This window comes from Escherichia sp. E13S3 (genome assembly GCF_004212325.1).
Lineage (GTDB): Bacteria > Pseudomonadota > Gammaproteobacteria > Enterobacterales > Enterobacteriaceae > Escherichia.
Map to the genome: position 1 here is coordinate 1 of NZ_RHJR01000023.1, position 57671 is coordinate 57671.

The 57671-nt window shown below is 48.2% G+C and carries 41 protein-coding genes (1 of these 41 running past the window's edge); 18 read left to right on the top strand and 23 right to left on the bottom strand.

Features of this window, described 5'->3' with window-relative positions; translation table 11 throughout:
- The 12 genes from D9597_RS20820 to tssE form a co-directional block, all read left to right on the top strand.
- Positions 1-1104: hypothetical protein (locus tag D9597_RS20820; RefSeq protein ID WP_130224394.1), on the top strand; the 1104-nt coding region annotated here is incomplete at its 5' end.
- Positions 1097-4468 carry an ImcF-related family protein gene (locus tag D9597_RS20825; RefSeq protein WP_130224396.1) on the top strand — a complete coding sequence of 1124 codons (3372 nt, stop codon included), beginning with the start codon at positions 1097-1099 and terminating at the stop codon, positions 4466-4468. The genes D9597_RS20820 and D9597_RS20825, both read left to right, overlap by 8 nt.
- A gap of 2 nt (positions 4469-4470) precedes the next feature.
- Positions 4471-4776 carry a hypothetical protein gene (locus tag D9597_RS20830; RefSeq protein ID WP_130224398.1) on the top strand — a complete coding sequence of 102 codons (306 nt, stop codon included), beginning with the start codon at positions 4471-4473 and terminating at the stop codon, positions 4774-4776.
- Between the two features lie 338 nt (positions 4777-5114).
- Positions 5115-6299, top strand: coding sequence for a tetratricopeptide repeat protein (locus D9597_RS20835; protein ID WP_130224400.1), 1185 nt, complete (start codon positions 5115-5117; stop codon positions 6297-6299).
- 352 nt (positions 6300-6651) lie between these two features.
- Positions 6652-7644, top strand: coding sequence for a hypothetical protein (locus tag D9597_RS23415; protein WP_240780450.1), 993 nt, complete (start codon positions 6652-6654; stop codon positions 7642-7644).
- A 33-nt stretch (positions 7645-7677) separates the two neighbouring features.
- Positions 7678-9447 carry a type VI secretion system baseplate subunit TssF gene (gene tssF, locus D9597_RS20845; protein ID WP_130224402.1) on the top strand — a complete coding sequence of 590 codons (1770 nt, stop codon included), beginning with the start codon at positions 7678-7680 and terminating at the stop codon, positions 9445-9447.
- On the top strand, positions 9411-10493 hold the full coding sequence (gene tssG / locus D9597_RS20850; RefSeq protein WP_130224404.1) for a type VI secretion system baseplate subunit TssG: 1083 nt from the start codon (positions 9411-9413) through the stop codon (positions 10491-10493). The genes tssF and tssG overlap by 37 nt, the downstream gene beginning before the upstream one ends.
- A 35-nt stretch (positions 10494-10528) precedes the next feature.
- Positions 10529-11053, top strand: coding sequence for a type VI secretion system lipoprotein TssJ (tssJ, locus tag D9597_RS20855; protein ID WP_130224406.1), 525 nt, complete (start codon positions 10529-10531; stop codon positions 11051-11053).
- Between the two features lie 4 nt (positions 11054-11057).
- Entirely contained in the window at positions 11058-13469 is a 2412-nt protein-coding gene (gene vgrG / locus D9597_RS20860; protein WP_130224408.1) for a type VI secretion system Vgr family protein, read from the top strand.
- A 10-nt stretch (positions 13470-13479) separates the two neighbouring features.
- Positions 13480-14286 (top strand): hypothetical protein, encoded by an 807-nt coding sequence (locus tag D9597_RS20865; RefSeq protein WP_130224410.1) that lies wholly within the window; start codon positions 13480-13482, stop codon positions 14284-14286.
- Between the two features lie 405 nt (positions 14287-14691).
- Positions 14692-14979: a DUF6201 family protein gene (locus D9597_RS23420; protein ID WP_240780451.1), complete on the top strand. Its 288-nt coding sequence runs from the start codon at positions 14692-14694 to the stop codon at positions 14977-14979.
- A gap of 186 nt (positions 14980-15165) precedes the next feature.
- Positions 15166-15600 (top strand): type VI secretion system baseplate subunit TssE, encoded by a 435-nt coding sequence (tssE, locus tag D9597_RS20875; protein WP_130224412.1) that lies wholly within the window; start codon positions 15166-15168, stop codon positions 15598-15600.
- Positions 15601-15619: 19 nt separating this feature from the next.
- Here tssE and hipA read toward each other — a convergent pair whose 3' ends face one another.
- Together hipA and hipB are read right to left on the bottom strand one after the other, a co-directional pair.
- Positions 15620-16951 carry a type II toxin-antitoxin system serine/threonine protein kinase toxin HipA gene (hipA, locus tag D9597_RS20880; protein ID WP_130224414.1) on the bottom strand — a complete coding sequence of 444 codons (1332 nt, stop codon included), beginning with the start codon at positions 16949-16951 and terminating at the stop codon, positions 15620-15622.
- The gene (gene hipB / locus D9597_RS20885; RefSeq protein WP_130224416.1) at positions 16951-17217 is read right to left on the bottom strand and encodes a type II toxin-antitoxin system antitoxin HipB; all 267 of its coding nucleotides are present in this window, start codon (positions 17215-17217) and stop codon (positions 16951-16953) included. The genes hipA and hipB overlap by 1 nt, the downstream gene beginning before the upstream one ends.
- A gap of 923 nt (positions 17218-18140) precedes the next feature.
- Between hipB and D9597_RS20890 the strand changes: the two genes are divergently transcribed.
- Both D9597_RS20890 and D9597_RS20895 read left to right on the top strand, forming a co-directional pair.
- Positions 18141-18644, top strand: coding sequence for a 2TM domain-containing protein (locus D9597_RS20890; protein WP_130224607.1), 504 nt, complete (start codon positions 18141-18143; stop codon positions 18642-18644).
- 56 nt (positions 18645-18700) lie between these two features.
- Positions 18701-19201 (top strand): DUF6622 family protein, encoded by a 501-nt coding sequence (locus tag D9597_RS20895; RefSeq protein ID WP_130224418.1) that lies wholly within the window; start codon positions 18701-18703, stop codon positions 19199-19201.
- Positions 19202-19712: 511 nt separating this feature from the next.
- On the opposite strand, the gene D9597_RS20900 is transcribed toward D9597_RS20895, so the two are convergent.
- From D9597_RS20900 to D9597_RS20910, 3 genes are all read right to left on the bottom strand, one after another.
- Positions 19713-20195, bottom strand: a complete 483-nt coding sequence (locus D9597_RS20900; RefSeq protein ID WP_130209501.1) for a GNAT family N-acetyltransferase — start codon at positions 20193-20195, stop codon at positions 19713-19715.
- Positions 20183-20449, bottom strand: a complete 267-nt coding sequence (locus D9597_RS20905; RefSeq protein WP_130209503.1) for a DUF1778 domain-containing protein — start codon at positions 20447-20449, stop codon at positions 20183-20185. Before D9597_RS20905 ends, D9597_RS20900 begins: the two co-directional genes overlap by 13 nt.
- Before the next feature lie 230 nt (positions 20450-20679).
- Positions 20680-21603, bottom strand: a complete 924-nt coding sequence (locus D9597_RS20910; RefSeq protein ID WP_130224420.1) for an omptin family outer membrane protease — start codon at positions 21601-21603, stop codon at positions 20680-20682.
- 798 nt (positions 21604-22401) lie between these two features.
- Here D9597_RS20910 and D9597_RS20915 point away from each other — a divergent pair.
- The 4 genes from D9597_RS20915 (at position 22402) to D9597_RS20930 (ending at position 34099) form a co-directional block, all read left to right on the top strand.
- Positions 22402-30495, top strand: coding sequence for an Ig-like domain-containing protein (locus D9597_RS20915; RefSeq protein WP_130224422.1), 8094 nt, complete (start codon positions 22402-22404; stop codon positions 30493-30495).
- A 382-nt stretch (positions 30496-30877) separates the two neighbouring features.
- Positions 30878-32083, top strand: a complete 1206-nt coding sequence (locus D9597_RS20920; protein WP_130224424.1) for an AAA family ATPase — start codon at positions 30878-30880, stop codon at positions 32081-32083.
- Entirely contained in the window at positions 32080-33051 is a 972-nt protein-coding gene (locus tag D9597_RS20925) for a ParB family protein (RefSeq protein ID WP_240780452.1), read from the top strand. Before D9597_RS20920 ends, D9597_RS20925 begins: the two co-directional genes overlap by 4 nt.
- A gap of 415 nt (positions 33052-33466) precedes the next feature.
- A complete protein-coding gene (locus D9597_RS20930) occupies positions 33467-34099 on the top strand; it encodes a hypothetical protein (protein ID WP_130224426.1) in 633 nt (210 codons plus the stop codon).
- Between the two features lie 759 nt (positions 34100-34858).
- Here D9597_RS20930 and cadA read toward each other — a convergent pair.
- From cadA to flgE, 18 genes are all read right to left on the bottom strand, one after another.
- On the bottom strand, positions 34859-36991 hold the full coding sequence (cadA, locus tag D9597_RS20935; RefSeq protein ID WP_130224428.1) for a lysine decarboxylase CadA: 2133 nt from the start codon (positions 36989-36991) through the stop codon (positions 34859-34861).
- A 77-nt stretch (positions 36992-37068) separates the two neighbouring features.
- A complete protein-coding gene (gene cadB / locus D9597_RS20940) occupies positions 37069-38400 on the bottom strand; it encodes a cadaverine/lysine antiporter (RefSeq protein ID WP_130224430.1) in 1332 nt (443 codons plus the stop codon).
- Between the two features lie 362 nt (positions 38401-38762).
- A complete protein-coding gene (gene cadC, locus D9597_RS20945) occupies positions 38763-40292 on the bottom strand; it encodes a lysine decarboxylation/transport transcriptional activator CadC (protein WP_130224611.1) in 1530 nt (509 codons plus the stop codon).
- A 337-nt stretch (positions 40293-40629) separates the two neighbouring features.
- Complete coding sequence (locus D9597_RS20950; RefSeq protein WP_130224432.1) at positions 40630-42150, bottom strand: methyl-accepting chemotaxis protein; 1521 nt, start codon at positions 42148-42150, stop codon at positions 40630-40632.
- Positions 42151-42193: 43 nt separating this feature from the next.
- Positions 42194-42703 carry a chemotaxis protein CheW gene (locus D9597_RS20955; RefSeq protein ID WP_130224434.1) on the bottom strand — a complete coding sequence of 170 codons (510 nt, stop codon included), beginning with the start codon at positions 42701-42703 and terminating at the stop codon, positions 42194-42196.
- Between the two features lie 10 nt (positions 42704-42713).
- The gene (cheA, locus tag D9597_RS20960) at positions 42714-44732 is read right to left on the bottom strand and encodes a chemotaxis protein CheA (protein WP_130224436.1); all 2019 of its coding nucleotides are present in this window, start codon (positions 44730-44732) and stop codon (positions 42714-42716) included.
- A 1-nt stretch (position 44733) separates the two neighbouring features.
- Positions 44734-45717 carry a flagellar motor protein MotB gene (motB, locus tag D9597_RS20965; RefSeq protein WP_130224438.1) on the bottom strand — a complete coding sequence of 328 codons (984 nt, stop codon included), beginning with the start codon at positions 45715-45717 and terminating at the stop codon, positions 44734-44736.
- A complete protein-coding gene (gene motA / locus D9597_RS20970) occupies positions 45714-46607 on the bottom strand; it encodes a flagellar motor stator protein MotA (protein WP_130224440.1) in 894 nt (297 codons plus the stop codon). Before motA ends, motB begins: the two co-directional genes overlap by 4 nt.
- A gap of 237 nt (positions 46608-46844) precedes the next feature.
- Positions 46845-47582: an RNA polymerase sigma factor FliA gene (locus D9597_RS20975; protein WP_130224613.1), complete on the bottom strand. Its 738-nt coding sequence runs from the start codon at positions 47580-47582 to the stop codon at positions 46845-46847.
- Positions 47583-47757: 175 nt separating this feature from the next.
- A complete protein-coding gene (locus D9597_RS20980; protein WP_130224442.1) occupies positions 47758-49410 on the bottom strand; it encodes a methyl-accepting chemotaxis protein in 1653 nt (550 codons plus the stop codon).
- A gap of 97 nt (positions 49411-49507) precedes the next feature.
- On the bottom strand, positions 49508-50443 hold the full coding sequence (gene flgL, locus D9597_RS20985; RefSeq protein ID WP_130224444.1) for a flagellar hook-associated protein FlgL: 936 nt from the start codon (positions 50441-50443) through the stop codon (positions 49508-49510).
- A gap of 37 nt (positions 50444-50480) precedes the next feature.
- A complete protein-coding gene (gene flgK, locus D9597_RS20990) occupies positions 50481-52118 on the bottom strand; it encodes a flagellar hook-associated protein FlgK (protein ID WP_130224446.1) in 1638 nt (545 codons plus the stop codon).
- Between the two features lie 98 nt (positions 52119-52216).
- Positions 52217-53167 carry a flagellar assembly peptidoglycan hydrolase FlgJ gene (gene flgJ / locus D9597_RS20995; RefSeq protein ID WP_240726356.1) on the bottom strand — a complete coding sequence of 317 codons (951 nt, stop codon included), beginning with the start codon at positions 53165-53167 and terminating at the stop codon, positions 52217-52219.
- On the bottom strand, positions 53167-54228 hold the full coding sequence (locus tag D9597_RS21000) for a flagellar basal body P-ring protein FlgI (protein ID WP_276320030.1): 1062 nt from the start codon (positions 54226-54228) through the stop codon (positions 53167-53169). The genes flgJ and D9597_RS21000 overlap by 1 nt, the downstream gene beginning before the upstream one ends.
- 68 nt (positions 54229-54296) lie before the next feature.
- Complete coding sequence (locus tag D9597_RS21005; RefSeq protein WP_130224450.1) at positions 54297-55010, bottom strand: flagellar basal body L-ring protein FlgH; 714 nt, start codon at positions 55008-55010, stop codon at positions 54297-54299.
- 55 nt (positions 55011-55065) lie between these two features.
- Positions 55066-55848: a flagellar basal-body rod protein FlgG gene (flgG, locus tag D9597_RS21010; protein ID WP_130209537.1), complete on the bottom strand. Its 783-nt coding sequence runs from the start codon at positions 55846-55848 to the stop codon at positions 55066-55068.
- Between the two features lie 23 nt (positions 55849-55871).
- Complete coding sequence (locus D9597_RS21015) at positions 55872-56609, bottom strand: flagellar basal body rod protein FlgF (RefSeq protein WP_130224452.1); 738 nt, start codon at positions 56607-56609, stop codon at positions 55872-55874.
- Between the two features lie 9 nt (positions 56610-56618).
- Positions 56619-57671, bottom strand: partial view of a flagellar hook protein FlgE gene (gene flgE / locus D9597_RS21020; protein ID WP_130224454.1) — the 3' portion only. 156 nt of this gene lie beyond the right edge of the window; the window shows 1053 of its 1209 coding nt (coding positions 157-1209); the start codon falls outside the window, past its right edge; it ends in the stop codon at positions 56619-56621.

Below are 57671 nucleotides of genomic sequence, written 5' to 3' on the forward strand. Positions count from 1 at the left end.
GCGCTTACACTGTGGTGCTGGACATCAGAGCGAACCGGATTTGTCTTCTGGTTCACCACTCTGGGCCTTCCATTTTGCACATGGGGGCTTATTTTCGTTTTACGCAGGGTTGCCTATAAAGCAGAGCAGGTCGGAGCTGAGTCGCGTAATGTCGACCGTGAAGCTCTTATCGACAGTGAAATTCTTCGCGGTCAGCGCTGCGCCTGGATCCTCGGTACATACATTCAGGCCCCGGCGGGAAACAAAACCGATGACCTGCTTGAGGCAATGAAGGCCGCAGCACCCGCTATCGATTTCTCCCGCCCAAGAGGATGTGACAAACCGGTCAGATACGCGGCATTAACAGAATACCAGGCAGATTTAACAAAGGCCCTGACAGCGGCGGTGACTAAACTGGCCACGCGTGTAGAAGGGATCGTTCAGCCGCTTCCGCCGGAGCTGCCATGCTGGCTGGTGCTGGATTGTGATAACGATCTGTACCCCTTGATTGAAGAGCAGCTTAAAGCCGATCTATCACTCAAGACCGGCAGGATTTTTCGCCTGATGTCCGGAAAAGGGCTGAGCGCATTCGATGCCTGGCTGGACAAACGATGGGACAATCCGGGCATTCTGGTTGCCATCACGCTGTCGTTACCGTCATCTCCTCGGGAAGATGACGCAGATGCCGTCTCGATGGTGGTATTGAGCAACCGCAAAGCCCACGCCTGGCCGGATGCACTCCGACTCCATCGCCCCGAAAGGGGAGCAGAAACAACGCTCACTAAGACACTCACCCGGGCGCTGCTCTGGGCGAAGACCCGGCCCAATGAACTCAAAGGAAGCTGGCTCACCGGTCCAACATTGACCTCTGGAAGCGGCTGGAATAATGCCTGCGAGCTGAGCGGGGTGGAATTTAGCCTTTCAGAGGACAACTTCAGTATCGATCCAGTGCTGGGATACACGGGCCATGCTGCTCCATGGCTTGCCATCACGCTTGCCAATGCTGACGTTGAACAACATGGCCCGCAGGTTATCGCCGCCCAACCCACCGCTGACAAGGACGACATCTGGGTCGCCGTCATCACCAAAGAAGAAGTTCGCAAGGAATCGCCCAAGAATGTCTAAGGTAAAAGTAAAAACACTCATCGGCTCCGTTGTAACTGTCGCCTTTTTCCTGACAGCCATCGTGGCATTTTTGTTTTATGCCTTTCCGGAAAATGTAGCCTCGGCCACCGGCTTCGGTCCGTATGACGGTCAGCGCATACTCACATTCTGCGCCATACTGGTTGCCACGTTGTTTTTACTCGGCTGGCTGACGGAGAAGGCTTTCGACTTCGCCGGTAAATCTGGATTGTATTTCCAGTGGGGACGGAAAAAGGCGGAGAGCGTCACTCCGGTAATGAACACCATTCCCGGTGAAGAAGACGACGATGAACCGGTCTTCAGCGAAGACGCTGTATCCGAACACCTGCGCTTTCGCTATGGACGTCGCTGGAAGCATAAAGTGCGACTCCTTCTGGTGATGGGCAACCAGGACGACGTCCACAAAGCTGCCCCGGGCCTGTGTAATGACCTCTGGCAGGAAGGCGACGGCAATGTGCTGATTTATGGCGGTGACACGCAGTCACTCCCGGATGAGATCTTCCTTTCAAAACTGAAGCGCCTGCGATCCGGGCAACCGGTTGATGGCATCATTCAGGTGATGAGTATTTCAGCACTCCCGACGGATGGCGAACGGGATGCCCTCCTGCGTTACCGTCAGAAAGCCGACCATCAGTTGGGCTGGCAGGTGCCTGTATGGCTGTGGCTGACTGACAACGCCACCGATGCTCAGCAGGGCGCGGAAACGGCTGCGACAGGGGTCATATTCGGGCCTGACGGCACCGTGAAAGGCGCGGGTGAAGGGTTTTCTACACTGGCACTGCATCTGCAAAAAGCAGGTATGGCACAGATACTGAATAATCCGGCTGATTTCGGCCTGCTTCAGTTATCCCTCCGACTGCGGCAGGAGCTGAAAGCCAGTCTGGATGTTTTGCTCGGCGGGCTGATGCAGGGATCTGCGGCCTTTCGTTTACGAGGGGTCATGTTCAGTCCTGAAGTGGCCGTTGTCGGTTCGGTCCCAAACACACGCCCCGACACACTGACCTGGAAAGCCGTCATTGATGACTGTGATGCCGTCAGCGGCAGGAAGCTGGGCTTCGACTGGCTGAAGATGCTGCGGTTAATTCTGCTTTCTCTGATTGTCCTGTGGGGGGCCGCTACACTGCTGTCTCTGATCGTTAACCGTGCTCAGATTTATCAGGCGCAGGAAACGGCAAGACAGGCAGCGGATACTGCAAAACCACTGGCTGAACGTCTGCACAATCAGCTCGTACTCCAGCAGGCCATTGCCCGTCTGCAACATCGTGAAGCGACCGGCGCGCCATGGTACACCCGTTTTGGTCTTAATCAGGACAGCGACACGCTGGCCGCACTCTGGCCGCTGTATGCGAAAAATAACGCACAGCTGATGAGGGATGCTACAGCAGACAGTCTCAGGCAGCAGCTGAATGCCTTTGTGCAACTCCCTCCTGCCAGTGATGCCCGTACGCAGGGCACACAGCATACATATGACATACTCAAAAGTTATCTGATGCTGGCGCGTCCGGACAAAGCGGACGCCGGCTGGCTGGCAAAAAACGCGCTGAAAGCCTTACCGAAACGCCAGAATGTGCCGGCTGGCACATGGCAGAACATCGCACCGAAACTGCTGGGTTTTTATGCGCAAAACCTTCCGGCTCATCCGGAATGGAAAATTAAGCCTGATGCCGAATTAATCAGCACAGTCCGTCAAATTCTGCTTAAGCAAATTGGCCAGCGGAACGCTGAGTCCGGGTTATATCAGGAGATGCTTAAGCGCGTGGCCAGCAACTGGCCTGATTTAACGCTTGCGGATATGACCAGTGACACCGATGCCTCAACAGTATTCAGCACTGACGAAGTCGTCCCGGGAATGTTTACGCGTCAGGCCTGGGAAGAGCAGGTACAGGATGCGATTGACGAGGTCGTGAAAACCCGCCGCGATGAAATTGACTGGGTACTGTCGGACAAGACACATCAGACAGGGAGCGATATCTCCCCGGAGGCGCTGAAGGCCCGCCTGACTGAACGCTATTTCACCGATTTTGGTAACGCCTGGCTCAACATGGTCAACAGCATACAGTGGCAGGAAGCCACGTCACTGTCTGAGGCGATTGCCCAGCTCAGTTTGATCGGTGATGTCCGCCAGTCGCCGCTAGTGGCACTGATGAACACGCTGAACTACCAGGGGAAAACGGGGCAGAAAGGTGAGGCTCTGGCTGATTCGATAGTGGATTCAGCGAAAAAGCTGATCGGTCAGAAAAAAAATGCCAGACAGTTTATTGAACAGGCACAAGGCCCTAAAGGTCCGCTTGATGGCGTGTTTGGACCACTGATGGGGCTTATGGAAGGTAAAGAGGGTACCGGTGCCAACGATAACCTCAGTTTCCAGTCCTGGCTGGCCCGCGTAACTCAGGTGCGGCTGAAGCTTCAGCAAGTCACCAGCGCCCCGGATCCGCAGGCTATGTCGCAGATGCTGGCCCAGACAGTATTCCAGGGCAAAGCCATCGATCTGACCGATACCCGCGACTACGGCAGTCTGGTTGCGGCGAGTCTGGGGCAGGGGTGGAATGGATTTGGCCAGTCGTTATTTGTACAACCGCTTGATCTGGCCTGGCGGCAGGTAGTTGCCCCGGCTGCGGGTAGCCTCAATGCCCGCTGGCAGACAACCATTGTTGATCAGTGGAATAAGGCCTTTGCGGGACGGTACCCGTTTAAAGCCACTGGCAGCGATGCCTCCCTGCCGCTACTGGCTCAGTTCCTGCGTAGCGACTCAGGTCGAATCACTACCTTCCTGAAAACTAATCTCGGCGGGATCCTCCGCCAGGAAGGGAATCGCTGGGTCGTTGATCCTTCCGCAAGTCAGGGGATGGTTGTTAGTCCGGATTTTCTCCGGGCGATTAATCAGCTGGCGGAACTGTCAGATATCGTGTTCTCTCAGAGCGATGCGAGTGTTCACTTCGAACTGATGGCGCGTCCTTCACGGGATGTTGCCAGAGTGCAGCTTACCCTCGATGAGCAGAACCTGGATTACTTCAATCAGATGGAAAGCTGGCAGAGCTTCACCTGGCCGGGGAATACTTACTATCCTGGTGTGTCGCTCATCTGGCGTAGTGTAAACAGCGGTATGCAACTCTTCGCCAGTAACCAGGGTAACTGGGGCTTCATTCGCCTGCTGGACAAAGCCCTGATCACTCCACTCGATGCCAGCCGTACACAACTGGTGTGGATCACCGCCGATGGCAATCCTCTGAAGTTCATCATGCGCAGCGAGCTGGGCGACGGTCCGCTTGCCTTACTAAAGCTACAGGGATTTACGCTGCCAGCGTCCATTTTTAACGTTGCCGCTGGCACTGAAGGCGTTGAGTAAATATGAACAGAGGCATTCATCCTGCGCTGGCCTTTGCTAAACAGGTGGATGGCTGGTCTTCAGGTGTATTCAGTCAGGTTGATAAGTGGCGGGAAACCGATTCACTTGCCCCATGGCGGTATATGACGTTTCGCCAGTGTAAACGTTGGCTTGCGGCCAAGCGCACCGGAAAAACACGCCTGCACTGCGATGAAATTATCTTTCGGATACTGGGTGAACCCCGTCAAACCGATGCTCTGTCAGGGGAAACCCGTCCGGCCAGCCCCCAAACGTGTAGGAAAGCATCAACGTTTTATTCCTCCGGATAAACCCGTACAAATTTTTGCAGGTGTCTGGGTCGGTTCGGCGCTCAGACAGGCACCGCGAGTATCGGAGTCAGTACCGCAGGGGACAGATCCTCCGCACCCCATTGGCGTCTTCGATCCCCATATCCGAAAAGCCACTGGCAAAGCTACTGGAAGGGAAAACCCACTCAGGGTGAAGAGAAAAGTGTGTTGCTGAAATGGAAACCACCGAAAATCGTCAATGGCAAGGACGACGATTCTCTGGAAGCCATCATCAACTTCATGAGGATATCGACAAATCATCCTGAAATAAGATGTGTCGGTTAATTGTATTAAAATATAGAAGTTATTTAAGGATAAACATGAAGGGTGTAATTAAATTAAGTTTACTGGCCTTATCAATCTCATTCAGTTTTGTTGGTTGTGCTGAAAGTAAATCTGTAGAGATCTTAAGCGCTGTCGTTAAGGACAAAAAAATATCAGGTGCGCAGGTGGTTATTCAACGAAACGGCGAGCAATCCATTTCTTCTTTAAGTGATGACTCCGGAAATGCCCAGATTGGCAATAACACAACCGACACAAATGACAGTCTGATAATTATCAAGAAAAATGGATATTCAACCCTGGTGGCGAAATGTCCATGTAGTGGGATGAGTTATGCATTAAGCCCGACAATGAAAGGGCTTGATAGTATGCGCGTGGTTTTGGGGTGGGGACGTTCACCTTTTGATCTTGATTCACATATGGTATATCCGGGAAATCATATTTTCTTCGCCAATAAGTTGGGCGACAATGGAAATCTTGACGTTGATGATATACATAGCTATGGACCTGAGACTATTACGTTAACCAGACGAGAGAATGGGAAACCCTATATTTATGCTGTTCACGACTTTAGTAATAAGTTTGATCCAGATGCCAAGTATCTCTCCAACAGCGAAGCGAAAGTGTTTGTTTATGTTGGGGAATCTTTAGTTCGGACATATTATGTTCCTAAAAACCAGTCGGGGAATTTATGGACTGTTTTTAAAGTTAATGAAAATGGTGCCATCGAAGATGTGAACAATATAAAAGGTATTTCCGCCGATGCCGATGATATCGATTATGTTTTAACACCACTTTTAAATAGCAACGCAACGTTGCCTCATCAAAACTGGGGGGCTGAGCAAATTAATATTTCAAATGCGCTGAATCTTAAGGGTGAAGAATCATACCGTCGGAAGCAATATGAAGAGGCAATTTCTTTTTTCACAGAGTCAGTCAATAACTATTCAGAAAATGGCAAGGCATATGGCAATCTCGGGTTGGTATATCAGAAGGTTGGTCGTACTGCTGAAGCTATATGGGCAAACCGCAAAGCTATTACACTGGCCTCTGGTAAAAATGCAGCAACAATCCGGGCTGGTGCAAATTATAATATAGGAAAAATATACGAAAAGGAAGGTCAGTATCATGATGCCCTGAATTACTACAATGCAGCCAAAAATGAAAAACAAAACCCTGTTTACGACAATGCGATAATAAGAGTAAGCAGCAAAATAAATTAAATATTAATGTTCTTTTAGCATAACGTTTCATATGCTAAACGTTATGCTTTTAAAAACCAGGTGGAATCTATGATTTAAAACTATACCAGTCGATTTACACACTGTTTAATATGTGCTTGCAAGTTGTTGTTTTTAACAACCACTTTTTCATCCAGTGCTTCGGAAAATTAACCTAACGTATCATCAACAGTAGATTGCATGCATATTGTCGCCATTAATAAATTGCCAGCAGCGCCTCAGGAAACATCTTCTGATGAGCATGTATTAAATTGTGATAGAGATCCACCCAGGACTATCGAGGGAAAAGCTGTTTCATCTATTGGATAGAGAGTGATTAATTAAATCTCTAACGGTGATTACCAATAGCTATTTAATACGCAATCGAAGTTTAGCAGCAAGCAACAATCTCCAGAATGTCAATGATATTTTCAACCGTGAAGGAGACAAACTGGATGAAATGCTGGATGGTCCAATTAAGACAAGGTCTGGATTTACAATAACCGACTCGCCATGGCTTGTAAAAAAAATATTTTCATCTGATAGTTTTGACGGAGGAATTAATCTTGAAAAAATGTATGTGTCGTCAGTACTGACATATCAGGAAATTAAAGGTGATTTGTACATTTATATTTCTGTTAGTGGACAGTATCAAGGTAAAAACATTACACTTCTCGTAGAGCTTGTGGATGATATAAGCCCCCGCATCATTCAACAGTATGATGGTAATGTAGATATAATATCTCGTGCCAGAGATGCTCAGGGAAACTCTTTAGCGTACTTTTCTGTCAGGAATGATTCACATAAAGAATATCATTATTTGTTTATAAGTCCGGATGGAGGTAAAGGTATTTCAGACATTTCCTCCGGGCAGGCAGAAGCACTGAACCAGGAAACCAAATTATGGATGGGTTATTGTGGGGCTTCAGAGTGTAATGCTTCATTACTATCACCTGATAGTAAATGGAGACTTGCTTCAAGTGACGGTTACGTCAAAGACCCGGATGAAGGCATGTACGTATTTCCAGCCAACCGTCCGGACCAGGGATTGAATGTTTTTGCGGACAAGGCTGATAATTCAATCACTGATGATATTTTTGGATATACCCGGAAATATGTATGGGGAGATGACAACAATACATTTTATTTTGACAATAGCGGTGCATTAGGTTGTATCTGGAAAACTAACATTAACCAAAAAACAACAAAACGAATCATCCCCGTAGAAGGCATTCTGGATCCATTCTATATAAAATATGACGGAGAAGATCTGATTCTCTCTGTTTATGCATATTCTTATCAAGATGATTTCAAATCAGAAATATACATAACAAAAGAACCTAATTAAATAGTAATTCAATAAATCAGGATTTAAAATTGTATGGATGATTTAACCCTTCGTTATTACGAAGCAGAGATGCGCTATCTGCGTGAGGCGGGTAAAGAGTTCGCCCGTGCCCATCCGGATCGGGCAGCGATGCTTAATCTGGATAAACCCGGCGCCCGCGATCCTTATGTAGAGCGCCTGTTTGAAGGTTTTGCCTTCCTGATGGGCCGTTTGCGTCAGAAGCTGGATGATGACCTGCCGGAACTGACCGAAGGGCTGGTGAGTCTGCTGTGGCCACACTATATGCGGACCATCCCGTCGCTGGCTATCGTCGAATTCTCTCCTGACTGGCGTGGCCTTCGTCAGGCTGAACTTCTTGCCGAAGGTTTCTCCGTACAATCACGCCCTGTCGGGCCGCATAAAACCGCCTGCCAGTACCGGACGACTCGTGATGTTCCTCTGCAACCACTGCATCTTGCGGATGCCCGCCTTCATACTGAAACTGATGGCCGCTCTGCTATTCGTTTGCGCTTCGAATGCCCTGAAAAAGTGGACTGGAGCAAAGCCGGGATCGACAAAGTCGCCATATTCCTCAACGCAGAGAGTCCGATCAGTTCAGCACTCCACCTGGCATTGACCCGTCGCGTTCACGCCATGTACGCCAGCCATTCAGGGACATACACCGAACGTCATCAGTTTGATGGCTGGTGCAAACCCATGGGCTTTGACGACAATGACGGCCTGTGGAAGAAAGCCGATACTGCCTTCAGTGGTTACCAGCTGCTGCTGGAGTATTTCAGCTTCCGACCGAAATTTATGTTTGTTGAGCTACGTGGCCTCGACACCATCGGGCTCACTGAAGCCAGCTCCTGGTTTGAAATCGACATCGTGCTCAGTGAAGCCTGGTCATCCGATCTGCCTTTTGAAACGGAAAACTTCCGGCTGCACTGTGCACCGGTCATCAACCTCTTCACTCTGGAAGCCGATCCGCTGACGCTTAACCCGCTGGATAACGAATACCTGCTCAGGCCATTGCGTCTTCAGGATGGTCACACCGAGATTTACAGCGTCGATGATATTCATGGCGCGGTAAAGAATGGCAAACCCCCCTATGTACCGTTCACCAGCTTCCGGCACCGTGGAGGAATGATGCGCCACGATGCCCCTGAACGTTATTACCACACCCGCGTGAAACGCGGCCCCTCTGGCCTGTATGACACCTGGTTGATTCTCGGGGGGCGTTCGTTCGAGCTGGAGCAGCTGTCCGATAAACCAGAATCCCTTTCGATGCGAATAACCGGTACCAACGGGCAGCTTCCGCGCACAGCGCTGGAAAGTACGCTCCTGGACAGGGTGGCAAAAACCGGCAAAGTGCCCGTCAGGGTACTGAACGTCACCGCACCGACGATACCGCTGTATCCCCCTGCAAACGACCGTTTTCACTGGCGGGTGATGAGCCACCTCGGCTCAAACTTCCTCAGCATGATGGACAATCCGGAGGTCCTGCGGGGAACGCTGGCGCTGTACGACTGGACCGATGATGAAATGAACCGACGTCGGCTTGAAGCTATCGTCGCCGTGAAGCACACCCTGATCCGCCGTTTTGAGAAGGGCTTTATGCTCCGGGGCGTAGACATAGAGGTCACGCTAAACATGGATAATTTTGCAGGCGAGGGGGATGTGAATCTCTTCGGCGAAATGCTGCACCGGTTCTTCGCGCGCTATGCTGATATTCACCTCTTCAACCAGCTCACGCTGGTGCTGCAACCGACAGGAAAACGACTGAGATGGCGCGAGAATCACAGCCAGTACGTACCGGGCTGACGCTGGCCCTGAGCAAAGATATCTGGCGGGCCAATTTTTATCGTTTCTGCCAGCTGCTGGAGCAGGAAAATCCGGACGCGCCGAAACTGGGCGCCTCCAGCCATCCAGCCAACGATCCGGTCCGATTCAGGCCCTGGCCTGGTATGGGTTTCCCGGTCAGTACCCTCAAAGCGGTGGAGACTGACGAAGACCACCCGACATTGCCCCCAACGGTCCGTACGACATTTTTGGGGATGTATGGCGTGGACTCTCCTCTGCCGACGTCCTGGCTGGACGACATTGCGCAGCGCCGCGAAGGACACGAGGCAGTTACCTCGTTTCTGGATATTTTCAGCCACCGCATCACCACCCAGTATTATCGAATCTGGCGGAAATACGCCTGGCCGGCCACCTTCGAGGCAGGTGGCCGCGATGCCACATCTCAGTGTCTGCTGGGGCTGGTCGGCCTTGGTATACCGGGCACCGCTGAACAGGTGGCAACGCCGGTTTCACGCTTTCTGGCCTTGCTGGGTACCATGCGATTACCCACCCGCAATGCAGAAGGTATTCGGGCCCTGGTGAGCCTGCTGGCACCGAATACCCGGGCAATTATCACCGAGCCCGATCCGGTTAAGGTCCATATCGATAACCGTAGCGGGTTGGGTACCGGGAACCGCATCTGTCTTTCTCAGCGAGCCACGCTGGGTAAAACGGCAAAGGAAGCATGCAGTCGGGTACTGGTGACGCTGGAGACAGAAGATCCGGAGGAAGCCGAAGGGTGGTTACCTGGTGGTTTTCTCCATACCGATTTACTGGTCCTGCTGCGCGTTTATCTCGGCTACCGCAGTGACGCCCGACTGCGCCTCACCGTACCCGTACGATTGTTGCCTGAGCCACGCCTTGGCAAAGGCAGACGTATCCAGCTGGGCCGCACCGGCTCGCTGGGCCTGAAAGCAGGCAAGCTCAGCAATAGTCGGGGGAGTCTGACCGTCAGTCTGGGCTGCTATGAAGGGTTGCAATGTTCTGCGCTACCGTCCGCTGAAGACGGGCATTACCGCTTCGAATAATCACGTACTCCCACTCTCAATAAAGGAACTTTTGAATGGCAACAGTAACCCGTTGGTGGGCGCTGACGCTTATTGCCTGTAGCCTGCTCGCTGGCTGCGGTCTGACTCAGGCTGTCACGGACGGTACGGTCAGCATCACGAAATCCATCTTCTACAAGAAAATCAAAACGCTGCATCTGGATTTTACCCCGCGTACGGCCATTAACGCTGATGGCGCACAGACACCGCTGGCAACGATGGTGAGAGTTTATCAGCTCAGGGATCGTAAAGCGGTTGATGCCGCCGATTACCAGACACTGCTGCGCAATGCCGATACGGTACTTAAAGACGACGTACTGGCGTCTAAAGAGCTGCTGGTGATGCCAAAAGGCAGCATGACACTCAATATGCCCATGGATGAAGACGCTCAGTTCGTGGCGGTGGTGGGATTATTTAACCGCCCGGATCAGAAGGACAACCGCTGGCGCCTGGTGCTGACCCGTGACGATCTGGACCCGGACACCCCCCGCACGATTGAACTGGGTGATGGCTGGCTCAGCCTCATGCCGGTGAAGGAGTGACGTGATGGATAACTGGTTAGCGCTTTTTGACGGACAGACCCGATATTTTCTGGATATTTTTGACAGCTCAGTGAAGCCGGGTGTTCTGCGCTTTTACGGCAGGGAAGCACTGAGCGAACCCTTCAGCTGGGACATCGAGTTCACCGCGCTTCAGGCGAATATCCCCCCGGAACAGGTGCTGATGAAATATGCCTCTTTCCGGATGCGGAGCGGTAAAAGTGTCCACGGCATGGTAACCCGCCTGGAATGGCTTTCCACCTCAAAGGACCAGTCTCACTACCGGCTTACGCTCAGTTCGCGCCTGGCGCTCCTGGGATATACCCGACAGTGCGCGGTCTATCAGAACCAGTCCGTTCCTGAGGTGGTTGAGCAGGTGCTGCGTAAACACGGTCTGGAAGGTCCCGATTTTGAATTCAGACTGGAGCGCACCTACCCGCCGCGTGAAATTATCACTCAGTGGCAGGAAACGGATTTGCAGTTCATTCAGCGCATTCTGTCCGAGGTGGGTATTTACTGGCGTACGGAAATGGACGACGTGCGTGGCCTGGATACCTACATACTGGCCGACAGCCAACTGAACTATCAGTTTGACGTGCGACTACCCTACAGCGAGCCATCAGCCCTGTTCGACGGTGCGGCAGAATCGGTCTGGGATGTGCGGACCTGGCATAACGTAGCCACCGGCACGGTCACCACGCGTGATTACAACTACCGGGCTGCTTCCATGCCGATGGATGCGACGGTCAGCGTGCGTAATGATGCGGTCACCACCGGGGAGCATTACCGCTATGCATCGGTTTATCGTGAAGCGGGGGATGACGCCAGCCCGGAGCCGGAAACCGAATCTGGCGCGTTCTACGCCCGACTTCACCACGAGCGGGAGCTCAACAGGTCGGCCCGTATTCACCTGTTCAGCAATGCTGCACACCTCACACCCGGGCAGGTACTGGAGCCGCAGGGCGATGTCATTACGGCCCTGCAAGAGGGTGTGATCCTCACGCTGGTGACCTTCCGGGGCGCCCGTGATTCCCGTCTGCATGTGTCGGTCTGGGGCCTGCCTTACACCGAACGTTACTGCTTCCGTCCGGCAGAAATCACGCGTCCGGTCATCGCGGGTACGCTTCCGGCCCGGATCGAAAGCCGCGAAAAAAATGATACCTGCGCACATCTGGACGAGCAGGGGCGCTATCGGGTGAAGCTGGACTTCGACCGGGAGGGGACAGAACCCGGTTACGGTTACCTGTGGCTGAGAATGGCGAAACCTTATGCCGGTGAAACGCTGGGCTGGCATACGCCGCTCACCGATGGCACTGAAGTGGCGATTGCGTACAGCAATGGCGATATTGATCTGCCGTACATCGCCTGTGCATTGCACGACTCCGGACATCCCGATCTTGTGAACCGGAACAATCACTCCCGGAACATCCTCCGGACGCCTGCCAACTCAAAATTACGGATGGAAGACAAGCGCGGTGAGGAGCACATCAAACTCGCCACGGAATACGGCAAGACGCAGCTCAACAGCGGGCACCTGGTGGACAGCAAGGGACAACTTCGCGGTAAAGGCACAGAGCTGCGCACCGATGAGTGGGGAGTCCTGAGAGCAGGAAAGGGACTCTTTGTCGCTGCGGATGCCCAGGCGAAAGCCCAGGGTGATGCCCTGGACATGGATGCCGCGCTGAAGGAAATCGACAGGCTTAATCAGCAACTGCAACAACTGGAAATGGCCGCAGAAAAAGCGCAGGCGCTGAAGGGGGATGTCGACAGCCAGATACAGATGTTTGAGCAGCGGCTGAAACCGCTCAATGAAGCGGTGCTTTTCTCGGCGCCGGAAGGCATGGCCCTGACCAGCGGTGAAGATATGCAGCTGGCCGCTGGCCGGAATCTGGCGCTTAACGCCGGAGAAGACTTCAGTGCTGGAGTGATGGGCAATGCGACCGCTTTGACCGGGGAGAAGCTGGGGCTATTTGCCCGCACCGGCCAACTGAGCCTGAAATCCGGAGAAGGGCCAGTCGATGTCCAGGCACAAAACGCTAACATGCGGTTGTTTGCTGAGAAGAAGCTGACGCTGAGCTCAGCGAGTGACATCTCCTTTGCCGGAAAAAAACGTATCACGCTGATTGGTGGTGGCAGTTATCTGAAGCTTGAGGCCGGGAAGGTCGAGTATGGTACGACAGCGTCGTATACGCGCAAAGTGAAGCGGACGATGGCTGCTGGTGCAACCGATCAACCAATCGAGTCATTGAAGCAGATGGCAATGATCTCTCAGTACTACGACAGAAAGTTGAACTTCTCTTCAAATGTCAATTATCGTGTTGAAACATCAGATGGGGAGGAATTACTTTCTGGCTCCGGAACAGATGGTTATATAGATAAAAGTGACAGTGAACATGAATATTGGATATTTGTAAGTTGAGTAAAAGACCATGAAAAAACTAAATGTTGAAATAGATGGAAAGAGCTATCTCATTGTCACAAAGGATGGAAAGACTGAGTTGGGCATAAAGGGGAATACAACCCCAGAAAAAGATAATACACCTCATGAAGTCAAAGTACCTAACATTCTCATCATTACTAGAAAAAATGCTGATGTGTTATTTATCTTGCGTGGCACTGAAGAAGATAACTTTGCGATTATTACAGCTCAAGAGCTTTATGACAAATTTCCATATCAATGGTTTGAGCCCTTAGCAGATAACTATCGCGAGTTACTTTTTGTTAATAACGCCGATTATACCCTGGACGCATATAAAGTATATTCATGGGAGGACATTGCCGACTTTGCATTAGTAGACAGAGCACTACTATCTTATAGGACAGGTGGTAGCGGGGACTGGAAGAATGTTCCTGATGGAGGGGGGAAGTTCCTTTTATCGCTTATTGATAAAATACCTTATTGGTCTGATGCAATAGGGCAAATTCCCTTTGCTGTAGGCACTTACCGCACATACCATACAATAAAAGCAACCGTAGAAACGGGTATGACATGGGCCACAGGTAATCCATTAGATGCCCTCATGCAAAAATCAGATTCAACGAATGAATATGATAATTTCTTTGTTCTTAGGGGTGCGTTATATGCAAGTAAAAAATTCTCGTATAAGATTACCCCGTCTGGAAAAACCTATCCTGCGGTAGATGTAGAAGAGACATCACATGATGTCAATGCAAAATCACTCGGAGAAAGTATAACTAAAGAGGAGTTAGAGAAATATGGCATCTGGAAAAAATAAAATAATTATAATGGTCCTTACATTTATGTCCGCCATTGTAGTTATGGTAGGCGGTTATTCATTAGCATCATGGATGTACGAGCAGGTATTCACCGTTTCTTCTCATCGAACTGTCGGAATGATATTCATATCTTTTTTCTTTTTGGTTATTGTGCCCCCAATATTACTGCTCACTTTGTTTACACCGTTAAGAATAAATTTAACTATCGCTGCACTTGCAATGCTCTATCTATTTTATGAGTGGTTTTCTGTGCATCCACTAAGGGTCTGTCTTATGGGTGGTTGTTTTATAATAAGTTATCTATTCGTTATAATAATAAAAAAATATTTCTTTCCTTAAGCACGAAGTAGTTTCAGGCATTTTATGGCCAAAACCCTTACCAAGTGTAAGGTGGTTATTTTATCATGAAGCGAATTCCGAAGGGATTTTTTATCGTCGTATTAGTAGTTGCTTGGTTCATTCTACCATCAACGATCATTCCTTCTTCACATTCAAAAATATATGAGATCAATAGCCCTGACAATAAATATAAAGTAATTGTTTACCATGTAAGGATAACCTCCCCCATGTGGCTTTATAAATATTTAAAGGACGAGGATTATTTTTTATTATTTACAATGCATCTGGCGAGATGGTTTTTAAACCGTCTCCGTATTATGGCACTTCCAATATGGGAGCATATGACGGTATAGAATTCCTGTACGGTGATACCCATTCTTTACTTTACCCAGGTTACCCAGGACCTAAAGGCTATGATTCATACGAATTCACTAAGTGACAAAACCAGCAGGCATTGAAATGATAGACGATAATACATGACTGTTCAGCATTAATTAAAAATAGAAGTCAATTATTTCAGCAAGGGGCCTGAGGTCAAAATGCCCAATAGAAAATCCGCATCGTTATATGAAATTCTCACTGGCAACTTTACAGGGGAGTTTCCTCTTGAAGTTGTAAACGAAGAAGACCTGGTCATTTTATCCGTGCTGGATAACATCCAGAGTATTTTGAACGCCCGGACCGGGGCTATATCCCATCTCCAAGATTATGGTTTGCCGGATATGACCAAATTTCTGCAAGGCATGCCCGGAACAGCCCACGAGCTAATCGATACGCTGGCCGGTGTCCTGCTCAAGTATGAACCACGTTTGCAGTCCCTTAATGTAACTTTACTCGAACAGCAAGTGCCCGGGGAGCTGCATTACACCATCGATGCGGAACTGAGAGGTATCGGACTTGTACGGTATGGGACCGAGTTTATGCCAGAGGGAAAGGTGATGATCAGGCACTTGAAACAGCAGCGACATCTGTAAAAAACATCAATTTATCTAATCAATTCATACCCTCATTTCCATATTCTCGGCTTAACCGACCGTGCAACCTCAACACATTGGTTTCAATTGCCGTCAACACGTTCTCCGGAAAATCTGCCGGTAATGAAGTCTTCACCTTATCCAGTGCTGCGGGAATCATTCTGGCAAAGTCACTAAGGATTTCATGCATCTGCACTTCCGGAAATTTCAGTGCCTTTGCTGTCGCCAAAAAATGTCGCGGATAAATTTTATCGATTGCCGTTTTTCTGCCTTTGGATGCGTTAAGCCCCATTGCCAGTTTGAGATCGCTGATATGTATTCCCGGGCCACCCAATACCGGAAAAGCTGAAATGATGTCATAAAATGGCGTGAGTCGATAACTGCCACCGGCCTGGATAAACACTGAGAAATTTTTCGCATGGCCGTCCGTCGCGCCAATCAACCACTGGAATACCTGGAATTTCATAAAATCATAACGATCGCGAAGCGCCTCGCTGGAACCCATCAAAAAAGCCATGATCCGCGCGATGCCTGGGCCTCCGTCAGATTCATATTTCACCGATGAAGGTAAACCGAATGTCTGACACATATCCTCCTGCGGCAAGCGAAGTAAAACCGTTCGTTCAGTATTCCAGCGCCTGTCAAAGCGTTCGACCGCTAACGCGCGCACCTTTCCCGCTTTAATGATTTCTGCGTCGGGAACATTCAACCCGAGTTCTTTCGCCAGCAGCAGACAGTAATATTCATTATCAACACTCTGACTGAGATCGAGCGTCGCGTTGGGCTGCCTGATTTCACCAATCGGCAATTTAATGATATGCGTCGTCGGCGTTATTCCTTTCGGAATGCACCAGTCATTGCCCATTCTGAGCAGCGCGGTCTTCTCCTGCGCGCCAGCAACCGAGATGCGAAAGTCATCTTCCTCCCTAATCATGCCTAGCGGGATATCTGCTTTATAAGCCGTTAACACTTCTTCAAGTCTGGCGTCAGTAAGCTTTTCCCATGCCATTATCGGGCGCGTTACGGTTTCGTCTTCTGGTAATAACGTTACAGCGCCAACGCTGTCTCGCCCGATTTCTGACAATAAATCAAACGGTTGTCTGGATTTAGCATGATAACGTTTAACGATCCGGTCGCGTACAATCGGGCTATCGGGTAACAGGTTATCGAAGAAGTTAAATACGGCATCAGAGGTGATATTCCCCCTCTGCAATGGCAGCGAAAGCGACAATGGCCGGGTATAACGGTTGGCTAACCACTCCGGTGCATACTTAAAGGTATGGGCACCGTTGGCCAGCTTCGTCAACTCGCCTACCCGCTGGTTGTTCATCCACGTGACAAGTTTAGGCATTACCACTCCAGATCTTGCTGATCAGTTGATTCTGGCGAGGCATTTTTCGTGTCGCATAGCGTCATTGATAGCTTAAGCGACTGTAATATCTTAAAAAATGTTGTTAGCGTGGTGTTGTCAGGGTTGTTTTCGAAATTGGAAATGGTCGCCTGTTTTATACCGATTTTTTTCGCCAGCTCGCTCTGCGTCCAGCCATTTTGCTGACGAACCAGTTTCATTGCATTTGCTAATTGCGTTGGGCTATAGATCATCGGAAAGCTCATCATGCCATACGTCCACAAGAAGTTTATCCGCTTTAGGGGATATTTTCAGTTTTATCCTTTAGTGAGGATAAAGTCAATCTGCAAACGCATTTTATCCGCTTTACGGGATAAACACTGCGATAGCCGCGATCGCGGATAAAAACGACCATACAGGTAGAGTGCATCTCCACTACACCGGGTGGCGTCAGCCCCATTACCCCGATGCAGTCCATTTTCTTCTGACTTTCCTGTGTGTTTTGTGTGTATTTTAGCCAAGAATGTGATCAGTACCCGGTATAGTGGATCACGTCATTGCCACCATACCTGATAGCGTGACGGCACGGTTAGGAAACTTTACCTGGTACAGTGTATCGTGAATGATGATCGGCTCTGATAACGCGATGATACTGAAGTGAAAACTGTACCCTGTGCAGTGGATCCAGTGAAAGTGCGCACCCGGTATAGTGTGCTTCATGGCTGAATCAGAGTTTGCCGCAGGTAGCCCTGCATCCATCATCATGACAGACACTGGTCACAGGACTCGTGAGCCGTATGTAGGTAATCCACTATGCCGGGTGAATGATATGTTGAGCCATGCTGACGGACACCTGGTTATCCACAAAAACGGAGCATAACCTTGTGACCGGAATCCGGATATGACGAGATAATCATCATTACTGCGGCATCACCAGTAAGGGATAATCCTGCACCTCTTTTACTTCAGTTTCTCTATATTCAGCATAAATTCAGACGTTCCGCTGATGCTGGAAGTCGACGGAAAGATCGGGAAGCTGCGGCTGTCACCCAGCTCCAGACCCAACTGAATGTGCAGGGGGCCGACCTTATGACACTGGCGTGTCGCCTTGCTGTCATGGTGGTGTCGTATACGGTGCCGGACTGATGTGCAAGTATTATTGTCACAGACATTGCAGAGAACGGGAACAATGATGACTGTCGCTGAAAAGGTGAAAACATATCGTCTGAGAAAGGCATGGTCGCAGGAACAACTGGCTGAAGTCGCCTCTCTTTCTGTAAGGACTGTGCAGCGAACTGAAAAAGGCCAGAAGCCGAGTCTGGAAACACTCAGTGCGATCGCTTCAGCCTTTGATATAAATGTTTCTGATCTCTCGGAAGAGACTTACGTTGCCAGCCAGGCTCTTGATGAACGCATCAGCGAAGCCAAAATTCAGGTAGCACAGGAAACCCGGTTTTATCGGATTCTGGTTACTGCTGTTCTGGTATGCACAGCATTAATGATAATTAACTATCTATTTACCCCGGAAAGTTACTGGTCCGTCGTGGTAGCTGTTATATGGGGAGGACTTGTCATACTCAGGGGAATACGCGTGTTTATCATGCGAGGGAAAATCGCCTTATGGCAACAACGCAGGTTGCAGAAAATTCTTCGGTCAGGAAATAAAATATCGAATAACAATACCACTGAAAAGTAATGGTTTGCCGATTCACCTGTACTGAAAAAGATTAACTTTCGTAACTGGGACAACTTATGAATATTGCAATCTTTTTAAGAGATACACCTGTCTGGGTATGGATCCTGCTGGCTTTTTTACTGCGACGCGGCTTTGCTGCTCTTTATGTCCGGGAGATGACAATCAGGCGGTTGTTTTTTCTCCCAGTGCTTTTTCTTGTCTGGGGGGCATATGGTGTTATCACTGAGACAGCACTTGCTGGCGCAAGCCTTTCAATGATGGCAGCAGGACTGCTCGCAGGCACCGCTCTTGGATACAGGTTGTGGCGCTTACAGCCACCGCTGAGAGATTCAGATAATCCGGGCATGATTATCAGGGCTGGGACGCCGCTGACCCTGGGGCTGATTGTGATTACTTTTTGCATGAAGTTCATACTTACTTCAGCCATTTATCTGCAACCGGGATTACGGTCATCCGCAAGTTTTTGTATGTTATTTGGCGGTGTAACAGGACTTATTGATGGCGTATTCTGGGGAGGAACCCTGAGACTTTTCATCCCTTGGTACAGCAGAAGATGATTAACCGTAACTACCTGTGATCGAAACCCAACGGACCCGCTATCCATTGTTGTTGGCTCACGCCAGATGAAACTGAAATTTTCGCTTGTGGTAAGCGATGGTCGCACAGTTAGGGTATACCCCAAGGCATAAACGCTATAAGCGTTGTAGGATTGCTCTTGGATCTGTGACAATTGATAACTTACAAAAAGCTTTGCTTAAAATCCGGAAACCGTGGAGAACGAGCAATATCGTTAACCCGTCATTTATTTAATTAAATGTCTGCTTCACAGCAGACACTCAACAGCGCCGTCCGCGTCTATAACTGATCTATCGCGCTTAATGTTCTATATTGCTGTTCTGTTAACCGACTGGGCCGAGTGACATTTATCGCAAGCCATGCCTAAGTGCCTACAATAAATCGTATAAACAAGTAACTTATTGATTTTAAAGTACATATAACAAAGATTATGTTAAATAACACATCTGTAAGCCCTCAGTATGCACATTTCAATCTCCCTTGCCCCCATTATTACGGCAGTCGGAGAAACAACGTTCTCTCCTGCGTTTGTGATGCTTTAAAACCATGATGCAGGTAAAAGCGTCGGGCAGTGTCAGTAAGCGCATGAACCATAATGGCGCGAACGCCGATATTTTCAGCGACTCTGTAGCATCGCAATACCGCATCATGAAGCAGATCGGCGCCCAGTCCTTTACCGTGGAACGAAAGATCGACCGCCAGACGAGCCAGGATAATCACCGGTATGGGGTCAGGCATATTACGGCGAATATTTCCCGTTGCTTCGACATGATTCACACTACCGGTTGCAAGTGAGTAATAACCAACTACACGTTTTGTCTCTTGCTTGCAGATAACAAACGTCCGCGCAGCCCCAAGCGCCTGATTCTTTAATCCCCGGTGTTTTAACCATTCATCCAGAACAGCCTCACCGCTAACAAATTCCGCAAGTTGATGAGAACTCGATAAAGGTTCAGGCTGAGTTACAAATCCCACTGTGGTTTCCTTGCCAGAAGTTTTTCTAATGCTGGGTTAGATTCTACCGGTGCATCGATCATATCGATAAACTCGGCATACTGCTCCTCGTTCAGATTAAATACCCTGCGTTCAAGAATGACATTCTCTGCGGCCTGGCAAGCCATTTCGAGGATAAAATCCGTGCGCGACTTATGCAGAATTTCTGCTGCCGTATCTATCAGCGCCCGCTGGGATTCTCTGGCGCGAAGGTTGAGTTGGACATCTGATTTCATGGTAACACTCCGTATAGCATTTGCTATACAGCATAGCAGATTATTGCTGTGTAGCAATTGCTATACATACTGGATAACTGAATTTTTCACCAGAGTGTTACTGACTAAAGGTACTTAATGTTGGCAAGACGGCTGCTGCAACGGATGGGGAAATTATCAGGATGTTGTAACTACGTAATTTTTATTTAAACTCGGGGGCGTTTACTGCCCCCTGAAGACGCATTTAACCATCAGAAGCGGTACTCAATCCCTGCACCAATGGCGTAGTTATAGTTTTGAATACCTGCAGCATCATTGTAATGTTCAGAATCACCGGTGACTTTATCATGCACAGTTGAGTCCCCCCTGCCTTCAGAGAAACGCGTCCAGCTCAATTCAGTGAAGACACGAGCCTGGGAAGTAATGTTATATCCCGCGTTGATAGTTCCTGAGTAATAGTTTGAATTACTGGCACTTTCGTTAAAACTCAGGTCACGCATGTAATGCTCATCGTGGTCGCGAGCTTCTACCCACGGACTGAATTTAAACTGTGCAGTGATATCAAAATCCTGGTAAACATATTTCCCCGTCAGCCCTAAGTAAGGCACCCGGTATTTCTGCTGGTAACCAATGGTACGTTCACCGCGCGGGAAATCGCCCACCTCCGCGCCATTATCATAGGAATAATGCCCGCCCTCAGCCAGCCAACTAAAACGAGTTTCCTGATACCCCACCAAAGCACCGAGCTTAAAGATATTTTCTTTCAGCAACCAGCCAGTAACGTTCAGATCAAACTGGTTGGCAAAATTCAGATGCGTATCAGGGCTGCCTGACCAGTCACTCCAGTGACTTTGTGACGGATAAGACCAGTCATAATCATCCATGCCTGAACCGCGAGATGCCAGCGTCGTCCACCCATTTGCATTCAGCGACAACCATGATAATGGCTCCCAGGTAATGCCAGCTTTAATAATCGGCGCATTGTTAATTTTCCAGTTAAGCTGGCTTGCTTTAGCCCCTTCATCATAAACAAACTCGCGAGACTCGCCGTTTAATACCGAAAGGGATGTTTCAACTGACACACTATCAGGAGAAAAGTTGATACTCTGGGCTGCGTATGTAGATGGTGCCAATGCAAGCAAACCGGCCCCGGTAAGTAATACTCTTTTAAACATCGCTCTTATCCTTATAACCTGGTGGATATGCCTTCTGACTGACATCAGCACACCGATAAATTTTTCAGTTATAGCGCAGTAACAATTATCGCTAACTAAATGATGGAAATGCTGCCATTTATGGATATATTTAACCTGATTGGACTATGATATTTTTACGGCCCATAATGCCATACATCCCGCGACTGCAATCAATCAAATTATGCAGAATTACGTGGTTATTCCACCTTTTAAAATAGAACGCTCATTGGCATCAAAACAAATTAAGGTAAACCCCCTAATAAAAATAAAAACCCAAACAACATAATTCAATATAAAACGCGACACCAAAGAAAGTTAAGTCACTGATATACATAAATATAGTCATAGCACAAAGATAAATAATAATAGCATTCACACCAACCAATGCACTAATAATGGAATTTTATGCTGTGATTTTACATAGCAACCATACCTATATTTTCTTGTTAAGAACAACACCACCAGGAATTATAGCAACTGTTATGCATAACAGTATGTTTTCATTGAAAAACACATATAAAATCACAACTATCCGAATATTCCATTATTAACAAAAATTCATTAATATTCTTTAGTCTCTATCACCTCCCAGGTCAGAAGACATAAATTAAACACATTACCACCGGCGTTCAAATAAACGTCAGCCATACGCTGTTCCGCCGCCTGCTTCAGGAAAATTGGACAGAACAAAAAGTACCTTAAGGAAGATTGGCCCAGATATATTTAAATACTGTCCGCCGTTTATTAACAAATTTCAAACAACAGACTGATGTTATTATGAAACAAAGACTCACGGCCTGCCTGCAAATATTTTTGCAGCTCACGGTTATTTTTATGAACTCCTTTGTCTTTACGTTCCCTGCTCAGGCGGCAACGAATTCGCCGGAGAATAAGTCCAGACAAGAAGAAAAAGGGAAACGTACTACAAAAGCGGCGGAACAGAATGAGGGTGACGATAAAAAAATCGCCTCGGTAATTACCAGCACGGCTGAATTATTAAAGCAGAGCAACAGAACAGATGCGCTGATCTCCTCAGCTATCGGCAGCACGTCTTCGATTGCAACCAGTGAAGTGCAGCAGTGGTTGCAGCAGTTCGGAACCGCCAAAGTTAACGCGAGCCTGGACCGCAAAATGGCACTCAATAATGCCAGCGTGGATCTCCTGGTGCCTCTTTACGACAACAAGAAGCAGGATCTCGTGTTTACCCAGGTTGGAGCCCGCCGCAATGATGATCGCGATATCGCCAATATCGGTATTGGTTATCGCTACTTCGCTGACCACTGGATGTGGGGCGTCAACACTTTTTACGATCAACAAATCTCTGGTAATAAACACCAGCGTCTGGGCGTCGGAGCGGAACTGGGCAGCGATTTCTTCCGCCTGAGCGCAAACGGCTATCGCCGACTTTCCGGCTGGAAAAACTCAAAACGTTATGACGATTATCAGGAACGCGTCGCCAATGGTTATGACATTCGCGCCGAGGGGTATTTACCCGTTTATCCACAGTTAGGTGCAGAACTGGCGTGGGAACAGTACTTTGGTCAGGAAGTGGCGCTCTCGCAGAATAACAGTGACAAGCGCCTGCGCGACCCGTGGGCCATGACGCTGGGCGTCAGCTACACACCATTCCCACTAATGACCGTGGGCCTGAACCAGAAAATGGGTAAAGGTGATCAGAACGACATCCAGGTAAATCTCAATCTTAACTGGAAGATGGGCGAGTCCCTGGCTAGCCACCTCGATCCAGAAGCGGTCGGCGCCAGCAGAACGCTGATGGGTAGCCGCTACGAGCTGGTGAACAGAAACAATAACATTGTACTGGAGTACCGTAAGCAGCAGGTTATCTGGCTGACCCTGCAGGATAAAATTTCCGGCACTGAATCAATGACTCTACCAGTAAATGTGCAGGTGAAGAGCAAATATCCACTTGATCACATCCACTGGCAGGCCGAGAGTCTGCTGAAAAACGGCGGCAACATCAGCGAGAAAAATGGCGCCTGGTCCGTCACGCTCCCGCATTATCATACCGGCAACGCCGTGAAGAATGTCTATGTTGTTTCCGCTACGGCTCTGGATACGAAAGGTAACCAGTCACCTCTGGCGTACATGACTGTGCAGGTTGATAGTTTTAATATTCAACAAGCAATCGCCACCGTCAGCGCCGCTAAAACAACGTTGCCAGCGGATGGGGCAAGCAGCACATCGATTAGCGTAACGCTGACCACCGCCAGTGGTGAGAAAATCACCGGACAAGCAGCCAACCTCAGCGCTCAAATCACGCAAGGCGCCCCAAAACAACAAAAGCCACAAAAGAAAGCCAGACTGCAAAAGAAAGCGACTCTCCCTCCGGTAACCACACCAGCGCAGACGCTAGCCAGTATCTCGGCGTTTAAAGAACCCTCGCCCGGCGTGTATGTCAGTACCTTCCATGCCAGTAATATTCCTGGGCTGGCAACTGTCGATGTTTTCTATAACAAAACCCAGAAGATTAGCGGCACTACCATTACCCTCGAATCTCCCGCCGCCAGCGAGCGTTTCGCCGCCCACGGAATAACCGCGTCGGTAACGTCAGCCCTGGCTAACGGCAAAGATGCCATAAATCTTACGGCGCACGTCGTGGATGCGACGGGTAATCCGGTTCCAGGCGTTCCCGTGACCTGGACCACGGATAATGCACAGGCGATCCTGTCGGCAACGTCCGTTCTCACCGATGACAAGGGGAATGCCAGCATCTCACTGAGCAGCACCCAACTTCTGAGCGCAACAATCAGCGCCCATCTTGATAACGGCGAAGTAGTTAAAAGTGAAGCAATTCAGTTTATTGCAGATAACGCCAGCGCCGTGGTCAGTCAGATTGATGGCGATAAAACTGCCGCTATCGCCGATGGTCAGGACATCATCACCCTGCAGGCCATCGTAACCGATGCCAGCAACCACCCGTTACCAGAGCAGACCGTGAACTGGGCTCTTGGCGCAGGTAGCACCACTGCGCATCTGGCTGGCAGCCAGAGCCAGACCAATCCGAACGGCGTGGCAACCATGCTTCTCACCTCCACCGGTGCCGGACAGGTTACCGTTTCCGCCACTACCGGAGACGAGGCAACCAGTAAAGCGGCAGCGAAGCACTCCGCCCCACTGACTTTTTCTGCCGACGCCAAAAGCGCCGTGCTGAAAAACATCACGCCGGATAAAACCACACTGTTGGCCGACGGGAAAGAGAACGCAACGCTGACCGTTATTGCGGAAGATGCGCTGGGTAACCCATTAAAGAATGTCCAGATCGACTGGAGTACCCTCAGCATCACCGCACATTTTACCCCGACAACCGCGCTGACGGATGATGATGGCAAAGCCACCACCCAGGTGAGCTCCTCTGCTGTGGAAGATGTGGCACTGACTGCTACCCTCCTGGGACAGAAGATGACCTCCCCAACCTTGCATTTTACGGTTGATAATAAAAGCGCAGCAGTAACATCGCTTAGCACCAATAAAGAAACCGCCGTTGCCAACCTGAATGATGCCATTCAACTGACTGCACTAATCAGTGATGCCAGTCAGCACCCGGTGTCCGGCAGTCTGGTGAAGTGGGCCATTACGTCCGGGAAGGGTGCACTCAGCACAGAGCAGAACACCACCGATGCCAGTGGCAACAGCGTGGTCATGCTTACATCCGCCTCAAGCGGAGATGTAGTGGTGACTGCCAGCACCGAAAACGGTAGCACAGTGGCTTCTCACAGCCTGCACTTTATTGCTGACAGTGCTTCGGCAAAAGTCACCGACGTTACCGTGGATAAAAAACAGGCCATTGCCGACGGAAAAGAGTCTGTAACCTACACCGCGACGGTAAAAGATGATAAAGGTAACGCCCTTGCCAGCCATAACGTGACATGGCATACCTCCGCTGCTGGCGTTAAGCTTTCTGTACCAAGCGCAACAACCAACGCCTCAGGCGTCGCTTCCGTCACGCTGTCAGCACTCAAAGCCGGTACGGTCAGTCTCTCGGCACAGGCAGAAGCCGGTCTGGCGTTTAATGCGCCGCAGGTCACCTTTATCGGTGACCCCCGCACCGCGCAGCTTACCAACCTGAAGGCCAGTAAACAAAACGCGCTCGCCAACAGCACCGACGAAGTGACCTTCACCGGTGTGGTGATGGATGCAAACAATAATCCATTGTCGGGTATCATTGTCAGCTGGACCGCAACGCCTGCCACTGGTCACCTGTCCACCGCAACTGGTACGTCAGACAGCAACGGTAACGTGACGGTATCCCTGACCTCAACACAACGTGGCGCGCATCAGGTTACCGGCCAGGTGAACGGCAAACCGGTTATCTCAAACAGTGTGACATTCACCGAAGATGCCGCCACTGCCAGACTGTCCGCCCTGAATGCCGACAAAACCAGTATCACCGCCGGTACAGACAGCGTCACGCTGACCACTCAGGTGCTGGACGCGTCCGGTCATCCGGTGGCAAACAAATCTGTCGCCTGGAAGTCTGACAATGCCGCCGGCGTTTTCAGTGAAACCACCTCGAATACCGATGCCCAGGGCAACGCGAAAGTGACCTACAGCAGCACCCGTGCGCAGGCCACCACCATTACGGTATCCGGCGACAATAACAGTCAGAAGACGGTGCAGCTGATCATCACGCCCGATATCAAGAGCGCAAAACCTATTGACGTCAATGTCAATAAAACCAGCGCGACGGCGAACGGCAAGGATGTGGTCACCCTGACCGCTACTGTGGAAGATAAATACCGGAACCCTGTCAGTCAGCAGGATGTTAGCTGGCAGATCCAGCCGACAGGTAAGTACCATCTTACCGGTAGTCCACAAAAAACCGATGCTCAGGGCCGGGTTACCGCAACGCTGGCTTCAGAGGATGTGGTCGCCTGCCAGGCCGTGGCAACCGCCAACGGTATGAGCAAATCGTCTGCCACCATCAGCTTTGATGTCGACGCTGCCACTATCGGTGTTGTCGCGCTCACTTCTCCCACAACATCCGATGTTATTGCGGGCAAAGATATTATTACGCTGCGGGCCGCAGTGACTGACAGCAGCGGTCATCCTGTTGCAAAGCAAATAGTTTACTGGAGTTCTGATAACACCACTGGCGATTTCTCGCCAGCTGATGCCAGCGAAACCAACAGTCTGGGTATTGCGGATATAAAATATAAGGCCACCCGTGCCGGGGCCACGCACATCACGGCGAGCTCGAATCAAACCAGCCGGGATATAACGGTGAATATTATCGGTGATATGGCCACCGCCACTCTGTCTGACAGTAAAGTCGACAAAACCCAGGCCGTGGCCGATGGCAACGAATCGATGACCTGGTCGGTCACGGTGAAAGATGCGAACGGCAATATCCTGCCAGGCGCGCAGGTTAACTGGAGCAGCAACGATCCGACGCTGATCTTCGCCAGCACCAACAGTCTTGCGGATAATCAGGGGGTTGCGACCATGCGTTTCACCTCCACTCACGCCGGACAGACTACTGTTTCCGCTACCACCGCGAACGGTGCAGCGAAAAAAAACACCACGCTAACTTTCATTGCCGACACCCAAAGCGCCGTGCTGAAAAACATCGCGCCGGATAAAACCACGTTGCTGGCCGACGGAAAGGACTACGCCACGCTGTCCGCCGTCGTTGAAGATGCGCAGGGTAATCCGTTAAAAAATATCCAGATAGACTGGAGTTCAACCAGCAATACCGCTCAGTTATCTGCCACAACCACCCAGACGGATGACCAGGGAAATGTCAGTATCCAGGCCAGTTCTCCGGCGGTGGAAGAGGTTACGCTGACAGCCACTCTGCAGGGGCAGAAGCTGACTTCTCCAGTTCTGCATTTTATGGCGGACAGTAGAACCGCCGCGGTGACTTCGCTTAACGCCAATAAAGAAACCGCCGTCGCCAACCTGAATGATGCCATTCAACTGACAGCACAGGTCAGTGATGCCAGCAAGCACCCAGTGTCCGGCAGCCTGGTGAAGTGGGTCATTACGTCCGGCAAGGGAACTCTAAGTACCGCACAGAACACCACTGATGCCAGTGGTAACAGCGTGGTAACGCTTACCTCTGAGTCAAGCGGAGATGTGGTGGTTTCTGCCAGCAGCGTAGCTGGAGCCGCAGTGGCTTCTCATAGTCTGCACTTTATTGCCGACAGCACTTCGGCAAAAGTGACTGATGTCACCGTGGATAAAACGCAGGCTATTGCCGACGGCAAGGCGCTTATTACCTACACCGCAGCAGTAAAAGATGCTAAAGGCAACCCGGTTACAAATCATAAAGTGACCTGGAACGCCTCTGGTACGGGCGTTACACTTTCAGCACCGAGCGCAACAACCAGTGCCTCAGGCGTCGCTTCCGTCACGCTGTCGGCGCTCAAAACCGGTACGGTCAGCCTCTCGGCACAGGCAGAAGCAGGCAGTGCGTTTAATGCGCCGCAGGTAACCTTTATTGGCGACACCCGCACCGCGCAGCTTACCGACCTGAAGCTCAGTAAACAGAACGCTCTTGCTAACGGCACCGATGAAGTTGTTTTCACGTGGACTGTGGTGGATGCAAACAATAACCCGCTGTCGGGCATCAGCATCAACTGGGCAGCAATACCTGCCACGGGTCTTCTGTCGGCGGCGTCCAGCACATCAGACAGCAACGGTAATGTGACGGTATCTCTGACCTCAAAACAACGCGGGGAACATAAGATCAGCGGTAACATTGCTCACATAGCCAACGGAGTGCTGGCGACATCAGACAGTGTGAAGTTCACCGAAGATGCGACGTCTGCCACACTGCAAAACCTGGCGGCGGACAACACCAGTGTTGCTGCCGGTAAAGGTATCGTCACATTGACTGCACAGGTTCTGGACGCGTCCGGTCACCCGGTAGCGAATAAACCTGTTGTCTGGCAGTCTGACAATGCCGCTGGCGTTTTCAGTGAAACAACGTCGAATACCGATGCGCAGGGTAGCGCGAAGGTGACTTACAGCAGTACGCTCGCGAAAGTCACCACCATTACGGCATCCAGCGACAACCACAGCCAGAAAACCGTGCAGCTAACCATCACGCCTGATATACAGAGTGCAAAACCGGTTAACGTCAGCGTCAGTAAAAACAGCGCGACGGCGAACGGCAAGGATGTGGTTACCCTGACCGCCACCGTGGAAGATGAATACAAAAACCTCGTCAGCCAGAGTGAAGTGACATGGCAGGTTCAGCCAGCAACAGGTAAATATCATCTTACCAGCAGTCCGCAAAAAACTGATGCCAAAGGTCAGGTTACAGCAACACTCACCTCAGAGGATGTGCTCGCTTATCAGGCTGTAGCAACCGTTAATGGCGTAAATCAGTCGTCTGAAACTATCAGTTTTGCTGCCGACGCGGCTACCGCCACTGTGACGGCGCTCACCCCGTCCACAACAACGGATGTGCCCGCAGGTGATAACATAACGCTGAAAGCTACAGTAACGGACAAAACCGGACATCCAGTTGCCAATCAACGGGTTAACTGGAGTTCGGATGATGCAACAGGAACTTTCCAGACCAATAATTACAGCGTTACTAACAGCCAGGGTATTGCGGAAATTACCTATTCCGCCACCAAAGCCGGTGCGTCGCAAATTACAGCGAGTATTAATCAGTCCAGTCAGACCGTAACGGTGAAGATGATTGGTAATATTGCCACCACGACCCTGTCTGACGTCCAGGTCGACAAAACCCAGGTCGTCGCCGATGGCACTGATCAGGTTACCTGTACCGTCCTCGTCACCGATGCCAACGGCAACGCGGTGAGCGGTGCAGCTCTGAACTGGAGTGTGGACAATGCCAACACGGTACTGTCCGCCAGTACCAGTACCACTGGAGCCGACGGTAAAGCCATGATCACCATGAGCAGCTCAAAGGCTGTTTCTGATGTTCAAATATCGGCCAGTGTAAACGGTGGGAGTAAAGTTGCGGCAAGTAGCAAAGTTAGCTTTATTGCCGGCCCGGCTGATCCGACAAACTCAACAGCAACTGACTGTAAAGGACTCGCAGGCACAGAATTTCAGTGCAGCGTGACATTGCGCGATAAATATAGCAACCCAGTGCCAGATGCTGATGTAGATATGACGGTTGCCTATAATGCAACGATAACTGCAGGTAAAACAGATGCTGATGGTATTGCTACTATTGCCATCAAACCCGATGAACTTGTCGATGCTACGACGGACGCTGAAATAAGCGCATCTTATACTGTTAATAATGCACCTTTTGCTTTGAAAGCATACCCTCGCGTGACGCCGCTTATTAAACCATTAAACCAGGTTGATAAAAGCATTCTGGAGTGGTCTGATATGAGCGGTTTTATATTGCCTTTAAATAAGCCCGTGCAATTCGTCACAGCAGGAAATAAAGCTGTTGATAGCTCTCGTTGGACATTAACAGCAACAAATGGCATCCCGATAAACGGTACTACAGTCATGGCAACGGTAACCAAAGGAAGCATTGTTACAGGAACGCTAACCTTTACTGACAATGAGACGGGCATAACACAAACGTCTCCTACAATAGACTTACTGGCTGTAGCAAAAGTCCCTGTGACCAATCTGGCTCGATATGCAGGTTACCCGAATCAATGCAGAAGTTCCGGGAACCATGACGGAATACGTGGTTTATACGAAGGTACTCAGTATTTTATAGCAAGCCATAAACTAACCGGAGAAACTTACAGTATCACTGCTCCAGAACAAACTATTATTTCATATGGATATAAAACTGGTAATTCAAGTGTAATGTATTACAAGTATTTAACTGCCACTGACGGCTCAAGTACGACAGGGAGCGTATATGCGCCAGATCCATTTACTGGAGTTATTCTATGTAAATAAAAGGTTCTGTCGTACCAATAGCCTGCGCAACATTTATTGCGCAGGCTTTTTTATCAAAAATACCCTGATATTACCGATGTTTTTGGACTATAGCCCTGACGCGTATTGTCGGAAAATAGTGCTATCAGAGTTCCATCAGGTTGAACGCAACGCAACAACGATATTATCCAGACAGACGCTTTATGTACGTCATCAGCACTACGTAACCCGGCCTTCTGCCCCACTCCGATCTGGCGAATAACGCCCAGAGATGCTCACTACTCAGCGGATAAGTGAGACGCAACCCGCTATTTTTACCTTATTGCATCTGAAATGTTTACATTGCCACTTGTATGTAGCATTCTTGACGAAATTCATCATTTCAGCATAAAGGCAGAAAATCATGGATACGCCTGTCCATCTGTTAAAAGTTGCGCAACGTTCAGAGAAAATGCTGTTTTCTCTCACCGAACAAATTCAGTCACAGAAAGAAGAGTTGCAGGAAAACAAGTTTTATCAGGTCTATGCCAAGGCGGCGCTTGCCCGGCTGCCCCGTCTCACGCGCGCCAGCGTGGACTACGCCGTCAACGAGATGGAAGAAAGCGGCTATGTGTTTGATAAGCGCCCCGCCGGTAGCTCCACCAAATACGCGATGTCGATTCAGAACATTATCGACATTTACCATCACCGTGGGGTTCCCAAATATCGCGACCGCTATCCATCGGCATTTGCCGTTTTCATCGGCAACCTGAAAGGCGGCGTGTCTAAAACGGTTTCTACCGTTTCTCTGGCCCATGCGCTACGCACCCACCCTCACCTGCTTTATGAAGACTTACGCATCCTGGTCGTTGATCTCGATCCGCAATCTTCAGCAACCATGTTCCTCAACCATACACGGGCCATTGGCATGGTAGATGCCACATCCGCACAGGCCATGCTGCAAAATGTATCGCGCGAGGAGCTACTCTCAGAATTTATCGTGCCTTCCATTGTGCCGGGCGTGGACGTACTGCCAGCCTCAATTGAAGATGCGTTTATCGCCTCTCGCTGGGATGAGTTATGCGCCGAACACCTGCCTGGACAGAATGTTCACGCAGTGCTGAAAGAGAATGTGATTGATAAACTGCGCAAAGATTACGATTTCATCTTTATCGACAGCGGCCCACACCTTGATGCGTTTCTCAAAAATGCTATCGCCTCAGCCGATCTGCTGTTAACGCCGGTTCCGCCTGCGCAGGTTGATTTCCACTCGACGCTGAAATATTTAACCAGGCTCCCTGAACTGGTTGAAATTATTAATGAATCTGGCATGAAGTGTAATCTGCAAGGCAATATCGGCTTTATGTCAAAACTGTCGAATAAGGCCGACCATAAGCTTTGCCATAGTCTGGCGAAAGAAATTTTTGGCGGCGATATGCTTGATGTCGCGTTACCGCGACTGGATGGCTTTGAGCGTTGCGGTGAGTCTTTCGACACCGTTGTCTCGGCAAACCCAGCCACCTATATCGGCAGCAGCGAGGCGTTGAAAAATGCCCGCCACGCCGCCGAAGATTTCGCCCGGGCAGTCTTCGACCGCATTGAATTTATCAGAACTAATGGAGGTGTATGATGAGCGCCAAGAGAGTCACCATAGGCCGTACCTTCAAAACCCCTGCACTGCACGAGGATGATGGCGGACCGTCTCAGGAGCAAATCTTTACCCTCTCCACTGGGCGTCATGTTACTTTTTCGCTGCGTACAATCCCGGCCAATGAAGTCGAAAATGGGTCGTATGTCATTCAGGAGATCAATGGCCGCGATCAGACTTCGCTGACCAGCGAGTCCCTGAAAGACATTACCCGTACGCTCCGCCTGCAACAGTTTTTCCCTTGCATCGGCATTGAGCGGGAAGACGGCGTGGAAATTATTGATGGTTCCCGCAGACGCGCGGCGGCAATCTTGTGCCATACCCCGCTGAAAGTGCTGGTCACCACGTCAACGGTATCTGCCGATGAAGCCCGTAAACTGGCGGCAGATATTCAGACGGCGAAAGAACATAACCTGCGTGAAGTCGGGTTACGCCTGATGGCGCTTAAAGCGTCTGGTCTGAATCAGAAACAGATAGCCGCACAGGAAAAACTGTCGCCGGCCAAAGTCTCCCGCGCCATGCAGGCGGCCTCCGTTCCGCAGGAGCTGGTTTCACTGTTCCCGGTGCAGTCAGAACTTCATTTTTCCGATTACAAATTACTGGCGGCGGTGGACGAAAGTCTCGCCGAGAAAAATGTCGAACTGAGCACGCTGATCGAACAAATTTCAGAAGATATTGATCTTATTCTGAGCGAAGGTGGCCTTGCGGAAGATGAGATTAAAAATAAGCTGCTGAAGCTTATTCAGAAAAAAACGTCTTTGCTGATCTCGCTGCCTAAAAAAGAGAAAGCGAAGGTGGTTTCGCTGTGGGCTTTTGATGACAAAGACCGATACGCGCGTAAACGCATTAATGGCCGAACAATCTCTTTTGAATTTAATCGTCTGACAAAAGAGGTCATGGATGAGCTGGAACAGTCAATTAATGACGTGCTCGCCAGACATCTTGAGTAGGTGTAGAAAAAAGGTTGGCATTTAACCTACAGGCAAAGTGTCCGTAGTTTCCTGCCGGATGCGGCGTAAACGCCTTATCCGGCCTATAAAACCATGTAAATTCAAGGTATTGCAAAAACATCCGTACTGTCGTCGCTGTCATGCCCACGGCGATATATTTTCCTCTGAATTTCCCGTGAAGTCACCAATCCCAGTCATCAATAACCAGACGGCACTAATAATATTAAATAAATAATAAAAAATATAATAGTCAAACAACCACATAATTACTTTGTTATTTATTAACAATGGGAAAATAATAACCTTATACATTCTTCTCTTCCAGAAAAAGCGCAAACTATACCTCGTACATTTAGTATCCCAGGAGTGGATAAAAATGTCAGTAACACTAATCGATAACTTTTAGAGATGAATAATGAATATTATTACAGATGTTTTAGTCAACGGTCATATGTTTAACTGCATCGAGGATATGCAAGAAAAACACTTCCCCACAACACTTTTCCCGGAAGCTTATTTTCAAATGGTAATTGATGGTGACGTTAAGAATAATCGAAACGTTATCTGGCGTTGTAGAGAAGATTTATCCGGAAATCCTGTTTCTGTGAATCAGGATGGCGTCGTAAAATTTAATAACGCTGATGAAAGCTTTGTTGGACACACATTTTATATAGAAGCAATCGATAAAAATACTAGTCGCATATCAGTATATAGCTTTACAATTGAAAAGTTTTTCAAACACAATACAGAGAAAAAACTTAACCCTGAAGAAACCAAGTTATGGGTGGCAAGTGTAAACGGGCAACTGCCACATGTAGTGGAACTCCAGGATAATGTAATGACCCCTGCATATCGCCAGGTCAATGGAGGGCTATTTAAAGAGTGGGGGAAACTGGTAATTTACGGTTGGATTAGCGCGTATAGTGATACTGATATCGCAGCAACACACGGTTTCGATAATGGTAAAGCATATTGTTGCGATGGGGGAAGCTCTTGTTTTTCGGAGATTGGTCATTTAGACTTAAATGCTTGTGCAGTGTTTAAATAAAAACATAACCCTCTGATTTATATCAGATTACATGATATAAATCAGACCAGGCAATTAAATAACCACATTATAAATGTACCCACTTATCTCAAGCGATAAGACAATTTGACAATTTGATACCCCGTGATAGTTTGAACGGGTCATGTCTGGTGAACATCAGACTATGCAACTCGCTGACGTGAAAGAAAATAAACCTTCACGTCAGCTATCTCCACAATCGAATCCCTGATAGTGATACGTAATTTCCAGTCATTACCTATATATTGTAATTGTGCCATAACAAAATTACTGCTGCCGTAAAAGCAAAAAAACCGATAACACTGAGTAAAAAACTAATCGATACCTGATGGCTAAACTTAACTTTTCGGTTGCTGATCGTAATTTCATATCCTTCCATCTTGCTTCTCCTTGTTTACTCTGATTAACACCGGGTGTTTCTTTTACAGAACAACATTTATCTGTGGTACTTAAGTAGGGGAACATCTTTCCCTTATAACTTAAATAGCCTTTGATTTTCTGAGTAAGATTTTATATATGCACTATCACATACTGGCATTCAACGAAAAAGAAAACCATCAGGATTTAACCTTAGTTGTGAGGCCATAAAATAATAGATGGATATTAAGAATAGTGCAAAAACAGATATGGGCAGCGGAAAAAAATAAAGCCGGTGAACGACAGCATGTATTCACCGGCCCCTTCCAATGGATCGATATAAGACAGAAGGAAATAAACTGTTATATCAACTTGTCACTTTAATTACTTGAGTACCTTCACGGTATAACGGCCATCGGGCTGGCGATACGCACCATGAATATCAGTTTCAAAGCCCGGATAATGCGCGCCAATTTCACACAGCATCTGCAGGAACTCCAGTACCGGACGGCTTTCAGCGGTGATCATTTCGCCAGGCATCACCAGCGGTACACCCGGAGGATACGGCAGGATCATATTGGCGTTCACGCGACCGACCATGTCATCCAGATAAACTTCTTCCACTTCACTATGCAGTTCTTTCTGGAATGCACGATACGGCGTTACCACCATTTCAGGCAGAACTTCGAACGCGCGATACATCAGATCTGGCAAATTATGGTGAGAAATCAGTTTATGAATATTCTGCGCCAGCTCCTGAATACGCATGTCTTCATAGAATTCAGGATCTTCCTGATACAGTGACGGCAGCATGTTTTTCACACGCAGGTTTAAATCAAAGGCGCGTTTGAACTCGGTCAGACCACGCAACAGGCTCAGAGCTTTGGTTTTATCGATACCAATGCTGAAGAGGAAGAGCAGGTTATAAGGACCGGTTTTCTCAACGATAATGCCGTGTTCATCAAGGTATTTCGCCACAATGCTCGCCGGAATACCGAAATCGTCCATCGTGCCGTCTTTCGTCATACCCGGCGTCAGCAGAGTGACTTTGATCGGGTCCAGATACATATGCTCGTTGTCAATGTTCTGGAAACCATGCCAGCCGTTGTCAGAATTGAGCGGCCAGCATTCAACCTGGTCAATCTGCTCTGGCTGCCAGACATCAAAGAACCAACCTTCTGATTCACCTTTTAAGCGTTTAATCTCTTTACGGAACCGGATTGCACGATTAATAGAGCCATCAATCAGACGCTTACCGGCATTTCCTTTCATCATTGCCGCCGCAGTTTCCGTCGATGCGACAATACCGTAGTGCGGTGAAGTCGTGGTGTGCATCATATAGGCTTCGCTGAACGTCTCTTCGTTGACATCCCCTTTCACATGGATCATGGATGCCTGAGAAAACGCCGCGAGCAATTTATGCGTAGACTGAGTTTCGTAAATCACTTTACCTTCAACACGACCACCGCTCATCCCGCATTTACCTTTGTAAATTGGCGAGAAATTGGTGTAAGGCACCCAGGCGGAATCAAAGTGGATGGATTTTACGTCCAGCGTTTTCTTGATGTAGTCGGTGTTGTACAGCAGGCCGTCATAAGTCGAGTTGGTAATAACAGCATGTACAGGCCAGGTGGCATTCGGCGTTTCTTTCACGCGTTTGGCGATGGTTTCATGCTGAAATTCGCTCTGCGGAATGCCGCCTAAAATACCGTAAGCATTACGGGTCGGGCGGAAGTAGATCGGCGTAATATCGCTCATCATCATCAGATGAGTCAGCGATTTGTGGCAGTTACGGTCAATCAGCACAGTACTGCCCGCCGGAGCGGAATACATACCGACGATTTTGTTAGCGGTTGACGTACCGTTGGTGACCATATAGCTGCGTTCAGCGTTGAACACGCGAGCAATATACTCTTCCGCTTCTTTGTGCGGACCAGAGTGATCCAACAGAGATCCCAGCTCAGATACCGAGATGGAGATGTCTGACTTCATGGTGTTTGCACCAAAGAAGTCATAGAAAATGCTACCGACCGGGCTTTTCAGGAATGCCGTACCGCTCATATGACCAGGGGTACAGAATGTGTACTTACCTTCACGAACATATTTGAACAGGGCTTTGGTCAGTGGCGGCAGAATGGTATCGATATATTCGTCAGTGTTTTGTTTGATTTTTAAGGCGATATCTTCCGCCGCGCCCAGCGCGTATTCGAAGAAACGCACCTGCATACGCAGCTCGTTCAGGCTGACATCCAGGGTAGAGTGAGTATTTGCAAACGCATACAGTGGCATGTACTCATTCATGGCGCTGATTTCTTCGCACAGCGCAAGATTGTACTTATCCCAGTCGAAGATCACGCCGCAAAGTTGAGCATTATTTTCAATCAGCTTCAGCAGATCCTCACGGTCGTTTGGATAGACAACCTGGAAGCCCCGTTTTTCGAGGGCGCAATGCAACTCACGAATAGGCTCTTCTTTGAAGTAAACACCCATCTGATTCATTATCGCGATAACGTTCATATTTATATCTCCTGATAGAACAGGCTCCTCCCGTCTCGTTGTGGGAGAACGAGAGGAGCACAGATAAAGGAAGGGAATTAGTGGGTGTCTATGCCGTTAACGTCGTCAGCGGCATGTTCGCGCTGGTGCAATTTACGACCGTAAAACATCAGGATTATCAGGCTGACGATAAATGTACCGGTCAGCTCGAAGGACGTGGCGCCTGACAGAGCGATGAAGCAGAAGACACAACCCAGCACTGAACAAACCAGGCTGGCGCCGTTGCGCAGGTTGACGCCTTCGAAACGAATCAGATCAACACAGGAGTAGAAGTAAGGGAGCATGGTCAACAGCACTGCGATCCCGGTCAGCACGCCAAACAGGTCAGAAGCTTTACCACCGGTAGAGTTCATCACGGTTATCAGCACCATCAGGACGGTCATTTTCACCGCTGCAAGCAACAGGCCTTTTTTAGGGATGTTGTTACTGTCAACTTCACCATAAACTTTCGGGAAGTTGCCGTCGTTTGCCGCACGGACACCCGCCTGGCCAACCAGCATCATCCAGGAACCGAGGGAAGTCAGACAGGCGAACGCGGTAAAGGCAGAAACCACTGGCGCGGCCCAGCCACCAAACATGGTCGCGGCGCTAACGGCGAACGGAGCGCCAGACGCTGCCATGCGGTCTGCAGGGAACATACCGGAAAGAACCTGAGTCGCAGCAATATAAACAAGACCGGCCATTGCCGTTCCGAGCATAGTTGCCAGTGGAACGGTGCGTTTTGGATTTTTCACCATGCCGCTGCTCACCGCAGCAGATTCAACACCAACGAAAGCCCACAGGCAGAGCAGAATACTGTTAATCACAGCGCGGCTATCGGTCGTACCGGAGGTGTTCCAGTTTGCCTGGTAAGTCGCCAGATCAAACCAGTGCCAGCCAATAACAGCAGTCAGCGCGACAGGAATCAGTACCAGCATCAGGCCAATAGTTGTCAAACGGCTAACCCAGGCACCACCAAGCATGTTGATGAAGGTAAAGATCCAGACAATAGCAATACAGGCAATACCGGCTGGAATTGGGCTATTTAATACAGGGAAGAAGGTAGAAAGATAAGAAACCGCGGTAATACCAATTGCGAGGTTACCAATCCAGTTAGCGTGATAATAAAGAACACCCGTCTGGAATCCGAATGCCGGAGAGATTTCCCCCGCATAAGCAATTGGGCCACCTTGTTGCGGGTTTTTTGTCGCCAGGCGGGCATAAACATAAGCCAGCGACATCGCGCCAATAATAGAGATAACCCATCCCCAGATGGCAATACCACCAATGCTGGCAAGATTCGCGGGTAATAATGCAATCCCGCTTCCCATCATATTACCGGCTACCACGCCAGTACAGGCAAATAGCCCGATCTGTTTGGCAGAACTCATATTTTCACTCTCCTGGATTTAATATTCAAGGCACAAGTCAACATGTAAACAACGCTGCAAACTGGCCGACTACAGAAAAGGGTACTAATTCAGGAGAATGAAGTCCTAAAGATAAAATGAATAAACAATAAACGATATATAAATGATGTTTTTTAGAGAACTATAAAGGTTATCTGGATTATCTACGGTTATCATGAAAAGATAAATTTTATTGATTATCAACCAGTTAAAGCAATCTCCTTAAGGGTAAAACCGTAGTTTTTCTGACTTATGATGGATTACGTAAAATATAAATACGGTGACTGATGACATGAAAAAACGCCTTATCATATTATTTAAGAAAAAATATGATAAGGCTTCATTTATTCTACTGAAGAATAATTTTCAAGGTAGGGTACGATGCGGTTTAGCGATGTCTGGAATATTCCGTTTTTAATCCAGTACAGCGTGTTTTCACCAGGACGCAAATTAAATGCGGTAATATAGGCATCAGCAGCAAGACGGTTTTCGCCTTTCATTTCGTAGACTTTTCCCAGCAGGATATAGTTTAGCCAGGAGAGTTCATTTCTGATACCAAGATTAATTGCCTGATACGCCTCCTCCACGTTGCCACGATCTAACAAATCGACAGTTTTAATCTGATAGTAAATCGCTGAATCCTTGATCCCTGGGCTGTTACGAATTTTCTCCATCGAGGCATATAACGTTTTAAGCTGTTTGTCATCAAGCAACTGCTGCGTATGGCGAAAAATATCGATCAATGCTTTTTCAGCATTAACATAGGTAAATTCCGGGGACTGTTTCGCCACGTCTTCGAGGATTTCACTGGCTTTGTTTAGCGATGCAGCATCCCCCTGCATTAACAACTGATGTGCTTCAAAAAAATGTGCCAGAGACTGACTTTTAATGGGTTGATAATGGCTCATCATTTCCGTCATTTTGTCTGACCAGGATAGCGAGAGCGCCGATGATAAATTGCTCAGTAAATCATTCTGGATCGCAACCTCATTAGACCCCGTAATGAAGTAACGTTTATCCAGCATAACCTCGCCGTTCGCATGATCGACCAGGCGGACAGACATAAAACATTGCTGTGCGCGATAGTGACGTTGATTGAGAAACTCCAGCGTTAACGTTTTCCCTGAATTTCCCGAAACATGGCCACTGTAGTTTATTTTGTCATGCACCATATAATTAGAATATGTGTTAAGCGTAGATGTCACCAGGCTTCCTAAGCCAACAGCATAAAAAAGCTGCAAATTCCAGTTATTACATGCATTTCCGTTAACAAGGTGGATGTCTATATCAAGTGGGTTCAGAAGAACCTGAGTATTGGTCGTCGTTAAATTAGATTTAATTGCTGTTTTTGCAACCATAAATACACAACTAAGCACAGCCAGTAAAAAGATAGCCCAAACGATAAAAACACGGAGATGATGATATTTACGCAGTTGATTGTCAGATAATCGAGGCGCGGTAATGATGGGAGTATTGGTCGGTAGCGGCGTATCTGACACAATGTCGGGCTGTTCAGGGGATAAGGATGCCGTCACCTCCCCTTCTTCAGCGCACCATGTTACCGGCGCGGTGAGTTTATATCCACGTTTAGGGATAGTAATGATATATTCATTATTCTCATCATCATCGTCATTTTTTAATGACTTACGCAACTCAGAAATAGTTTGCGTCACAACGTGGCTGGTGACTATATTTCGCTTCCATACATGGTCAATCAACTCATCGCGTGTAAGGACTTCACCGGGGTGATGAGCCAAAAAAACCAGAAGATCAATTAATCGCGGTTCGAGTGTTATTCGCCGTCTATTTCGGCTGATTTGATTAACATCAGGGCTGACTAACCATTCGCCCACTCGAACGACAGGTTTCTGCATAAAAATTAGCTCCAAAAACGGCATGTTATATGCAGATATTAACACCCTCTTCAATTGTTGCATCTGTTTCCATATTATTAACCTCAAAATAAGTTAAATCTGTAGCAAAAAGAAACTAATTTAAGAAATTTAATAAGATTAAGTCAAGTGTTTACCCTGACTAATATAAAAACATTTATATTAATCCTATATAAATAGATTAAGAACACTGCTAAAAATCAACCAGTACAGACCAGGAGTTGTAGCGAGAGAACCAGGAATAGTAATCGTAGTTATCGACGACGATTCAGATATAGCACCTTGTCAGAATGCTATATCTGAAGTTCATAGAAGGTAATCAAAAAGGATTAGTCGGTAGTTTAAAGAAAGAGATCATTTCCTGCAATTGTCTGACCTGATCATGCAGACTCAGCGCAATGATTTCTGATTCTCCCACCAATATGCTATTACGCTGCGTCACGTTGTCCATTTCTGTGAGTGCATACGCAACCTGCTGAATTCCCTTACTCTGCTCTTCTGACGCCAGTGAGATATCATTCATAATGTTGTTGACATCATAAATGGCAACCACCATTTCATTAATCGTCTTACCCGCATTGGAGGCAAGCGTATTGCCCATAGTGACATGCTCAACGGCTGTCGTTATCAGTTTATTGATTTCTTTTGCTGCACTGGCACTGTTTTGAGCAAGATGCCGCACTTCACTGGCAACGACGGCAAATCCACGCCCATGATCTCCGGCTCTTGCCGCTTCAACAGCAGCGTTAAGCGCCAGGATATATGTCTGACGAGCGATATCATCCACGACTTTGTTAATTTCAGATATTTTTTTAACGCTCTGTTCGATGGTATGAATGGTTTCCGTAACCTCTTGCGCTGCCGTTACCCCTTCCTGTGCCGTCGTATTGGCGGCACTGGCGAATTCATTAGCTCTTTTGGCGTTGTCAGCATTATGCGCTACCGTTGTACTAATCTCTTCCATATTGGCAGCCGTAAGCTGTAATGCACTCGCTTGCTCCTCGGTACGACTCGACAAGTCGCTGTTGCCATGCGCCATTTCATCAGTACTGTCGCTAATTAGCGCAATTGAATTTTTAAACGTTGTAATGATGTTGCTTAAATTGAGCCGCATGCTGTCCAGTTGCTCAATAACCTCGCCAATTTCGTTTTTCTGACCAATGTCTAAGGTATGATTAAGCTCGCCATTAGAAATTAAAGAAAAGCATTCTTTAATGTATTCAAAGCGTGAGAATACTTTATTTTTTAACCATAGCCAGCCAACAACCGATAATATTATCCAAAAACCAAAAGAGAGTATACTAACATAATAAGAGTCAGTTATCAGACAATTAATAATGTCCTTAGCTTCAGGTTCATCATATTTATAGACATAATCATCCAGAGCATTTTCCTGAATAACAAAATTATCGACCTCTTTTTGCACTTCACTCAGTCGACCAGAACTAAACGCCTTTTCAACATTTGCAAAAGCATTACTGATTGCCTGAGTGGATTTCGAACCAACTTTAGTATCATCAGAAATTATATTCAGATACTCATGAAAATAATTTTTAGCAGACTCCATGTTATGCATGGATTTACTATTATCACGGTAATCCCATTCTTCAAAGACAAGTTCAAGCGCTTGCCGTGTCTTTGATAATTTATTGATCTGATCTAAACCTGTCGTTAACCTGAAAACGTTATTCTTAATCTCAATAAAGTGATATAACGTTATAATATTTGACATAGTGAAGAGTAAAACAACAAAAGAAACGGCAATAATAAAAGTTGTTTTTAGAGATAATGAGTCAGGTAAAAACCTGAGCTTCTCGCTGATTTTTGATGAAAAAATCATTATGCACCTGACCTGTAAGCATGAAAATTACTAAAGCAACATTTTAGTCAACTGATACTTCTGCTGTACGTTCAACCAATTGCATTTCTTCGCTGTTAAGCAATTTTTCAATATCGACAAGAATAAGCATTCTGGAATCAAGCGTACCTAAGCCAAGCAAATAATCTGTCGCTAATTTTGCGCCACTAAAATCAGGTGCCGGACGAATTTGTTCGGGTGACAAAGAGAGCACATCAGAGACACCATCGACGACTATCCCAACGATTTTGTTAGAAAAACTTAGCACGATAACGACCGTGTTTTCATCAAAAGCGACCGTGTCGAGATGAAATTTAACGCGAAAGTCAACGACAGGCACAATAACACCGCGAAGGTTTGTCACACCGGCAATAAAATCAGGGGTATTCGCAATGCGCGTAACGCGTTCGTAGCCGCGAATTTCCTGTACTTTTAATATTTCGATTCCATACTCTTCTTGCCCAAGAGTAAAAATCAAATATTCATTACCGACATTTTCTTTTGCCGATTGTTTATCATTATCTGTGAGTTTCATAATGTTTCCCTTAATTGAGAACCTTGCCGGAATCCACTATTGCAGGCGTCATTGATGTTCTGGAATAAAGCGCAGCAACATCCAGGATCATAGCTACGCTGCCGTCCCCCAGAATAGTGGCGGCAGCAATTCCCGGCACCTTACGATAGTTTTGTTCGAGATTTTTGACGACGACCTGATGCTGGCCAATCAGTTGATCCACCAGTAGTGCATAGCGAATACCTGCGCTTTGCACGACGACCGCAATACCTTCATTTACACTCTGTAAATCACTCTGGATACCGAAAAGACGATTCAGTTCGATGAGGGCCAGATATTCCTCTCTGACCTTCAATACCAACTCACCGCCGGACATTCTGTTTAGCGGCATTTCCAGTAACATCAGTGATTCCATCACCGCGCCAAGAGGGAGAACATAAATTTCAGCCCCAACGCGTACAGACATGCCGTCCAGAATTGCCAGCGTCAGAGGTAATATTATTCGGATAGTGGTTCCGCGCCCCTGTTCTGAATGGATTGTCACATGACCGCCCATATCCTGAATGTTTCGTTTCACGACATCCATACCAACGCCACGACCGGAGACATCGGTAACTTTCTCTGCGGTGGAGAAACCTGCTGCAAAAATGAGCATCCAGACTTCTTCATCGCTGGGGTTATCACTAATAGCGACGCCCTGCGCATGAGCGCGAGCTAGAATTTTTTCTCTGTTGAGCCCGGCGCCATCATCCACGACTTCGATAACAATATTACCGCCGTGGTGCTCTGCCGATAGCGTCAGGCTACCGGTAGCAGGTTTACCATTAGCTAGCCGGACATCAATCGGTTCAATACCGTGATCCAGACTATTGCGTACCAGATGAGTCAGCGGGTCGATAATTCGCTCGATTAAACTTTTATCCAGTTCCGCAGAACCGCCCCACAGCGTCAGCTCTACCTGTTTATTTAATTTATTAGCAAGGTCATGAACTAAACGGGGAAAACGGCTGAAGACATATTCCATTGGCATCATACGGATCGACATCACCGATGCCTGTAAATCCCGGGCATTACGTTCGAGTTGCGCAATACTATTAATCAACGAGTCATACTGAGCAGGATCCAGCCCCGCAGATAACTGTGTCAACATGGTCTGGGTAATAATGAGTTCACCGACCTGGTTAATTATCTGGTCTACTTTTTCTACGGCGACACGAATACTACCGGATTCAGTGCTTTGTTTACGGGATTCGCTGGCGCTACGCAGTTTTCTTGATGGCGCAGCGCCAATCGGGGAACTGTTTGTCGCAGAAAAACCATTATCGTTTGTTTCTTTCGCAACACCGTCTGCATCCAGACAGGTATTTTCTACAAAATCTTCATCACAAACATCAATCGTGATTTGTTCTGGTTCCAGAATAAAACATAATACCGCCAGAATATCATCCGCAGCGGTAGTGGTGAGCATACGAGCCTGCAGGCTGCTTTTTTCAATTTTAAGATCCTGCAACATGCCAAGATTCTTAAGCTCCTCAACAAGAGGTTCGAAATCCTTTTCGCCTAGATCCTTGAGGGTAATCTTTAAAACATCTTCTCCCGTTCCCGTATCTTTTTTACTTTCTTTTATCGGCTCGGCCTGATGACTATTGTTTACAGAGCCCTCTTTGGATTCCAGGGCTAACTGTCTCAGCGCCTCACAAATATATCGGTAGCTGTCCTCATCCGGCGTGCGGGAAGATTTATATGCATCAAGTTGATCCTGCATAATATCCTTACTTTCCAAAAAAAGATTAATGATGCCTTCATTGAGCTGGAGTTTTCCGCTGCGGGCATCATCCAGAATATTTTCCAGAATATGTGTCGTTTCCTGTAATATGGTAAAACCAAATGTACCCGCGCCGCCTTTAATCGAATGGGCGGCCCGGAAGATGGCGTTCAGGCTTTCCTTATCAGGCGCTCGCGGATTAAGCTCGAGCAAATGCCCTTCCATATCTGCCAATAGTTCATCGGCTTCATCAAAGAAAGTCTGATAAAAATCGCTGATATCCATCTTATTTCGTCTTCTCCTGAACAGGAATTTCGGACGCTGAGTGTAACTGCGAGTTGGCTGTACCAGGTTTGCTGGATGGAGCAATACCAGGTTTACTGGATGGCACAGAGAGTTTTTGTGCTGTCACATCACTGTCAAGCAACTTATCCTCGTTCATAATTTCTTTTTCTTTCTCTTCACTCAGCACGAGGATACTGATGCGACGGTTGACGGGATCGTCTTTCGCTGTACCGGTCTGATTCATACTGTCAGCATCACCGACAACCTGTAAGAATTTGCCAACTTCCAGTCCATGATTAATAAGTATTCTTCTCGCCGCGTTAGCACGATCAACGGAAAGTTCCCAGTTGCTATAGCCTGCTTCACCGCCGGCATAAGGCAACGAATCAGTATGTCCGGTTACCATTATGTGATTCGGTAATTGGTTCAAAACAGGCACTAATGCCTCCAGAATTCCGACCATATAGGTTTCCGGTGTCCAGCTACCGACTTTAAACATCGGGCGTTCCTGGCTGTCCGTTATCTGTATCAACAGTCCATTCGGGGTCAACGATAAGCGTAAATTTGAACGGAATTTGTTCAGACGGGCATCCGTCTTCATGATGTCGTGCAGCTTTGACTCAGCATGCTTCAGCGTTTTATTTCCCGAATAGAAATGATCTTCTTGCTTTTGCAAAACAGCTTTCTGAACTTCCCCATTCTGATGAACAACATCCTCGCCACCGCCAGGAATAATACTTTGGCTCTGAGTATCTTTGTCGCCATGTTCGGCCATAGGGACGCCGATAGGTATTTTGAAATACTCTGCAAGCTGATGACGCTGCTCTGGCGTGGAGGAAGAAACCAGCCACATAACCAGAAAAAAGGACATCATGGCAGTCATAAAATCGGCATAAGCGATTTTCCATGAGCCACCATGTAAACCTTCTTTTTTATTCCCTGAGCGCCTTACGACAACAATGTTGCCGGTCCCATTGTTCTTCATGGTGCCTCACCTGTGGACGAATTATTGGCCGAATATTTCGCCTGGCGAACATGTTCCTCAAGCTCGGCAAAGCCCGGACGTTCGCTGGTAAAGAGCGTTTTTCGACCGAACTCAACCGCAATTTGCGGCGCAGAACCATGAATACATGACAGCAACGTGGTTTTAATACACTGAAGCATTTTTATTTGCTCGGCACTTTTCTGTCGTAACAGAGACGCCAGCGGAAGCACCAAACCATAAGCCAGCAGGATCCCTAAAAAGGTTCCCACCATCGCATGGGCTATCAAAGCGCCGAGTTCACCAGCGGGTTTGTCTACTGCGCTCAGGGCGTTTACGACCCCCATAACGGCTGCCACAATACCGAATGCCGGTAAAGCATCACCTGCAGTTTGCAAACTGTGAACCGTTGTTTCATATTCCATTTCGCAGGTTTCAATTTCCTCATCCATTAAAGATTCCATTTCAAAGGCGTTCATACTGCCACTGATCATCAGCCGCAGGTAATCAACCATAAAATTCATCACGCTTTTATCTTTCAATAAGCGGGGATAAGAGGAAAAAATATCACTGCTTTCAGGATCTTCAATATCATTTTCCAGTGACATTAGCCCTTTTTGACGTCCTTTACTTAGCAGTAAAAACATCATGGCCAGTAAATCCATGTACATTTCTTTTGAATAAAGTGCCTTAGCCCGGAATAAGACAGGAAATGTTTTTATAGTTGAACGAATAGCCTTGCCATTATTACCAACGATAAATGCACCCAGACCAGCACCTGCGATAATCAAAAATTCGGTAGGCTGATATAATGACATCAGATATCCTCCGGCGAGGACATAACCACCAAACACAGTCACAAAAACTACAAAATATCCTAATAAAACAAGCATGTTCGCTCCTTACCATCGGTCATGCCCGGTATGAAAAAGGCTGACAGAGATGTTCACTACGATGAAAAACTACCGAACATCCCGACGGCAGCGTAAACAACGACAATGAGAAATTTCTCTCGTGGTAATAAAATCACGAAGGCGAATGCTCATGGTTGCATATCTGTACAGGAGGTACGACAATCACATATTAGATAATAATATCTGTAACTGAATGACCAACCTCAGGACATCAAGTTATTGCAGATTAATATCTGCATGCATTTCAAGCCGTGCTCTTAATCTTTTGATTGTCTGACTGTGTAATTGGCTGATGCGTGTTTCTGTCACAGATAACAAGAGGCCAATCTCTTTCATATTAAGATCCTGCTGATAATACAGGTTTAATAGAAACTGCTCCCGCTCGGGTAACAACTGAATTTCTTCGCTAATTTTCTGCATAAGATCCTTACGCAGAATATCGTTCAGAGGATTTTCCTCATCAGTTTGAAATTCAGAAAGTTCAAACCCTTCAGCCCCATCTTCCATCAGCTCATCAAGCGAACATATCAGGCTTGAGTTTGTTTCCTGTAAAACAGTCTGGTAATCCTGCAGTGACATTTCCAGTTCCGCTGCGACTTCCTGTTCGGTCGCTGCATTGCCGGTTCGCTGTTCCACGCGGGCAATCGCGGCACTAACTTCACGCGATTTTCGTCTTATGCGGCGCGGCGCCCAGTCATTTTCACGCAGTTCATCAATGAATGCCCAGCGAACACGCTGCGCCAGAAAAACTTTCAGTTTCACCCCCATACTGGGATCAAACTGATCGACTGCGTTCATCACTGCTATTGCACCTGCCTGCATCAGGTCATCCAGTTCAACACCGGCAGGGAGTCGAGCTTGCAATTTAAGGGCTTCGTGGCGAACCAATCCGCCAAATTGCGCCCATAAATCACTCTTATTATATGTTACAGCCAGATTATATAACCCCTTCACTTTACCATATTCCGTATTATTGCAATGAAGGCTTATTATTCGACATTCCCGGGCAATCACATAGCCTGATAAAAGCGATTAAAGTGAAACATATCAGGAGTTCAATAATCAAAGGTAAATTCATCTTTTATATACCTAATAATTATCCTGATATGTATTTTACTATTATTTTAATTTAGAACGATTCCCACTCATCATCCGACTGGACTGGTATTTTTTTCGTTACATCGGGTAATAAATGCTTTCTGGTTTGTTTTTTAACATTCCAAGAACGTTTATCTTTTTCTTCTTCGACAACGAAAGAAGAAACCATATTATCCAGTTCACCGGCATTGGTTTCGACATCACTGGTAGTTTTAGCTGCCTGCTCCACCATAGCCGCATTTTGTTGCGTAACCAGATCCATTTCATTGATTGCCTGCGCAATCTGGCTTATGCCAATACTTTGCTCATCAGAGGCTGAGGTAATTTCTGCCATGATATCGGTAACCTGAATGACAGATTTGACGATCTCTTTCATCGATTCCCCGGCGACAACCATTTCCTGAGAACCGGTATTCATGTTGGCGACACAAGTATTGATCAGCAAACGAATCTCTTTTGCTGCATCTGCGCTACGTTTAGCCAGGTTGCGAACTTCACCGGCAACAACGGCAAATCCGCGCCCCTGTTCACCTGCACGCGCCGCTTCTACTGCCGCGTTCAACGCCAGAATATTGGTTTGATTCGCAATGCTGTCGATAACGCCGTTGATGTCCGCAATTTGACGGGAACTGTCTGATATTTCACGCATAATACCGTCAAGATTGCTCATCACATCACCGCCATTACGTGCACTAATGCTGGCGCTTTCCGCGAGTTGTCTGGCGCTATGCGCGTTATCGGCGTTCTGACGAACGGTGATTTTTAGCTCTTCCATACTGGCAGCAGTTTGCTGGAGTGCAGAAGCCTGCTCTTCTGTACGTGATGACAAGTCATTGTTGCTATTAGCAATTTCATGGGCATTGTGGTAAATCTGCTTCACGCCGGCACGGATGCCATTAACGGTTTCCGTCAACGATAATCGCATTTTTTCCACTTCAGCCAGCATAAAACCGATTTCATTCAGATTGCCAATTTTTGTTTCATGACTCAGGTCGCCGCTGGCGATTTTTCTGAATGCTTCTTTTGCCATATCTAGGCGCTGGAAAAGGTTACGTTTCAACCAGATACGTGACACAAAAAAGATAATAAGACCCAGCAACAGTGTAATCACTGAGATGGTGGTTATTCTTTGCGTTTCTCTGTCTGACTCGACATTAAATTTGTTGGTAACACGAGCGGCTTCATCCAGATAAGCGTCAATGCTGGTACGTAGCGCATGTTGCACATCCATATCGTCAGCAACGATATTACCTGGATAATCTTCCGGATGAGTGATGAACCCCATTTTATTGGTTTCTCTGTCCAGAGCATCATCAAAGCTTTTCTTGACCGCCAGCGCACGGTTATGTTCTTCCTCGGTGGTGAACGGCTTATCCATAAACTGGCTGATTAACTTACGTGACTTACTTAACACATCACGATAAGTATCTATTTCATCCTGAGTAATTTCTTGTTTGGTAATATTGTGCATCATCAGCGAATTAATTCCGCTGAAACTGTCAAGAGTATAGATAGCCGCCATCATCAGGGATTCATTTTTATCCAGAGATAAGATAGCCCTGTCAAAGTTCCTTGATGCGTTATTTGAGTTCACATAACTCAAACCGGATACCAACACGAGAAATAAGATGAATATACCCAGCAGGATATTCATCCAGGTCGAAATATTAAAGTGTTTTAACATGATTTCTTAACCAAAGTAAAAAATACCCTACTGGTAAACAATTACCCGTAATAATAGCTATATTTACCCTTCCCTGAGTCAGGTCAGGGTTAAATATTTACCCAAGCGTTTTGAATATAGAAAGCTGCTGCATTGCCTGAAAAACGCTCATAGATGAATTTAAAGCAAACTCAGACATTTTTGATTCAGATAATACGCTGATCATGGTGTCCCAGTCAGAACCCGTTGATTCCTGCAGTCGGCTCTGTACGGTAATCGCCTGCGTATCAGCACTGCTTCCCAGCGTCTCCAGTTGTTGCAGGTTTGAACCTACACGCGCCTGAACTTTTCCCAGGTTATCAATCGCTTTATGTACATCAGTATTGGTTTGCCCAATGGTCGCTTCAAACGCTTTTCGTTCAGCGTCGGTCGGGTTTTCCGGCAGATTATTTAACGCATCAATGGTCTTCTGTAAGGATTGCAGGATATTATCCCCCGTTCCCGCATCAGTCGGGAAAAGCGCATCTCCTGTCGTACTGGTCTGCATTTCCGTACTGTCTGACACATTCTGTGTCATTGGCGTCGTACCGCCAACGTAGGTGCCATCGGCCTGAAACGGTGCAGCACCTGTTTTATAGCCCGCAAAAATGTACTGCCCATCGCTGTTTTTGCTGTTCGCCAGGTCGAGCAAACGGCTGCGGATCCCGGATAATTCTGTTGCCAGCGCTTCGCGGTCCGCTTTGCTGTACGTTTCAGATCCCGCCTGAACAATTTTGCCGGAGAGGTCTTCGGTCAGTAAGCCGGATATAGACGTCAGATTGTTATCTTCCTGTCCGAGGGCATCCTGGGCATATTTTCTCGCGGTATCAAACTCGCCCAGACGTGCAAGCGCATTTTGATACATCACCGCCTGTGATGCCTGACCTGGATCGTCAGAAGGTTTCAACAGTGTCTTACCGGCAGAAAGGCGCACGGAGAGATCGTTATAATTGGTCATGGCTTTAGACATACTGTCTAACTGACGCTGATACATAAAACTGGTGCTAAGGCGCATAGCGATTATCTCAAAATAGAATATTGTCAGTGACGTATTATTTAAGGCTTAACAACGTGTCAAAAAGACTGTTAGCTGTTTTAAGCACTTCGGCATTGGCCTGATAATATTGAGAAAACATCTGTAAATTGACGTATTCCTCATTCATATCCACCCCTGAAACCGCCTGCTGTTGCATTGCCCACTGGTCACAGGCTTTTCCGGCGGTATCCTGTTCTGCCTGAAGGGTGCTGACCGTCGATCCCACAGAACTTACCAGGTTGGCATAAGCGCCTGTCAGGGTCATATCTCCGACAATCTTTTCATCCTTAATATCGAGAAACTTCTTAATATTTCCTTTGTTGATTTCTTCTGACACATCTTGCGAGTCGGAAGCGGCAATCCCATCACCATCGGTAATCGCTACCTTAATACTATCTGCCGCGCCGGAAGCAGGATTCAGCGTAAAACTGTCACCATCATTAGGTGTTCCTGTCGGCGTCACGGTGATACCGTCAAATGAGAGTGAACCACCAGGATTAACGGTTGGCGTAACGGCTTTACCCTCGCTGTTTTTCACTTCCCAGGCATTAGATGTGCCATTCCAGGTGATGGTATAATCTTCGGCATTAACCGCTGAGGCGTTATCTATGGTCACTCCCAGGGAAGCACTGCCGCTATTGGAGTTATAGCCTGTTGCCTGCGGAGCATCGAGACTGAAAATATCGCCACCGTGATTACCGTTATGATCATAGCCACCTTTATTGACCTCATTAAATCTCGACGCCATTTTCAGCGCTAACTGATTAAGCTGATTACGGGCATCGACCAGATCGGTATTACGGAATTTAAACAAACCGCCGAGATTACCTGTTGTGGCATCTTCATCCAGCAACTGGGGATTACCGGTGGCATCAATGTAAGCAACCTGCATCTGAGACGGATTTTTATCTGACGGAGTGGCTTTTAAATTGTAAGACTTACTGCCATTGACCAGTGACATGCCGTTTTGCATTGAGACATTCACACTGCCCGTTTCTTTATTTTCCGTGACCTTAATGCCTATCTGCGTACTCAGTTTATTTAACAGTTGATCGCGTTTATCGAGCAGATCGGAAGGCATTCCGCCCGTTTGACCATGAATCTTTTCGATCTCCGCATTCAGTTTTGCTAACTGAGTGGTACAGGAGTTGATATCTTCAACACTTTGACTGATTTGCGTGTTGGTATTTTTATCAAGGCCGTTCAGGGTCTTGCTGTTAGAACGATACTGATTCGCCAGCGCTTCAAATTGCGACAACACACCCTGACGCGCAGCAGGATCGAGCGGGTTATCACTGACCGCTTCCATTGCCGTAAACATATTGCCAAGTGTCGTGGAGATGTTATTGGTATCATCCCCTAACATGTCATCAATCTGGCTGACCTGCTGATAGCGGCCCTGCATGGTGGTAAATTCTGTTGTTGCACCACGTACCTGATTATTCAGGAATCCGTCATACATGCGCTGAACGTCATCCACGGCGACACCATAACCAAAAAAACCATAATTAGTAGACTGGCCGCCCGCTTCTCCAAGCATAATGTTTTGACGGCTATACCCTGCCGTTACGGCATTCGTCAGGTTGTTTCCGACGACGTTAAGGGCACACTGCGCCGCGCTTAATCCATTCTGAGCCAGATATAATAAATTCATAAAGTACCCGCCATGTCGACGCTGATTGAAATCTTTAGGTTATAAAAACTCTGCTTTACTAATAAATCGGCCTGAGTGAAATTCCCTAAAGCCTGTATTTAAAATATTGATGAAAGGTCCGTGTTATAGGCATTCACAGCATGCTCAGCCCGACCTTTAACTTGTTGAATAATGCTAATTAATTTATGTGCGTATGCAGGATCGGTAGCATAACCGGCTGACTGAAGCGCTTTTGCCGCCGCCTCTGGTTTTACGGCATTGCAGACATGTCGGTAACGCGGGTTATTAACCAGTAATGACGCGTAATCCTCCAGCGCCGCTGTATAGGACGGATAAACCTTAAATCGCGCTTTGGTCTTATTCGCCACCCCATGTTTATATTCGGTGGTAGTTATTTCCGTCGTTTCACCGTGCCAGTCAGATGCAGCTTTTATGCCAAACAGGTTATGGCTGGGTTTGCCGCTTTGTGTTGGGATTTCACGATTTCCCCAGCCTGATTCAAGCGCGGCCTGTGCAATAATAAGTTGATGCGGGATCCCACTTTTGCGGGCAACAGCCAGAGCAGGTTGCAGCAGGCGTGAAATAAAACCGCCCCCTTCCCGTAGTGCCGTTTCGGGTAGCTCCCGAACAGAACGAGGCACTAATTGCGATAGCGAGAAAGGATGCGCCGGTGAATGAGGCAGCGCCGCATTAAAATGCGACGTGGACGGGACATACGGCTGAGAAGTGGCGGTATGCGGATGAACACCACCGCCCATCTGGGCGACCATCTGATCCGCAAAGCCAAGTTTCCCCGTTTGCGCGATGTTCTGCGAAATTTGCTGATCGAACATCGAAGTAAACATCGAGGACTGTTGTGAATCCATCGCCCCGCTTCCCAACGAGGCATCGCGCATACTTTTCAGCATCATCTGTACAAACAACCCTTCGAGTTGTTGTGCCGCGACTCTCAGACCATTTGCCGAATTACTTTTTACGTCCCGCTTAAGCCCGTCAAGGCTGTGTTCATCAAATGCGGCACCATTAGATATCATTGACAGGCTGTTCATTAATTGATCTCCAGGCGTGCGTGCAGGCAACCCGCGTCATTCATCGCTTGCAGGATCGCCATCAAATCATTCGGCGTCGCACCGAGACTGTTCAGCGCCCGTACTACATGACTTAAATCGGCACTGGTGCTGACGCGTTGCAAAGAACCGCCCTGTTCACGAACAGAGACTTGAGTTTGCGGCACAACCACCGTCTGTCCGCCAGCCAATGGAGTATCCGGTTGGCTCACCTGACTGGAATGGGCGATATCCACGCTCAGATCACCCTGGGCAACAGCACAGGTATCAAGCGTGACATGGCGGTTTATGACCACCGACCCGGTACGCGAGTTAATAATGACGCGAGCATCTCCGGAACCAGCATTCAGTGACAAATCCATCACCGCAGCCAGAAAACGGACTCTGGCAGCCTCGCCATTTGGCGCATACAGTTTTACTGTCCGCGCATCTTCAGCCACAGCTGCGGAATAGAAACGGCGATTAATGGTGTCGCTAATCTTCTGGGCAACAGAGAAATCACTCGCGTTAAGCAGCAGTTTTAACGGGCGCTGGCTGGCGTAATCCATCGGCACTTCACGTTCAACGGTTGCGCCGTCGGTAATACGTGCGCCGTTGAGCTGATTCACCTGTACGCTGCTTCCGCGGCTCTGAGCTCCGGCGCCGGAAACCAGCAAATTGCCCTGCGCCAGCGCATAGATCTGATTATCCGCGCCTTTCAGCGGCGTCATAAGCAGTGTGCCACCACGCAAACTTTTGGCGTTACCCATCGATGAGACGACCACATCAAATTTTTCACCCGCACGGGCAAAAGGCGGCAGTTCTGCCGTTACCATTACTGCAGCAACGTTTTTCAACTGCATACTCGACCCAGGCGGGACGGTGATCCCCAGCTGCGAAAGCATGTTGTTCAGCGTCTGCGTCGTAAACGGTGTTTGCATGGTCTGGTCGCCTGTACCATCCAGACCGACGACCAGACCGTACCCCATCAAAGAGTTACCACGCACACCTGACAACGAAGCCAAATCGCGGATACGCTCTGCCCTGACCGACAGGGAGAGCATGATTAACAATAACAGGCCGGTCAGACGGGTAAATTTATGCCAAAAATAACGATTCATCACCGACACCTTTAGAACGGAGAAAGATTCAGGAACAGACGCTGTAACCAGCCCATTTGTTCGGCTTCGTTGATATAACCGTTACCAACATATTCGATACGCGCATCGGCAACCTGCGTGGAAACCACTGTATTGCTACCACTGATTGTCCGTGGGTTAACCACACCGGTGAAACGGATAAACTCAGTCCCCTGGTTTATCGCTATTTGCTTTTCCCCGACCACGCGCAGGTTGCCGTTAGCGAGGACATCGCTGACCGTGACGGTGAGCGTACCGCTGAAAGTATTTCGAGCAGCCGCACCGCCTTTACCCGAGAATTCATTTTTGCCGCTGATCTCCGTATTAGCCCGATCGCCACCAAACAATCCTTCGATAAAGTGCGGGATTGTCTTGAATGAAAGTCCCGTCGAACCGCCGTGAGAGGCATTGGCAGACGAACTTTTGCTGGCGCTGACATTTTCCTGCAACACGATGGTCAATGTATCACCCACATTTCTTGGGCGACGATCTTCAAACATCGGCTGAAAGCCATAGTTCATCGTGCCGCCAGGCTGAAAAATCGCGCCATTATTAGCAGGCTGATACGGGATCTGCGGCGTCACAGATGTTGCACCTTCGACCAACGGTTTATGAGGGATATACGCGCATCCTGAAAGAAGCGCCATCAGGGCAACATGCGTTAACAGACGCCGCAGTAAGCGGCCAGAATCTATCGGATAGGTCATAACGATCACATAATAAAAAAAAGCCGCGAAACCACCTGCGGCTCAAAGGCACAAATCAAAGCTGCGTTAAACGCTGCAGCATCTGGTCCGAAGTAGAGACAGCTTTGCTGTTAATCTCATAGGCACGCTGAGTCTGAATCATGTTGACCAGTTCCTCGGCCACGTTGACGTTAGACGTTTCCACGTAGCCCTGTCGCAGCGTACCTGCGCCATTCTGACCAGGCGTTGTTTCATTCGGTGCACCGGAAGATTGCGTCTCCCGGTACAGGTTTTCACCAATGCTTTCCAGACCGGTATCATTGATAAAAGTACTCAGGGTAAGCTGCCCAACCTGTTGTGGCTGCGCTTGCCCGGCAATGGTGACGCTGACGATACCGTCGTTGCCGATGGTGATAGATTTCGCATCCTGCGGTACGTTTATCGCCGGCTGAACCGGATAACCGCTGGAAGTCACCAGTTGACCGTTCTGGTCAAGCTGGAACGAACCATCACGGGTATACGCTGTGGTGCCATCCGGCATCATCACTTGCAGGAATCCATCCCCTTCAATAGCCACATCTTTCGAGTTGTTGGTCTGGGCCAGGCTGCCCTGGCTATGAATTCGCTCAGTGGCCACCGGTCTTACCCCTGTTCCTAACTGTAAACCGGAAGGAATAGTGGTTTGTTCAGATGACTGAGCGCCCGGCTGGCGTAGCGTCTGGTACAACAGATCTTCAAATACAGCTCGCTGACGTTTAAAACCATTGGTACTTACGTTAGCCAGGTTGTTGGATATAACATCCATATTGGTCTGTTGTGCTTCCAGGCCCGTTTTTGCAATCCACAGGGAACGGATCATGCGTTATTTCTCCTTACCAGTGATTAGCTGGCGCTCAATAACTGATTAGCGTTACGTTCATTGTCATCAACGGTTGTGATGACCTTCATGTTCATTTCAAAGCTGCGCGCGGTGGTGATCATGTTCACCATTGAATTGACGGGGCTGACATTGCTGCCTTCCAGCATCCCCGGCATAAGCTGCAGACTCGTATCCGCCGCCAGCGAACTGGCATCACGGGTATGGAATACACCGTCATCGCCATGCTGTAGTTCGCCTGGTAGCGCATTGACAATCTTGATGCGCCCGGTTTGCGCTACGGCTGACGGTTCTTCACCGGCACCCAACGCAGAAATGGTGCCGTCTGGCGCGATAGTTAACTTTGCCTGAGTAGGTACGGTCAGCGGACCGCCATCGCCCATCAGTGGCAGACCACGGACTTGCAGTTGCCCGTCCGCCGTCATCTGAATATTGCCGTTTTTGGTGTAACCTTCGGTGCCATCGGGCAGTTGTACTGCCAGCCATCCTTCTTTCGGCAGCGCAACATCCAGCGGTCGGTCGGTTTTTTCGACTGTTCCCGAGGAGTAGTCACTACCAGGAGTCGATTCGGTCACCAGCGTGCGGGTCGCCATTGACGGGCCGTCTACCGGAACGGCACGATAAGCGGCAATCTGTGCGCGAAACCCCGGCGTCGAGGCATTAGCCAGGTTATCAGACACCACGGCCTGGCGATCGAGAGCCGCCGTTGCGGCCCCCATAGCGGTATATATCGCGTGATCCATGTTTTGCTATTAACCCAGGTTAACCAGCGTTTGCAGGACTTCAGACTGTGTTTTGATGGTCTGAGAGTTGGACTGATAGTTGCGTTGGTAGACGATCATGTTGACCATCTCTTTACTCAGATCCACGTTTGAGGCTTCCAGTGCGTTACCACGCAGCGTACCGAGGTTCCCGGTATCGGAAATTCCAACGACCGGCTGGCCGGATTCAGGGCTCGCAGACCAACAGTTGTTCCCTGCTGGCTGCAGCCCGCCGGGGTTATTGAAGTTAGCCAGAACAACCTGGCCCAGTAACTGCTGCTGCCCGTTGCTGTAAGAGGCCACAATCTGACCGTTATCACCAACAACGTAACCCGTCATCGTACCCGGCGCATAACCCGTAGTTTCCGGGCTATCCATAGAGTTATCGGAAGCTTGTTGCGACAGTTTGGATAAATCGAGATCGAAGCTAAGTGGTGCGGCACCATTATATGAAGCGCCATCGACTTTCAGTTTAGCGGGAGTCGTAACGAGTTTTCCGCTGGGATCAAATGTTATGTCAAGTTTTTGCGGTGTAGCGCCCGGAGCGGTGGAGTCATTAGAGTAGACGGACCATGTGTTATCGGCCGTTTTGACAAAATAAACATTAATGGCATGCTCATTACCCTGGCTGTCATACGCATTCACCTGGGTGGAGTAGTTATAAGAATCGCCATCGGTAGTGCTGAAAGGATGAGCCAGCTGATCAATTTTTGTATTGCCGGAATCCAGGTTACCGCTCAGGCTACCTGCATCAGAGGCTTTTGCCGGCATCGCGCCCGTTGGGATCTGCAAAGGCCCGACCGGTGAACCAGCCTGGACAGTTGGCGGTGTACCAATGGCCATATAACCGCTCAGGCGCATCCCCTGGCTGTTCACGATATAGCCATTGGCATCGGTCTTAAACTGACCGTTACGGCTATAAAATATTTTTCCCGCTTCGGTTTCCATACGGAAGAAACCGTTGCCCTGAATACCCATATCCAGCGGGCTGGCGCCAGCGCCAAGAACACCATCGCTGAAATTCTGATCAACGCCAGCGACCTG

Coding starts and splice junctions, on each gene's coding strand:
- D9597_RS20825 (WP_130224396.1), top strand. CDS start 1,097: ATGTCTAAGGTAAAAGTAAAAACACTCATCGGCTCCGTTGTAACTGTC.
- D9597_RS20830 (WP_130224398.1), top strand. CDS start 4,471: ATGAACAGAGGCATTCATCCTGCGCTGGCCTTTGCTAAACAGGTGGAT.
- D9597_RS20835 (WP_130224400.1), top strand. CDS start 5,115: ATGAAGGGTGTAATTAAATTAAGTTTACTGGCCTTATCAATCTCATTC.
- tssF (WP_130224402.1), top strand. CDS start 7,678: ATGGATGATTTAACCCTTCGTTATTACGAAGCAGAGATGCGCTATCTG.
- tssG (WP_130224404.1), top strand. CDS start 9,411: ATGGCGCGAGAATCACAGCCAGTACGTACCGGGCTGACGCTGGCCCTG.
- tssJ (WP_130224406.1), top strand. CDS start 10,529: ATGGCAACAGTAACCCGTTGGTGGGCGCTGACGCTTATTGCCTGTAGC.
- vgrG (WP_130224408.1), top strand. CDS start 11,058: ATGGATAACTGGTTAGCGCTTTTTGACGGACAGACCCGATATTTTCTG.
- D9597_RS20865 (WP_130224410.1), top strand. CDS start 13,480: ATGAAAAAACTAAATGTTGAAATAGATGGAAAGAGCTATCTCATTGTC.
- D9597_RS23420 (WP_240780451.1), top strand. CDS start 14,692: ATGAAGCGAATTCCGAAGGGATTTTTTATCGTCGTATTAGTAGTTGCT.
- tssE (WP_130224412.1), top strand. CDS start 15,166: ATGCCCAATAGAAAATCCGCATCGTTATATGAAATTCTCACTGGCAAC.
- hipA (WP_130224414.1), bottom strand. CDS start 16,951: ATGCCTAAACTTGTCACGTGGATGAACAACCAGCGGGTAGGCGAGTTG.
- hipB (WP_130224416.1), bottom strand. CDS start 17,217: ATGATGAGCTTTCCGATGATCTATAGCCCAACGCAATTAGCAAATGCA.
- D9597_RS20890 (WP_130224607.1), top strand. CDS start 18,141: ATGACTGTCGCTGAAAAGGTGAAAACATATCGTCTGAGAAAGGCATGG.
- D9597_RS20895 (WP_130224418.1), top strand. CDS start 18,701: ATGAATATTGCAATCTTTTTAAGAGATACACCTGTCTGGGTATGGATC.
- D9597_RS20905 (WP_130209503.1), bottom strand. CDS start 20,449: ATGAAATCAGATGTCCAACTCAACCTTCGCGCCAGAGAATCCCAGCGG.
- D9597_RS20910 (WP_130224420.1), bottom strand. CDS start 21,603: ATGTTTAAAAGAGTATTACTTACCGGGGCCGGTTTGCTTGCATTGGCA.
- D9597_RS20915 (WP_130224422.1), top strand. CDS start 22,402: ATGAAACAAAGACTCACGGCCTGCCTGCAAATATTTTTGCAGCTCACG.
- D9597_RS20920 (WP_130224424.1), top strand. CDS start 30,878: ATGGATACGCCTGTCCATCTGTTAAAAGTTGCGCAACGTTCAGAGAAA.
- D9597_RS20925 (WP_240780452.1), top strand. CDS start 32,080: ATGATGAGCGCCAAGAGAGTCACCATAGGCCGTACCTTCAAAACCCCT.
- D9597_RS20930 (WP_130224426.1), top strand. CDS start 33,467: ATGAATATTATTACAGATGTTTTAGTCAACGGTCATATGTTTAACTGC.
- cadA (WP_130224428.1), bottom strand. CDS start 36,991: ATGAACGTTATCGCGATAATGAATCAGATGGGTGTTTACTTCAAAGAA.
- cadB (WP_130224430.1), bottom strand. CDS start 38,400: ATGAGTTCTGCCAAACAGATCGGGCTATTTGCCTGTACTGGCGTGGTA.
- cadC (WP_130224611.1), bottom strand. CDS start 40,292: ATGCAGAAACCTGTCGTTCGAGTGGGCGAATGGTTAGTCAGCCCTGAT.
- D9597_RS20950 (WP_130224432.1), bottom strand. CDS start 42,150: ATGATTTTTTCATCAAAAATCAGCGAGAAGCTCAGGTTTTTACCTGAC.
- D9597_RS20955 (WP_130224434.1), bottom strand. CDS start 42,703: ATGAAACTCACAGATAATGATAAACAATCGGCAAAAGAAAATGTCGGT.
- cheA (WP_130224436.1), bottom strand. CDS start 44,732: ATGGATATCAGCGATTTTTATCAGACTTTCTTTGATGAAGCCGATGAA.
- motB (WP_130224438.1), bottom strand. CDS start 45,717: ATGAAGAACAATGGGACCGGCAACATTGTTGTCGTAAGGCGCTCAGGG.
- motA (WP_130224440.1), bottom strand. CDS start 46,607: ATGCTTGTTTTATTAGGATATTTTGTAGTTTTTGTGACTGTGTTTGGT.
- D9597_RS20980 (WP_130224442.1), bottom strand. CDS start 49,410: ATGTTAAAACACTTTAATATTTCGACCTGGATGAATATCCTGCTGGGT.
- flgL (WP_130224444.1), bottom strand. CDS start 50,443: ATGCGCCTTAGCACCAGTTTTATGTATCAGCGTCAGTTAGACAGTATG.
- flgK (WP_130224446.1), bottom strand. CDS start 52,118: ATGAATTTATTATATCTGGCTCAGAATGGATTAAGCGCGGCGCAGTGT.
- flgJ (WP_240726356.1), bottom strand. CDS start 53,167: ATGAACAGCCTGTCAATGATATCTAATGGTGCCGCATTTGATGAACAC.
- D9597_RS21000 (WP_276320030.1), bottom strand. CDS start 54,228: ATGCTCTCCCTGTCGGTCAGGGCAGAGCGTATCCGCGATTTGGCTTCG.
- D9597_RS21005 (WP_130224450.1), bottom strand. CDS start 55,010: ATGACCTATCCGATAGATTCTGGCCGCTTACTGCGGCGTCTGTTAACG.
- flgG (WP_130209537.1), bottom strand. CDS start 55,848: ATGATCCGTTCCCTGTGGATTGCAAAAACGGGCCTGGAAGCACAACAG.
- D9597_RS21015 (WP_130224452.1), bottom strand. CDS start 56,609: ATGGATCACGCGATATATACCGCTATGGGGGCCGCAACGGCGGCTCTC.